The following is a 56,964-nucleotide window of genomic DNA, read 5'->3' as shown; positions in this document are numbered from 1 at the left end:
CGGCTGTTCTACGTGGCCATGACCCGGGCGGAGTACGCCTGTGTGCTCGGTGCCGGGCCGGTCAAGTTCGGTAACGCCAAGGCGTTCAACCCCGGCAAGACGGCCTTCGGGCAATTCCTCGGCTTTTCACCCGACGAGACCTGCGACCGCCCCGGCTACCTCGACAAGCTCGCTCGCTGGGCCGAGCACGCAGCGATCGAGATCGTGGACCTGCCCGAGCCGCTCGATCCTCGCCGCCATCGCTTCACGCCACCGCCGGAACCGGCGCTTCACGGCCCTCGGATACCGCATTTCGAGGCGTTCGAACCGTGGTGGATCTCGAGCTTCTCGGCGCTGACCGCCTCGATCGGCCACCGGGTGCCCCTCCCCGCCCCGGAGGGCGCGCGCGAGGAAGTGCGTCTCGAATCGCAGGCGGAGGCAGTCACCCGGGCCCGGCCGACCGCGGATCACGCGGTGACGGCCAGGACAGACCTCGGGCCAACGGGTCTCCGTACCGACCTGGTGCCGATCGGCATCCACGCGCTGCCACGCGGGGCGCAGATCGGCACCCTGCTGCACGACCTGATCGAGGCGATTGCCGCCGACGGCTTTCATCGTCACGCCCAGCGCCCGGGATCGATCGCCCGTCTGATCTCGCGCACGTCCCACCCGGGGCTGCGATCACTCGACGAGGCGCAGGTCGATGTCGTCGCGCGAAGTCTCGAGACCCTGCTGGCCAGCCGCTGGCGGATGCCGACCGGCGGGGAGCTCGCGCTGGCCGAAACGACCCGATACCAGGCCGAAATGGAATTCTGGCTGGCCGTCGACGACGCCGATCTCGCGCCGCTCGACCGACTCGTGTGCGACCACGTCGCGCCGGGCCGCCCGCGACCGCCCCTGTCCGGGCCGGCCATCAACGGCATGCTCAAGGGCTTTATCGATCTCGCCCTCGAGCGCGACGGCCGGTATTACGTGATCGACTGGAAATCCAACTGGCTGGGTCCGGATGCGGCCGCCTACACGCCCGAGGCACTGGAACAGGCCATGCTCGACTCGCGCTACGACCTGCAATTCGTCCTGTACCTGGTGGCCCTGCATCGCCACCTGCGCGATCGGTTGCCGGACTACGACTACGACCGCCACGTGGGCGGGGCGGCCTACGTGTTCCTGCGCGGGATCGAGGCGGCCACCGACGCCCCCGACAACGCCGGCGTCTACACCTGCCGGCCGGACCGCGTCCTGATCGAGTCGCTCGACCGGCTGTTTGCCGGCGAGGAGGTCGCGGCATGAACCGTCACCCGGCCCTTGCCGACCACGGCAGCCTGCGTGTCCTGCTCGATCGCTGGGTCGGCATCGGCTGGCTGCGCCCGATCGACCGCGCCGTGGCCGATTTCCTGGCCGTTCATGCCCCGACCAATGATCCGTTGGCCGCTTTGGCCGGAGCACTCGCGAGCCACCAGAGCGGCAGCGGGCACGTCTGTCTGGACCTGACCGCGGTGAAGGAAAACCCCGATCTGACGTTGCGGATGCCGCCCGCCGAGCCGACCGGGGCCGGATCGGAAGCCGACACACCGGCAGCCGTGCTCGACGGGGTGAGCGTTGCCGATTGGCAGCAGGCCCTGTCCGAGCACCCGGCGGTGCGCCCGCTGGCCTGGCGGGAGGACCACCAGGCCGGTGATGGCCGACCGCTGGTGCTGGTCGACCCAACGCGCCCCCAACTCTACCTGCGTCGTTACTGGCAGGTGGAGGGACGGGTCGCGGCCGGCCTCGCCGGCCGGACCACGGGTGAACCCGCACCCGCCGCGCGCGTGCGTCCGATTCTCGATGCCCTGTATCCCACCGTCCGGGGCCAGGGATCGGCTCCCGATTGGCAGAAGCTCGCCTGCGCGCTGGCCGCGTACCAGCCGTTCGCGATCATCACCGGCGGCCCCGGTACCGGCAAGACCACGACCGTGGTGCGACTGCTCGCGACACTGACCGCGTTGCATCTCGACGGATCTGACCGCTTGGGCCCGCCCCGCATCGCGCTGTGTGCCCCGACCGGCAAGGCCGCCGCACGCCTGTCGGAATCGATCGGCGACAAGGTGCGCGAGATCGCCGCCCTTGACGACGGGCCAACGAACACCGGGTTCGAAGGCGGATCCTGGGCCCGCGTCGCCGCGCACCTGCCCGATCAGGTCCGGACCATCCATCGCCTGATCGGCACGCGGCCACTGGCCGAACGGCCCCGCCATCACCGCGACAACCCGCTCGATCTCGACATCGTCGTGGTCGACGAGGCCTCGATGATCGGCATGGAACTGATGGCACAGCTCGTCGATGCCCTGCCCGCCCACTGCCGCCTGGTGATGCTGGGCGACAAGGACCAGCTCGCCTCGGTCGAGGCCGGGGCGGTGCTCGGTGAGCTCTGCCGCCATGCCGGTGACAGCGACACCCCGGATTATCCGCGGCCCGTGCACGACTACCTCGAAGCCGCCACGGGGCAATCCCTGCCGGCAGCGCCCCCGCCCGATCTCTTCACCGAGACGACCGACGCGGTCGCCGCCCACATTGCCACCCTGCGCGTCTCGCATCGCTTCGGCGAGGACAGCGCGATCGGGGCGTTGGCGCGGGCAGTAAACCGGGGCGATCCGACCGCCGCGACCGGCGTGCTGGGTCGCCCCGCCGAAGGCCCGATCGCCGAGCGCGAGGTGGCGTGGTTGCTGGACCGAGCCGGCGACGACCCGACCGGCGGTTTCCCCCGGCTGGTCGTCGACGGGCTACGCCCGTGGCTGTCGATGCTCGCCGAACGGACGGCGGGATTCGATCCGACCGCGCCGGCCGACGAAGCGGACGTGGCCGAACTGTTCCGCCGCCATAACGACTTCCAGCTGCTCTGCGCCCTGCGTCGCGGGCCGGCGGGCGTCGAGGGCCTGAATGCCCGTGTGCAGGACTGTTTGGTCCGCGACGGATTGCTGCCCGCCGCCGAGGGCATGGGCCGATCGACCGGCTGGTACGCGGGCCGTCCGGTGATCGTCACCCGGAACGACGCCCAGCTGAATCTCGCCAACGGCGACATGGGGCTGACCCTGCCCGCGCGTCTGGAAAGCGGGGAGACCGGTCTGCGGGTGGTATTCCCGAACGACGACCCGAATGCCCCGCCGGGACGGCGGTTTCACTGGGTAAGTCCCACGCGCCTGACCGAGGTGGAAACCGCCTTTGCGCTGACCGTTCACAAGTCGCAGGGCTCGGAGTTCACCCGGGTGGCACTGGTGATGCCCGCGTACCGTAACCCGATCCTGACGCGCGAATTGCTCTACACGGCGATCACCCGCGCCAGGCGCCAGTTCACCCTGGTATCGCCCGTTCGCCCGGACGACGGGCACGCGGGCCAGCCGGCGGAGCAGGCGACCATGGTGCTGCGCGCCGCGATCGCCAGCGTCACCCGCCGATCGGGTCACCTGCGTCGTCGGCTGATGTCCCGACTGGCCCTGGACAAGCATAACGACGGGAAGTGGCACGAGAACGGTTGAACCACTAGGGAAGGTCTGCACGCATAGCCAATGTCTCTGGCTTGCCGGCTTGTTCGTCATCAAGGCGCCGATACGAAGGCGGGCTCATGACCCGGCGAGGATCGGAAACACCGATGACGGGCAAGCCGGCCAGCCCCGCAGGGCGGGAACCCTTTGGACCCGCAGAGGCGTTGGATATTCGTGCAGAGTTTCCTTAGTCTAGCGGCCACATCAACCCGGACGGACAGACGCCATGCGCTTGACCCAGGACGATCGCGGCCGCCAATTCGTGATCCGCGGCTTCTCCGAGTCCCACGTGACCGTAAACGACCAGGAGCTGCGGCAGCCCTTCCTGCTCACGCCGGACACGCTGCACGCCGAGGTACCGGTCGACGAGCTCGATGCCCTGTCGGTCGAAGGCGAGTCCCTGCTGCTGCGCGATGAGCCGGAAGTGGTGATCATCGGCACCGGCGCCCGCACCCGGATGGGGCCGGCCAGCCTGTCGGCCGCGCTGATGCGCCAGGGCGTGGGCATCGAGTACATGGACACCGCCGCGGCGCTGCGCACCTACACCGTGCTCGCCTCCGAGCTGCGGCGGGTGAGCCTGCTCGTGTTTCTCTGACCACCCGCTGGTTTCTCCCTTTTCCGCGCCTTTCTCACGGTCCTTTTCACGCCCCACGAGACACGATTCCCGAATGACTGAAACCCTGATCCCCGGCAAGGACGCGCCGCTTGAAGACACCATCGCCCGCGTCCAGGGCCGCCTGAGCGACCTCGGATTCGAGATCGAACCGAGCCTGTGGCGCAACCCGCTACCCAACTGCTGGTCGGTCCATATCAAGGATCGGGGCTGCCCCGCCCTGTTCACCAACGGCAAGGGCGCGACCCGCGAGGCGGCACTCGCCTCGGCGCTGGGCGAGTTCGTCGAGCGACTGGCCTCGCAGTACTTCTTTGCCGACTTCCACTGGCACCAGGAGCTCGCGAGCGTCGATGGCCGCACCCTGCACGACCCGGCCGAACGCTGGTTCACGCTGGGCGCTCCCGGCGAACGCCCCGAGGGGCTGCTCGATGACCGACTGTGGAGTTTCTACGGGGGCGATGCGCTCGAGACCACCGCCGACTGGGCCGATCTCAACAGTGGCGAGGGCGACCGGATCTGCGCGCTGCCGTTCGTCCGCCAACGCGACGGGGCGACGATCTTCTTCCCGGTCAACGTGGTCGGCAACCTGTACGTCTCCAACGGCCTGTCGGCCGGCAACACCCTGGCCGAGACGCACACGCAGGGCCTGTCCGAGGTGTTCGAACGTTCGGTCAAGGAGCAGATCATCACCGAGGGCATTGCCCTGCCGGAAATCCCCGACGAGGTGATGGCCCGCTTCCCGGCCAGCCGGGCGGCACTCGAGGCCCTGAACGAGTCCGGCTTTGCCGCGCGAGCCTTCGATGCGTCCCTGGGTGGGCGCTTCCCGGTGATCTGCGTGCTGCTCTACGATCCCGAGACCGGTGGGGTGTTCGCCTCGTTCGGTGCCCATCCGCGCTTCGACGTGGCGCTCGAGCGCACGCTCACCGAGCTGGTCCAGGGCCGTGATCTCGACGACCTGCACGCCTTTCCCGCCCCGACCGCCGACCAGGAACTGGCCGCCGACCCGGACAACATCGAGCTCCATTTCATCGACTCCTCCGGCATCCTGCCGTGGCAGATGCTGCGCGACGAACCGGACTACCCGTTCACCCCCTGGGGCATGGAGCCCGAGGACGTGGCCGAGATGACCCGGCACGAAAAGAACGTCGAGTACGAGAAGGCCTTGATCGCGACGTTCCACGAACTCGGTCACGACGTCTACATCGCCGACTTCGAGCACCTCGGGCTGCCGGCCTGCCGCATCCTGGTGCCCGGGGTCTCCGAGATCTACCCGGTCGAGGAGCTGATCGAGCGCAACAACAACCAGGGGCTTGCCCTGCTGCCCTATTTCCAGCGTCTCGATCGGCTCACCCCCGAGGAAAGCCGCGAGTTCGCCGCGGCCATCGCCGAGCTTGCACTCGACCCGCTCACCCCGGTGTCCGACGTGATCGGCCTGTGCGCCGGGCCGGATTCGGTCTGGGCCGGCACCCGCATTGGCGAGGTGGAGGTGCTCGCCCGCCTGCACGCCCACGCAATCGAGCCACGCGAGAGCGACGAGATCGGCATGGACATCGACTGGCTCGCCAGCGTGCCGCCCCTGCCGGCCGCGCGCCAGCAGCGCTATCGCGCCGCCCAGGTCCTCTGGCAACTCGAGAGCGAGGCGGGCCTCTCCTCCGAGGCGACGCGTCGATCACTCGAGGCGCTGTTCCCCGGCAAGCGCGTTGACGAGGCCTCCCGGGTGCTGGCCGGTCAATGGGGCTATCATCCACTCACGCCGCTGGAGCCGGGCTTTCGCAACGAACCCCGCCACGCGGCGCTGATCGATGCCTATCGGCGCGCCTACCAGGCAAAACTGGATCTGGCGGCAACACGACCGCCAAACTGAGCCGAAACCGAGCGAGGAGCACCACACCCGCATGGACGCCACCATCTGCCCGAGCATCATCGACCGTACCGCCTCGGTGGTGGTCGGCCAGCGCCCGGCCATTCGCAAGGCATTGACCTGCATCCTCGCCGGCGGGCATCTGTTGATCGAGGACCTGCCGGGCCTGGGCAAGACCACGCTCGCGCACACCCTGGCGCAGGTGCTCGGCCTGTCCTTCAAGCGCGTGCAGTTCACGGCCGACATGCTGCCGGCCGACGTGGTGGGCAGCTCGATCTTCCAGCCCGGGGTCGCCGGCGCGCCCTCGGGCTTTCGTTTCGTGCCGGGGCCGGTCTTCACCCAGATGCTGCTGGCCGACGAGATCAACCGGGCCCCGCCCAAGGTGCAGAGCGCGCTACTCGAGGCCATGGAAGAGCGTCAGGTCACCGTCGACGGCAAGCGCTACCCCTTGCCGGCGGTGTTCTTCGTCATCGCCACCCAGAACCCGCTCGACCAGGCCGGAACCTATCCCCTGCCCGAGTCGCAACTCGACCGCTTCGCCATGGTTATTCGCCTGGGTTACCCGGACGCCCAGACCGAGCGCGAGATGCTGCTCTCCGGTGGCGGGCGGGCTCACCTGAACGAGGTCGAGCCGGTCGTCGATGTGGAGGGATTGCAACACCTGCGAGCCCAGGCGGCGCGGGTACACGTCGCCGATCGGATCGCCGGCTACGTCCAATCGCTGCTGGCGGCGAGCCGCCAGGCGCCGGAATTCCGGGTGGGTCTCTCGCCGCGCGCCGGCTTGACCCTGCTCAACCTCTCGCGGGCCTGGGCGCTGATCGACCAGCGCGATCACGTGCTGCCCGACGACGTCCAGGCCGTCCTGCCGGATCTGGTCAATCACCGCGTCGGGCTGGATGGCCATGACGGACGCGACGCCGCCGACCTGCTGCTCGAGCGCGTGCCGACGCCGTAACGCGGGAGCGATCCGATTCGTGCAGCGCCAGCCCCTGCCCTCATCCCTGCAGATCCGCCCACGCCGTTTTGCCCTCGGGCTGGCGGTGATTACCGCGGCGATGCTGCTGGCCGCGATCAACTACGGCAATAACCTGATCTTCCTGATCGCCTTCATGATGATCGCGCTGATGATCAACAGCGCCTGGCAGGGCTGGCGCGCCCTGTCCGCGGTCACCGCCCGGGTCATGCCCCCCGAGATGCGCCCGGCCGGCGCACCCGGCTCGTTCGCCATCGAACTGGGAACACCCAACCGCAACCTGCCCCCGCTCGTGGTCGATGCGGGCACCGATCGGGTCGAGCCGACCTCGGCGACTGCCGGCAACCGCACCACCCTGTCGCTCGACCTGCCGGGGGAACCACGTGGCTACCTCCCCCTGCCCGAAATCACCCTCGAAACCCCCTACCCGCTGGGGCTCTGGCGGATCAGCCGGCGCCTGTCGCCGGGAATCGGGCAATGGGTCTACCCCAGTCCCGAACCGGGCGAGCAACGGGGGGAGCGGCATTCGAACGAGGCGTCCGGCGCGCAACCCGCGATGGAGGGGGATCCGACCCGCCTGCGTGGCTATCACCCCGGCGACCCGATCCGGCATGTCGTCTTCCGTCACTACGCAAAGTCCGGACAGCTCCTCACGCGGCACCCGGAGAGCGACGAGGAGCAACCCGACCCCGAGCGCATCGATTACGCGGCCTTCGTCGGGCCACGCGAGGTCCGGCTGTCGGCCATGACCGAACGCTTGATGGAGCTCGAGCGAGTCCGGCGCCCATGGGTGCTTTTGCTGCCCGGCAAGGAGGCGATCCGGGCGGACAGCAGCACCAACCGCGCCGGCCGGTATCGCGCCGCGCTGCAGCAACTCGCCCGGTTCGAGCGCCCGCGGGACGCGCAGGGTTTCGATCACGTCCCTCCCGGGGAGTCGTACTGATGCCGGCGCCCCGCCTCGACCCGCTGCTCTGGCTGGTGCTGGTCGGCTCGGTCGGCCTGTTATTGCCGCACCTCCCCGTCGCGGTCCTGCCGATCGTGGTGGCGGCGTTCGTCTGGCGGCGCCTGCACGAAGTCGCCGGCCTGCCGCTGCCGCCGCGCTGGCTGTTGCTGCTGCTTGCCGCTGGCAGCACCGCCGTGGTGGTGCTGCACTTTCACGCCCTCTGGGGCCGGGATGCCGGCGTGGCGCTGCTGGTGGTCGCCGCCGGGCTCAAGTTGCTGGAAACCCACGAGGTCCGCGACCAGGTCAGTGTCCTGCTCCTGACCTTCTTCCTCCTGATCAGCGTGCTCTTGTTCGACCAGGCCATGCCGATCTTTGCCCTGGTGATGCTGCTTTTCTGGCTGCTGGTGGGCGCGTGGATGGGCATTGCCCAGGCGGGCGTGTCGACCGGACAATCCCTTGGTCAGCGCCTGCGCGAGGCCGGCCGGCTGTTGCTGCTCGGGTTGCCCTTTGCCCTGATCCTGTTTGCGCTGTTTCCCCGGCCACCGGGGGCCTTGTGGGGCGTGCAGCAACCCGGTGGGCAGGCGCAGACGGGGCTTTCGGAACAGATGCGCCCGGGGCAATTCGACGAACTCGCCGAGGATCCCACTCCCGCCTTTCGGGTACGCTTCGAGGACTCACCGGTTCCTCCCCGGGAGCGCTACTGGCGCGTGTTCGTGATGAGCGGATTTGCCGAGGACGACCCGGAAAGCTGGGTGGCCGACCCGGCCACCGGCTCGCCCCGCCTGGAAACCCTGGACGACTCCCGGGTGGCCTACGAGATCACCCTCGAGCCGACCGCCTCTCGCCAACTGCCCAGCCTCGCCGCCGCAGTCGAGACACCCCGACGAAGCCGGGTCGACGGCAACCTGGTGGTGCAGCGCGAGCAAGCGGTCGACGATCGATTGCGCTACTCGATGACCTCGGCGCTCGATTACCGGCTGGAGGCCGGCAGCCTGCCGCGTTTCCGTCGGCAGCAGTACCTGGCCCGGGGTGGGCTCAACCCCCTGTTGGCGGACCTTGCCGCCGAGTGGCGTGATCGCCCCCCGGCCGAACGCATCGAGCGGGCGCTGGCCTACTTTCGCGAACAGCCCTTCGAGTACAGCCGCTCGCCCGGGCGACGCGGCGGGGCGGATCGTGCCGATACCTTCCTGTTCGACACGCAACGCGGCTATTGCGCGGACTACGCGGATGCCTTCGTGCGCCTGATGCGCGCGGCCGACGTGCCCGCCCGCGTGGTCACCGGCTACCAGGGGGGCGAGTTCAACGGCGAGTTCCTCGTGGTCCGCCAGTCGGATGCGCATGCCTGGGCCGAGGTCTGGACCGCGGCCGACGGTTGGCAACGGGTCGATCCCACCGCCGCGGTAGCGCCCGAACGCATCGACGAAGGGATCGCCCGTTCGACGGCCGATGATGCCGATCTGCCCGCCACCGTGCGCCGCGACGAAGGCTCGTTCCGGCGACAGATGCGACTGCTGGCCGAACAGCTCGACAACCGCTGGAACCAGTACGTGCTCGGCTACGACGGCGGATTTCAGCAGGATTGGCTCGGCCGGATCGGTCTCGCGATGACCCACCCGGTATGGGGCGCACTGTGGGCACTGGCGATTGCGGCGAGCCTGTGGTGGGGCCTGCTACTGGTCCTCGCCCGCCGTGAACGTCGCCGGCAGGCGGGCAGCGAGGCCGAGTACCTGTGGACCCGACTCCAGGAAGATCTGGCCCGGTTGGGCATCCGGCGGGATACCTCGGAAAGCGAACGGGCCCTGTTGAAGCGCGCGGCCCTGGCCCTGCCGTTTGCCGCCGACGACCTGCGCCGCATCGGGCAGTTGCTCGAGGCGTCGCGTTACGCCCGCTCGACCAGCCGACGGCAGGCCCGCCTGCTCACCAACCGGCTGGCCAACGTCCATCGGCGACTCGCCTGGCGCGGTCGGTGGCCGTGGCGGCGGGCCTGACCGCTAGCCGTTGGAAACCGGCTGGCATGAATCGGCGCGTTAGTGTTATACAATAACGTTTTGTCATCCCCTGTGGTGATGCCCCGACGCGACGACGAGACCCCGAGAGAGCCGCCCATGAACCGCCACCGCTTCAGCCTCTGGTCGATCACCTGCCGCCTTGGCCGCCCGGGATTCGCTGCAACCGGGGCGATCCTCGCCGCTGCGCTCCTGGCGTCACCGGTTCAGGCCGCCACCCTGCCAGTTGCCGTCTCGATCCCGCCGCAGGCCTACCTGGTCGAGGCAATCGGCGGAGATCACGTCGAGGTGCAGGTGATGGTGCCGGCAAACGCCGAACCGGTCACCTACGAGCCCACGCCACGGCAGATGGCCGCGCTGTCCAAGGCCGAGCTGTATTTCTCCGTCGGCGTGCCCTTCGAGAAAGGCTGGTTGCCCCGCTTTCGCGCCAGCAACCCCGACATGGCCGTAATCGACACCACGGCCCGCATTCAACGCCGGGCCATGACGCCCCACGCCGGCCATGACCACGGTGACGACCACGCAGAACCCGACCACGATGACGCCCCCGAGGCGTCCGCCCGCGACCCGCACGTCTGGCTGTCACCGCCGCTGGTCCGCCTGCAGGCCGAAACCATCCGCGACGCGCTCATTGAGGCCAACCCGCAACAGGCTGCGGCATTTCATCGCGGCTTTCGCCAACTCGCCGAGGAAATCAACGACATCGACGGGGCCATTCTGGATGCCCTGACCGACATCGATCCTGGCGCGCGCCGCTTCCTGGTTTTCCATCCAGCCTTCGGCTACTTCGGCGCCAGTTACGGCCTGGAGCAAATGCCCATCGAGGTCGAGGGCAAGGAGCCCGGACCGCGTGAACTGGCCGGTATCATCGAACGGGCCCGAGAGCTCGGTATCCGGGTGATCTTCATCGAGCCCCAGTTCGCCCAGGGCGCCGCGCGCACCATCGCCCGCGAGATCGGTGGCGAGGTGCTCACGCTCGACCCGCTGGCGCGCGACTGGCCGGCGGGTATGCGGGCCATCGCCACGACCCTGGCCGAGGCGCTCCACGGGGACACCGCGTCCGACGTCACCGGCCATAACGGCCACGAGCACTGAGACCCGCATGTCGACTCCCGAGACCGACCAGCCAGCGATCGTCCTCGACGGGGTGAGCTTCGGGTTCGACCGCGAACCCATTCTCGAGCGTATCGATCTCGTCATCCCGCGCGGGGCCTTTGCCGTGATCGTCGGCCCGAACGGGGGCGGCAAGACCACCCTACTCCACCTGATCCTGGGCCTGTATCGCCCCGATGCCGGCACGGTGCGCGTCTTCGGCGACAAGCCGGGCCGGCACCCGGAGCGCATCGGCTACGTCCCGCAACACGGCAATCTCGCCCCGGGGTTTCCGGCCACCGTCGAGCAGGTAGTCCTGATGGGATTGCCGCACGGGCGCCGTCACGGTCCCGGCTTCCATGCCGACGAGCGGGCGCGCGCCCAGTTGGCGCTGGAGCGCACCGGCATTCCTGAACTGGCCCAGCGCCCGTTCGGGGCGCTTTCCGGCGGGCAGCGACAGCGCGTACTGATCGCTCGCGCCCTGATCACGGAGCCCGAGCTGCTGCTGCTCGACGAGCCGTTTTCCAATATCGACCCGTATGGCCGCGCCTGCATCCACGAGACCCTCGACGGGCTGGGCGGCACGCTCACGCGGGTGATGGTCAGCCACGATCTCGGCATCACCCGGCAGGCCGTCTCGCAGGTGCTGGCGGTGAACCGCTGGTTGGTCAGCGGCGATGGGCCGGCGATCACCGAGGAAATGCTGGGCCTGATGTACGGCCAGCATGGCGCGGACTGCCCGATGGGTCACTCGGCGCTCAACGCCCACCTGGCGCCGTCGGCGTCATCGAGCCACCCGGGAGGTGAGGCACGATGAGCCTGCTCGAGCTGCTCGGCCAGGGATTCGTTCAGCACGCGTTGATCGCCGCGGTGCTGATCAGCATTGCCGCCGGCATCGTCGGTGCGCTGGTGGTGGTCAACCGGCTGGTGTTCATGACCGGCGGGATTGCCCACACGGCCTACGGCGGCGTGGGGACCGCCATTTACCTCGGGCTGCCGGTGCTGCCGGTCACGGGGGTGTTCACGGCGGGCGCCGCCCTGCTGTTGGGTGCGCTGACGCGCCGAAAACGCGAACGGACCGATACCCTGATCGGCGTGATCTGGGCGGCGGGCATGGCCCTGGGCCTGATCCTGGTCGAGCTCACGCCCGGCTACCAGGCCGGCCTGATGACCTATCTGTTCGGCTCGATCCTTACCGTTGCGACGGTCGATCTGTGGCTCATGGCGGGCATCGATGCGGTGATCGTCTCCCTGGCGCTCTATTACTACCGCGACCTGCTGTCGTTCTCCTTCGACCCGGTCTACGCACGCACCCGGGGCATCCCGGTGACCGGCCTGTACTTCATGTTGCTGCTGCTGGTCGCCGAGACCGTCGTGATGATGATCCAGGTCGTCGGCCTGTTGCTGGTAATCGCACTGCTGACCCTGCCTCCCTACCTTGCCCAGCGCTATACGCGCACCCTTGGCGGGATGATGCTGCTCTCCGGGGCATTCAGCCTGCTGTTCTGCCTCGCCGGCCTGTACGCGAGTTACTGGTTCGACATCGGCTCGGGACCCGCCATCATTGCCACCGCCTGCGCGATCTACCTGGTGGTGGTCGGCGGCGAGCGGCTGATCGGCATCGCGCGACGATAGGATGGCCGCGGTAACCGAACGGCGCGATACGCGACTGGTCCTCGAGAAATACCAGGTCGTTGTCTACCTGGTCGCCGTGACTGCGGGGCTGGTCATCGGCCTGACAACCCCACCCACCGGCGACTGGCTCGACTGGCTCGACTGGCTTATCTGGCCGCTGTTGGCCGTCTTGCTCTACGTCACCTTTACCCAGACCCACCTGGGGGCCATCGGCCAGGCATTCGGCGATCGCCGCTTTCTGACCGTGATGCTGGCGGTCAACTTCCTGCTGGTGCCGTTGCTCGTCTGGGGCCTGACACGGGTGTTCGTTGATGACCCCGTGCTCGCCCTCGGCGTGTTCCTGGTCCTGCTGGTGCCCTGCACCGACTGGTTCATCAGCTTCTCGCAACTGGGTCGGGCCGACGTGCCGCGCGCGATCGCCGCCACCCCATTGCTGCTGCTCGCCCAGATCCTGCTTCTGCCCGTCTACCTGTGGGCGTTTACGGCAAGCGACATCCGGGCGGACCTGCCCATCGACAGCATGGTCGGCGCGTTCGTCTTGATCATCCTCCTTCCCCTGCTGGCGGCCTGGCTTACCGACATTGGCGAACGACGCCGCCCGACCGGGCCGCGCTGGACCGAGCGGCTCGCCTGGCTGCCGGTGCCGCTGCTGGCCGTGGTGCTCCTCGTGATCATGGTCGGTCACGCCCCGCAGGTAACCGGCGATCTGGCCACGCTCTGGCCGGTCGCGGTGGTCTTCTTGCTCTATGTCCTGAGCGTGCCCTGGATCGCCGAGATGACAGGACGGTTGGCCAACCTGCCGGTTCACGCCCGGCGCACCGTCGCCTTTAGCGCCGGCAGTCGAAACTCCTTCATGGTCCTGCCGATCGCCCTCGCCTTGCCGGGATTACTGCAACCCGCCGTGACCGTGATCATCCTGCAGTCGCTGATCGAACTGGTCGGGCTGATCGCCTACACCCGGGTCATCCCAAGGGTCATTCGCTGAGAGTCGCCCTCTCGACGGTCCGCGCGGAATTACCGGGCGCCGCCACGGTCGAATCCTCTCGATCCGCCAATTGAAGGGAGCCGCGCTTGAAACGATTGATCCACTCGCTGCTTGTCGTCGGCCTCGGTGCCGGTATCCACACGACCGTCATGGCCGATGGCAGAGCCGTGTTTCAGACCGCCGATGCGTCCATGCCGTCGCTGACGTTCAGCTGGCAGGCCCCGGAGCGCAGTCGACTGGACACCCCGAACGAAACCGCCCACGTGATCGCCGTTGACGGCAAGGCCTACGGGGTGGCGAAGGTGGCGGGCCACCCGGTCGCGATGGACCTCGACCAGTTGGCCGCCCTCCTGGGCCAGCACAACGCCCTGGCCCGCCTGGGGCCGGATGCCGTGGTGCCCACCCAGATCACCGCGCTGGAGCCCACCGGCCAGCCGGAAACCGTCGCCGGAGTGGCCGGCGAGCGTTACCGGGTGAGCTGGGTGGACAGCGAAGGACGTGCGCGCATCGACGAGGCGGTGCTGACCGATGATCCCCTGGTCATGGAGATGCAGGACGCCCTGCTTGGCGGCATGACGCGGGCAATCGCCCGAGGCACCGGCGTGAGCGGTCACGAGACCGCCGAGCGCGAGCTCGAGCGACGGGGACTGGCCGTGCTGCGTTTCGGCGACGATTTTCGACTCGAGTCGATCTCGGACGACCCGCAACCCGACGGCCGCTTCGTCATGCCGAGCAAGCCGGTCGATCTGCAGCAGCTGATGCGCGGGGTGATGGGAAACTGAGCGAGGCAGGACTGCCTCAGTCGAAAGTCAGATAGTCGAGGCGTACCAGCGGGGGTCAGCCGTCAGTCGACGACCCCGGCGTCGCACTCTGATCCTCGCGATGGGTCACGTGGGCGGACACGGCGCGGTGAGCCCGGCGGGCAAGCTCGCTGCGTGTCTCGTCGGGGCGCGGGACGATGGGCTCGAGCACGTCGATCCGCGCCTCGAGCCCCTTGCCGGAGAGCACCCGCCACAACGAGGGCCACAGGCTTTCGTTGTCGATGAACGCCGGGGCCGTGCTGCGGTTGCCGGCGACATCGAAGTAACGCAGCGCAATCGGTACCACCGGGCGTTCCAGGCGCACCGCCGCGCCGAGCAGGCGGGCGTGGAACCGACGGACCGTGTGACCGTTCGTGGTGGTGCCTTCGGCGAAAACCACCATCTGGCGGCCGTGCCGAAGCCCCCGCTCCACCGCCTCGCCCGCGGCCTCGCTACCGCGACCGCGCTCGATGAATTCCGTCCCCGCCAGTCGCGCCAGCCGACCGATCACCGGCCAGTGGCGGATCTCGCTCTTGGCCAGAAACACGGTTCCCCCTTGCAGACCGCCCAGCAACGGGATGTCCAGCCAGCTGACGTGATTGGGCAGCCAGAGGCTGCCAGACGGCAGATCGGACAACCGCTCACGGCCCTCGACGCGAACGCGTACGCCGAGCACCCGGGCCGCACCGTCCAGCCAGGCCCGGACCTGCTCCGACCGAGCCGCCTCGTCGAGGCCGGCCAGTCGCCGAGCGTGCCAGAGACCGGCCACCAGGTAGGCCAGCAACCGCAGGCCGCGCGACAGGGCACGCCAGATGGCCGCCATGTCGACGTCAGGTGTCCCGCGCTTGGGATTCCGCCTCGGCCTGCTTGACGGCGACCACCGCGGCGCGGGCGTACTGGGCGCCGGAGACGAAGGTCAGCAGCGCGGCAACCATCAGGAGCCAGTAGCCGATCACGTGGACGTCGATCAGTCCGAACAGGGGGAAGTGGTAAAGCAGGAACAGAATGGCGAACATCTGCGCCGTGGTCTTGAGCTTGCCCAGCGAGGAGACCTTTACCGCCGCGCTGATGCCGCGCCCGGCCATCCATTCGCGCAGGGCCGAGACGAACACCTCCCGACCGATGATCACCGCCGTGGCGATCACGATGGGGAGATCGCCGTCGGTAAAGACCAGCAACACCAGCGCCACGGCGACGATGAGCTTGTCCGCCACCGGGTCGAGGAAGGCACCGAAGGCCGACTGCTGGTTCCAGCGGCGGGCGAGATACCCGTCGAGGAAATCCGTCAGCGAGGCCAGACCGAAAATCCAGGCGGCGGCGGGACGGGCGAACTCCACCGGCGTGAACAGGAACACGACCACGAGCAGCGGGATCGCCGCGATCCGCAACCAGGTCAGCGTCATCGGCAGGTTCATGCGCCCACCTCCCCACGGGTCGGCCAGGCGGCGACGATCTCGCGTTCCTCGGGCGTGAATCGCTCCAGGGTCACGCGATCGTCATCGAGGGCGACCAGCCAACCGCTTTCGCCCCAGTCTCCGGTCACCACCCGCGGGCGACCGTCCTCGAGTCGATGGATGGCCGGACGATGGGTGTGGCCGTGGATCAGGCCGTCGGCACCGGTGCGCTCTAGTATCTCGTCGACCGCCGCGGCGTTGACGTCCATGATGTCCTCGGGCTTGCTCGAGGAGGCCGTCCTGCTCTGCTTGCGCAGGTCCTCGGCGATCGCGATGCGCTCGGCAAGCGACCGGGCGAGGAAATCGCGCACGAAGGCCGGGTCGCGCAGTTGTGCCCGCATCGCCTGGTAGGCGGCATCGTCGATGCAGAGCTCGTCGCCGTGGGTGAGTAGCCAGCGGCGCCCGGCGTGCTCGAGCACGGTCTGGTCGGGCAGCTGTTTGGCACCCAGGCGTTTGAGCAGGTCGTTGCCGACCAGAAAGTCCCGGTTGCCCGGCTGAAACGTCACGCTCGCAGACAGGTCGGCGAAGCGTTCGAGTCGCTCGGCGATCACCGGATCGATCGGCTGGTCGTCACCGATCCAGTAGTCGAACAGGTCGCCGAGAATGTAGACCGCCTCGGCATCGCGGGCGCGCTCGAGAAAGACGTCCAGCAACGCGAGCGTGCGGGGCTCGGCTCGCGCGAGATGGAGGTCGGCGATGATCAGGGTTTCGGCCATGGACCGGCTCTTCTCCTTGCCCGTGATTTCCGTGCGATTCAGTCGATGCGCTCGGCCTTGTCGATCAGCACGTCGTCAACCGGCACGTCCTGGTGGCCGTAACGCGACCCGGTCTGCAGGGTGGCCATCTTGTCGACCACGTCCATGCCGTTGATCACCTCGCCGAACACCGCGTAGCCCCAACCCTGCGGGGTCTCCGAAGAGAAGTCGAGGAAGGCGTTGTCGGCCAGGTTGATGAAGAACTGGCTGGTCGCCGAATGCGGGTCCGGGGTGCGGGCCATCGACAGCGTGCCGCGCTTGTTCTTCAGCCCGTTATTGGCCTCGTTCTCGATCGGCGCTCGGGTGGCCTTCTGCTCCATCTCCGGGGTCAGGCCGCCGCCCTGGACGACGAAGCCCGGGATCACGCGGTGGAAGGTCGTGCCGGCGAAGTGCCCGGAATCGACATAGGCAAGGATGTTCTCCACGGTCTTGGGGGCCTTGTCGTCGTAGAGGCCGATTTCGATGTCGCCCAGGCGGGTGGAGAAGCGGATCTTGCTCTTGATGTCACTCATGCGTTTTATCTCGTCAGTAGGGACCGTTAAACTACGCGTTTGCTCGATGGCGTGATGCCCTCGGCCCGCGCCTTTGCCAGAATGCGAAACAGTTTAAGGAAACTCAGCACGAATGCCATACCGCTCTGCGCGTCCCGAGCCGGGCAGATGCAAGGCGCTCGTCCGCCGCGGAAGGGTGATTCCCGCATCCTCGGACGACAACGCAGCAGATGCCCGGCTCAAGACGCGCCCTGCGGGGCTTGGCATTCGTGCAGAGTTTCCTTCCCGACCTTCGACCCGGAATCGTAGCCAACATGCTCACAATCTATGACAGCGCCGCCCGCGCCAAGCGCGAGTTCACCCCGATCCGACCCGGTCACGTCGGCATCTACGTCTGCGGGATGACGGTCTACGACCGCTGTCACATCGGGCACGCCCGGGTGCTGGTGGTCTTCGACATGGTGGTGCGCTACCTCAAGGAGCGCGGCTTCGACGTCAACTACGTCCGCAACATCACCGACATCGACGACAAGATCATCGCGCGAGCCGCCGAAAACGCCGAAAGCATCGAGTCGCTCACCGACCGCTTCATCAAGCTGATGCGCCGGGACGCCGAGGCGCTGGGCTGCCTGCCACCGACCTCGCAGCCGCGCGCCACCGAGAACGTCGACGAGATGATCGCGATGATCGAGACGCTGATCGAGCGCGGCAATGCCTACCGCGCCGACAACGGCGACGTCTACTTTGACGTTTCGACCTTTGAGCGCTACGGCTCGCTCTCCGGCCGCGACCCGGACGACCTACGTGCCGGCGCGCGCGTGGCGGTCGATGAGGCCAAGGACGACCCGCTCGACTTCGTGCTCTGGAAGCACGCCAAGCCGGGCGAGCCGCAGTGGGAGGCCCCCTTCGGTCCGGGGCGGCCCGGTTGGCACATCGAATGCTCGGCCATGTCGACCGACGCGCTCGGCACCACCTTCGACATCCACGGGGGCGGGCACGACCTGATGTTCCCGCACCACGAGAACGAGATTGCCCAGAGCGAGTGCGCCACGGGCTGCCATTTCGTCAACTACTGGATGCACAACGGCTTCGTCCGGGTCGACGACGAGAAGATGTCCAAGTCGCTGGGCAATTTCTTCACCATCGAGGAGGTGACCCAACGCTACCATCCCGAGGTGGTCCGCCTGTTCATCCTCTCCAGCCACTACCGCAGCCCGCTCAACTATTCCGACCAGAACCTCGATGCCGCCCAGGCGAGCCTGTCACGCTGGTACAGCGCCCTGAAGAAGCTGCCGGCGAACGCCGAGCCGATCCCCGAGGTGATGGACGCCTTCCACGAGGCAATGGACGACGACTTCAACACGCCCAAGGCGATCGCCCTGATCCACGAACAACTGAGCCTGGTGCACAAGATCGGCGAGCAGGACAAGGAAGCGGCCGCCCCGCACGCGGCGAGCATCAACGCGATGGGCGCGATCCTCAACCTCGGCCAGCTCGACCCGGACGCCTTTCTGCACTGGAGCGCCGAGGGCGATCGCGAGGACACCTTCGACGACGCCGAGATCAACCAGCTGATCGCCCAGCGCGCCGAGGCCCGCGCGGCCCGGAACTTCGAGGAGTCCGATCGCATCCGTGACCTGTTGCTGGACAACGGCATTACCCTCGAGGATGGGGCGCAGGGCACCACTTGGCGCCGGCAGTAACGCCCCCTCCAGCGACCACCGGGAAACCCTTGAGTTTTCCCGGTCAGTCAACATCCTGCAACCACCCTTTCATTCACGACCGACACCTTGCCGGTCGCTGTCAGCGAGCATCCATGAGCACTCCGAACATCATCCGCCCCGAAGGCTGGCTGTATCACCTGTCGCATACCGATCTCGACGGCTACGGCGCGCAGTACATGGTCGACCAGACCGACCAGCGCTGCCATTTCTTCAACGCCGATTACCGCGACATCAACAACGCGATCGACGAGATCATCGGGCGCATCGTCAAGGGTGGCGAGCCGGCGGGCCTGCTGATCACCGACCTCAACCTCACACTCGACCAGGCGCGCGCCCTGGACAAGCGGGTGACCAAGTGCAAGGTGCCGATCGAGCTGCAGCTGCTCGATCATCACGCCACCGGCGCCGATTGCGCCGAGGCGTTTGACTGGTACTACCTGGACACCGAGCGCTGCGCGAGCCTGCTGGCCTTCGACGCCGTCGCCGACCAGTTCGACGAGGGCAAGCGCGAGCTGATGCGCCAGCGCGCCGAGTTCATCGACGTGGGCGATCGCTGGCTGCGCGATCACGACGACTTCCGCCGTGCGATCTACCTGATCGGCCTGGTCATGCAGGACGACCACCTCGCCCCGCCGCTCAAGGACCTCAAGCGCGCCTACCGCTTCCACGTAATGGAGGCGTTCTTCCGTTCGCACGAGTCCGGCGAGTCGCTGGAGGCCTTCGAGCGCCAGCTGTTCGAGGTGCGCAAGGCCTTCCTCAAGGGTCGGGTGGAAAAGCGCGTCTTCAACGACGAAAACCTGCCGCTCAACGACAAGTTCCACATGCTGTCGGCCTCGGTGCTGGACGAGGATTTCGTGCCGGTGCTGGAGATCGAGGGCGTGCGCACGGGCGTGTTCTTCAACTGGCCGCACGACGTCTGGCGCGGCGTGATCATGGACATGATGGAGGTGCGCGGCCAGATCGACATGGCGATGGGCATCCGCGGCAACGGCCGGCTCTCGCTGCGCGCCAACCCCGGCGTCAACGCCGGGGAGATCTCCGCGCGCTATTTCGGAGGCGGCGGCCACCCGGGTGCGGCCGGCGGCGAGCTCAAGGACACCCGCCTGCGCGATCTCGCGCACGCCGTCAGCGCCATCCAGAAAACCCTCGAGAAGACCCCGGCCGGCGGCGAGCGATGAGCACGCCGATCATCACCCGGCCCGGCTTCAAGGCGCTGGAGGCCGAGCTGGACCGGCTGTGGCGCGTCGAGCGCCGCGAGGTGGTTCAGGCGGTCTCCGAGGCCGCCGCGCTGGGGGATCGATCGGAAAACGCCGAGTACATCTACGGCAAGAAGCGCCTGCGCGAGATCGACCGACGCATCCGTTACCTGCAAAAGCGCCTGCCGAACCTCAAGGTGGTCGATCGCGCCCCGGATAACACCGACAAGGTCTATTTCGCGGCCTTCGTCGAGATGGAATGCGAGCCCGAGGCACTCGAACGCACCCTGCGACTGGTGGGGCCCGACGAGATCGATCCGAGCCAGGGCTGGATCAGCATCGACTCGCCGGTGGCCCGCAAGCTGATCGGGCGGCGCCCCGGTGACGTGGTGCGGCTGCCGGCCGGCGACGACCGCGGCCATCTGGCCTGGGAAATCGTCGAGATCCGCTACGGGTGATTGCCGCTTCTCTCGCCACCGTACTGTCATGGCAATCGGGGGCGGGATTCCCTAGGCTAGGACGGGCAGACCGGCGACCGACCAACGGCCGCCGGGCCACTGTCTGCCGCCCTTCCCCGACCATCCACACGCTGAGCTGACGGCCCCATGCACGATCTCGAGTACCTGAGGCTGCTCCAGGCCGCCGTGGACCAATCCTTCGACGCCGTGGTGATCACCACGGCCGAACTCGATCGTCCCGGTCCGGAAATCGTCTACGCGAACCCGGCGTTCCTGGCCATGACCGGCTATGAGCTGGACGAGCTGCTGGGCAACTCGCCGCGGCTGTTCCAGGGGGAAGGCACTAACCGCCAGATGCTCGATCGCCTGCGGGAAACCCTGGCGGCCGGCGAGCGTTTCTCGGCTCGGACCGTCAACTACCGCAAGGACGGCTCGGCCTATGACGTCGAGTGGAGCATCTCGCCGGTGCGCGGCGAGTCGGGCGACATCACCCACTTCGTCTCGGTCCAGCGCGACATCACCGAGGAGACGCGCGAGCACGAGCGCCGGCAGATGCTGGTCTACGCCCTGGACGCCAGCAGTGACAGCGTGGTGATCACCGACCGGGAAAACCGCATCCTGGACGTCAACCGTGCCTTCGAAGACCACACCGGCTACAGCCGGGCCGAGGTGCGCGGCAAGAACCCCAGCGTGCTCCAATCGGGCATGCACGATCGCAGTTTCTACCAACGCCTCTGGGACACGCTGCAACGCGGCGAGGTGTTCCGCGACACGTTCATCGACAAGCGGAAGAACGGTCAGCTCATCCACATGGAGGAGACCATCACGCCGGTGCGTGACGAGCACGGCGAGCTCACCGGGTACGTGTCCGTAGGCAAGGACATCACCGACCGCGTCCATACGGAAAACGAACTCAAGCGCCTGGCCACCACCGACATGCTCACCGGCCTGATCAACCGGATGCATTTCGAGAAGCTGCTCGACCACGAGCACGAACGGGTCCAGCGCTACGGCCACCCGGCCAGCCTGATCATGATCGACATCGATCACTTCAAGCAGATCAACGACGACTGCGGTCACCCGTGCGGGGACGCGGTTCTCACCCGCTTCGCCCGATTGGTCGGCGAACACGTCCGCACCACCGACAGCTTCGCCCGCTGGGGTGGCGAGGAGTTCATGCTGATCACGCCGGACACGGACGAGGCCGCCGCGATGGTGCTGGCCGAGAAGCTCCGCGAGCTGGTCCGAAGTAGCGAGTTTCCCGAGGTCGGGCGGGTCACGGCCAGCTTCGGCGTGGCGGCCCTGTCGGCCGAACTCTCCCCGGAGGACTCGGTCCACCGCGTCGATCAGCGCCTCTACACGGCCAAGCGACTCGGGCGCGACCGGGTGGTCGGGCCGGAACAACCCGATTCCTGACCGATCTTCGGGGGCCACAATCATGCGCGACCTGACCAGCGCTCGCCTCGCCCGCCTGGGCGATCTCGAGACCGTCGAACTCTCGACCCCGCACGGCCGGGCGACCATCGCCCGCCTCGGCGCCACCGTCGTCGAATACCGGGATGCCAGTGACACCGACGTGCTCTGGTTGAGCCCCACCTCCCGCCTGGACGGCAGTCGACCGATCCGGGGCGGCATCCCGGTCTGCTGGCCGTGGTTCGGCGCCCATCCCAGCGACCCCGACCGCGGTGCCCATGGCTTCGCCCGACACCTGCCCTGGCAGATCGAGCGGATGGACAACGACGAGCGCCAGGCCATTGCCGTGTTCAGCCTCACGGACGACGACACCACGCGAGCGCAGTGGCCCCATCCGTTTCGCCTGACGCTGACCGTCCGCCTCGACGAGCGCCTGCACCTGGAACTGGCCGCGGAGAACCGTGGCGATGCCGAATGGCAGGTATCCGAGGCACTGCACAGCTACTTCCGCGTACGCGATGCGCGCGGCGTCCATATCGACGGGTTGGCGGGCTTGCGCTACTGGGACAAGCAGCAAGGGGGTGTCCGTGGCCGACAATCGTCCGATGTGATCGTCCAGCCACCGATCGACCGGGTGTTCTTCGACCACCGAGGCGAGGCGGTGATCCACGATGCCGGGCGTCGCCTGCGCATCGCCAAGGACGGCAGTGCCACCACCGTTGTCTGGAATCCCGGACCGGAGGGTGTGCGCGGTTTCGATGACATCCCGGATGACGCCTGGTCAACGATGCTGTGCGTGGAGACCGCGAACGCGCTGGACAATGCCTACCGCCTCGGCCCGGGCGAGCGGCACGTCCTGTCTGCCACCATTGCCACCGACGTTGGCACCGGAATCGCCACGGAAAAGGCCGTCACCGACGGCTAGGACCGCTCGTCGGCCGGCGTTTTGCGGCCGAAAACCGCAAGTGTTGCGGTCCGGTCGAGCCAGAAGCCGCGATGGGCGGCAAAACGTTTCGCGACATTGCGTCGCCGAAATCGACGGCAAAAGCGCCCTAGTTCGTGCAACAGGCACCTATTATCGCGTTGTGCCGCATTGCCGCACCGCCCGAGTTGGCGAAAAATCATTGGCTTGGAAAAAAAAGTTAGGGTTTGAGAGGGCGAAGGCGGATAATGCGCTCCGGGAAAACGAAACAACGCTTTCCCGAGAGGAATCGGTTAAGGACTCCTCAATTGCACCAGGCTCGAACCCCGCAGGACCACAGATTGAATTATCCAGTTTGTATTACCCCGCTACGATTTGCAGTTCTCTGACGCTTTTGCAGTCCTTCAGTACCCCCTCGTTTTTCAATCCAAATATGCACATGCATAGCATCAGAGGTATCCATCATGGCTACAGGCACCGTTAAGTGGTTCAGTGACGAGAAAGGCTTTGGCTTCATCGCCCCGAGCGACGGCTCCAAGGACGTATTCGTCCATCACAGCGCCATCCAGGGCGGCGGCTTCAAGTCGCTGGCCGAAGGCCAGACCGTCACCTTCGAGGTCGAGCAAGGCCAGAAGGGCCCGGCCGCGGTAAACGTCCAGATCTAACTCTGGCCGAATCCGGTCGACGCAAAAACCCCGCCTTGTGCGGGGTTTTTTCTTGCCTGGACTATCTGTTTCGAAACCCATGTCAGCCAACACCTGAGCTGCCCTCGCGTCATCCCGGCGCGGATGTCGGTATCATGCCCGGCTGATGCGTCCCGTTCCCCTCATCGTCCTCGCCCAGCTATTCGGCACCTCGCTCTGGTTCAGCGCGAACGGGGTTGGCGATGCGCTGATGCGCGACTGGGATCTGCTGCCGGCCGATATCGGCACGCTCACCGCGGCGGTCCAGCTGGGCTTTATCGTGGGCACCCTGCTGTTCGCCGTGTCGGGCGTCGCCGATCGTTTCGCGGCCAGCCGGGTGTTCCTGGTCTCGGCGATGACCGGGGCCACGGCGAACCTGGCGCTGGCCTGGCTGGCGCAGGACATGGCAACGGCCACCATCTACCGCTTCCTTACCGGATTTGCCCTGGCGGGGATCTACCCCGTCGGCATGAAGCTGGTGGTGAGCTGGGCGCCGGAGCGTCGCGGCGAGGCCCTGGCCTGGCTGGTCGGCATGCTCACCCTCGGCACCGCCACACCCCACCTGCTGGAGGGGCTGAGCCTGGGGCTGGCCTGGCCCTGGGCGGTCACCTTCGCCTCGCTGTTGGCGGTGACCGGGGGTGGGCTGATCGCCTGGCTCGGTGACGGCCCTCACTTGGCCCGGTCCGCGACGCTGCAATGGGGAGGCGCGTTCCGTGCGTTCGCCCGGCGCGGATTCCGGGCCGCGGCCCTGGGCTACTTTGGCCACATGTGGGAGCTCTATGCCTTCTGGGTGCTCGTGCCCCTGTTTGTCGGCGCGCTCTACCCGCAGGCACCCTCCGCCGTGGTCGCCCTGCTCGCCTTCACCGTGATCGGACTCGGCGCGGCCGGCTGCGTGCTGGCCGGACGGCTTTCCCGCACCCTGGGTAGTGCCCGCGTGGCCGTGATCGCCCTGAGCGTCTCGGGCGCCCTTTGCCTGGTCTACCCGTGGTTGACCGAGGTATCCGCGGGCCTGGCGCTTGCCGCGTTGCTGATCTGGGGAATCGCGGTCATTGCCGATTCGGCCCAGTTCTCTGCCCTGGCCAGCGCGCACGCGCCCCCCGAGGGCGTGGCCAGCGCCCTGGCCATCATGAACAGTATTGGCTTTGGACTAAGTGCACTGGCGATCCCGCTCACCACCGCCCTGTGGCAGGACATGGGGGCCGGGGTGAGCTGGCTGCTGCTCCCCGGCGCGGTACTTGGCGTCGTGGCCATGCGTCCGCTGCTCGCCCGTCGGTCCGCTCCAATTCCGGACAACTCATAAGAGGGCCCACACGATCACCCCAAGGCTGAGCCCGGTCAGGGCGAAGGCAATCAAGGCGAGCAGGCCGTCGCGGGCGATAAGGGCAAGACCGAACACGGTGAGGGTCAGTCCCGCGGCATTGGCCGAGAACGGGATGAACTCCATCATCGGCATCAACAGGGCGACCAGCATGGCAAGCAGCGCCACCCCGTAGCTCGCGCCCCCGTTGACGAGGAAGGTCAAGCGCGGGCGCAGGAATCGATCGATGAACCGGGCGGTGGGCATCATCCAGACCACGGCCTTGTGCAGCGTCCGCCGGCGGATCTCCCGCTCGAGCAGGAACCCCGGCAGCCAGAAGTGCTCCCGCCCCAGCATCAGTTGCAGCGCGATCAGGAACACGAACATGCCGATCAACGTCGGCACCCCGGGGATGTCGCCGATCAGCGGGGCGACGGTGATCAGGCCGGCCAGCAACAGCATCGGCCCGAACGAGCGCCGACCGACCAGGTCAAGCACCGTGCCCAGTCGCACCGAGCCGCCCTCCTCGCGGACATTGGCCAGCAGCTGCAGCAGGGAGACCAGGCCGTCAGGTTCCCTTGCCACCTCATCCGTGGGGTCGGGTTGCGACTGTGTCGAATCGGACATGCTTGCCACCTTGGTCGAAAGGTCTGTCATTGCCGGTCATGGATCACCACCAAGGCGGCAAGACAAAATCATGCGTATCGAGCGCCGCCCTGGGCCGACGATCGGCGCGGCGCCGGCGGGCATTTGTTGTAAACTTGGCCCACGATTTCGCCCGGGGCCCTGCCCCGGGTTTTGCCATTGGCGCGGCACTCTCTCCGACCCGACGAACGGGCTTTGGTTTCGCCGAGACAGCCACCTGCGGATCCCGAGGTTGACCATCCATGATCTTCCGCTTCCCCATCGTCATTATCGACGAGGATTTTCGCTCCGAGAACGTATCGGGCCTGGGCATTCGCGCGCTGGCCGAAGCGATCCGTGCCGAGGGCGAAGAGGTGCTCGGGGTTACCAGCTACGTCGACCTCGCCGCCTTTGCCCAGCAACAGGCCCGCGTATCGGCGTTCGTGATCTCGATCGACGACGAGGAATTCCACGGCGGCAATGACCCGGTCGACGAGTCGCTCGAGGTCATCGTCCAGCTGCGCAACTTCATCCAGGAAATCCGCTTTCGCAACGCCGACATTCCCATCTTCCTCTACGGCGAGACGCGCACCAGCCGGCACCTGCCCAACGACGTGTTGAAGGAGCTGCACGGTTTTATTCACATGTTCGAGGACACGCCCGAGTTCGTGGCCCGGCACGTCATCCGCGAGGCGCGCAGCTATCTCAGCTCGCTTGCCCCGCCCTTTTTCCGCGCCCTGACCGGCTACGCCGCCGACGGCTCCTACTCCTGGCATTGCCCGGGACATTCCGGCGGCGTGGCCTTTCTCAAGAGCCCGGTCGGGCAGATGTTCCACCAGTTCTTTGGCGAGAACCTGCTGCGGGCCGACGTCTGCAACGCCGTCGAGGAACTGGGCCAGCTGCTCGATCACACTGGTCCGGTCGCGGCCTCCGAGCGTAACGCCGCGCGCATCTTCAATGCCGACCACCTGTTCTTCGTGACCAACGGCACCTCGACGTCCAACCGCATGGTCTGGAACTCGAACGTCGCCCCGGGTGACGTGGTGGTGGTCGACCGCAACTGCCACAAGTCGATCCTGCATTCGATCATCCTGACCGGCGCCATCCCGGTGTTCCTGATGCCGACTCGCAACCACTACGGCATCATCGGCCCGATCCCGCGCCGGGAATTCTCCAAGGAGAACATCAAGAAGAAGATCGCCGAGCATCCGTTCGCCGGCAAGGCCGACGACCAGCAGCCAAAGATCCTGACCATCACCCAGTCGACCTACGACGGCATTCTCTACAACGTCGAGGAGATCAAGGACGAGCTCGACGGGTTCGTCGAGGTACTGCACTTCGACGAGGCCTGGTTGCCGCACGCGGCCTTCCACGACTTCTACGGCGACTACCACGCCATCGGTGCCGACCGGCGCCGCTGTGACGACTCGGTGATCTATTCCACTCAGTCGACCCACAAGCTGCTCGCCGGCCTGTCGCAGGCCTCCCAGGTGCTGGTGCAGGACTGCAAGAAGGAGCGCTTCGACCAGGACGTCTTCAACGAGGCCTACCTGATGCACTCCTCGACCTCGCCGCAGTACGCGATCATCGCCTCCTGCGACGTGGCCGCCTCGATGATGGAGCCGCCGGGCGGTACCGCGCTGGTCGAGGAGTCGATCTTCGAGGCAATGGACTTCCGTCGCGCCATGCAGAAGGTGGATGCCGAGTACGGCGACGACTGGTGGTTCAAGGTGTGGGGACCGGACAGCATCCCGGAGGAAGGCATCGGCACGCGCGATGACTGGATGCTGCACGAGGACGACCGCTGGCACGGCTTCGGTCAGGTGCCGACCGGGTTCAACATGCTCGACCCGATCAAGGCGACCATCATCACGCCGGGACTCGACGTCGACGGCGATTTCCACGACTGGGGCATCCCGGCGTCGATCGTCACCCGCTATCTCGCCGAACACGGCGTGGTAGTCGAGAAGGCCGGTCTCTACAGCTTCTTCATCATGTTCACCATCGGCATCACCAAGGGCCGCTGGAACACGCTCCTGACCGCCTTGCAGCAGTTCAAGGACGAGTACCAGCGCAACCAGCCGCTGTGGCGGATCATGCCGGAATTCGTGAACGACCATCCGCGCTACGAGCGCGTCGGCCTGCGCGACCTGTGCGACAAGCTGCACGCGGTGTACCGCGAGCACGACGTCGCCAAGCTGACCACCGAGATGTACCTCTCGGATATCCAACCGGCGATGCGCCCGGCGGATGCCTGGTCGAAGATGGCGAGAAAGCAGATCGATCGCGTCGCGATCGACGATCTGGAGGGACGGATTACCGCGTCATTGGTCACCCCCTACCCGCCGGGTATCCCCCTGCTGGTGCCCGGCGAACGCTTCAACGCGCGCATCGTCGAGTACCTGAAGTTCGTGCGTCACTTCAACAAGCAGGTGCCGGGATTCGAGACCGACGTGCACGGTCTGGTGGCCGAGGAAACCGACGACGGGCTGCGCTATTTCATCGATTGCGTGCGCGACGACTGAGGAAACTCTCGGCGTCGGCCGACAGGCCCGTCAGTTGGCGACCAGGCCGGCCACTGCGAGGCTCGCCACGGTCAACAGGTAGAACAGGCCGAGGATGACGAACAGCCCGTCGATGGCGACCAGCGCCAGTCCGAAGGCCACCACGGCGAGCCCCGCGGCCGTCGCCGAGAAGGGCACGAGTTCCATCACGGGCATGCTCAACCCCAAGAGCAGGCACACGGCAGCGATCACGATCGCGCCACCGTTCGAGGCAAGCAGGGACAGGCGTGGGCGCAGCCACCAGTCGATGAATCGGGCCGGTCGATCGAGCCATTCAAGCGCCCCCTGCAGCCGATGGCTGGCGACGTGGCGCTGGAGCAGCCAGCGGGGCAGCCAGAATGCTTCTCGCCCCATCACCAATTGCAGCGAGATCAGCACCAGACCGATGCCCATGGTCGTCGGCATCCCCGGCAGACCACTCAGGGGGGACACGAGTATCACGCCGATCAGGAGCAGCACGGGACCGAAGGACCGGGTGCCCAACGCATCCATGATCGTGGCGAGATAGACCTCGTCGCGATCGGAAGCCACCTGGGCGATCCGCTGTAGCAGATCGCCCAGATTGCGGGGCGCTTCGTTTACGGCCAGCGCCTGGTCCGTGGGTGTTCGATCCTCATCACGCGGCATGCCCGCTCTCCCGTTAGCCGGTGGAAAACCCACCTCAATGGGGTTACCGCATTCTGAGACCGTGACCGGACAGACTCGTTCGCAATACGCGCCACGTCAGTCGGGAAATCGCCCCGCGAGTGGCACCGTCGGCCCAGCCATACACGCCTCCCGCCGCCACGGATAGCGCAAGCGTCCTCCAGGGGCGGGACCGCATGCCGACGCGAATCGGCACCCAGACCGCCTCCATCTCGAGACCGAGGCGACGTTCCGAGTCCCGAAGCGCCCACTTGGCCTGTTGCAGTTCCTGAGCAGGCGTCGGCGACGCGGATTGCCCCGGGGCCCGTTCGATCTCGGCGACCCGGGCCCGTTGCTCGAGTCGCCGGGCAGCCACGTTCAGCGCAGCCATCGGTAGGCCCAAACCCCGAGAACGGCGGCAACCGTGAGGCTCAAGGCGGCAATCACGCCGAAGCCGCCGGCCGCGCCCCAGATCGGCGCCACCCAGTGATAGATACCGGCCAAGCCCAGCGCGATGCCGGCCACGACCAGCACCCCGACCACGCCCAGCAGCACCACGGCTGCCGCAACGCGCCCGATCTGTTGGCGCAACACCCGTCCCTCGGCCTCGACCAGATTCGTCAGCGCGAGGACATAGTCGGTCAGGGCTTTCAGCGTCGGCCTCCGTCGAGCAGCTTGGCAATCACGAACCCGACGCCGAAGGCGGCGACGACCGAGGTCAACGGATGGTTGCCGACCAGTTGCTCGGCCTCCTCGACGCGTTTCTCGCCGTGCTGACGAGCCTGCTGGTACCCGCGGTTCAGGGTTTCCATGCCTTCGTCGAAGGCCGCCTTGACCTCGTCGCGCGCCTGGCCGGCCCGGTCGCGCACGCGCGCCTCGTTCTGTTCCTTGAAGGCCTTGAGCAGGTCGCCCATGTCACCGCGTAGCTGCGCGAGATCGGCCTTTACCGCCTCGAGCTCGGCGTTGTTGTCTTTCTGAGGTGCCTGTGCCATGTCGGTAATCCTCTGTTGAGTGACAAGATCGGTTGCGCCAGCAGAGAGCGTAGTCCTCGCAGCGGACGAATCCAAACGACGCCATGGTGAGGACACGCGTTGCCGGCCTCGGTTCCGTCGGTCTCCAAGGGCCACCACCTGAATCCCCCATTTGCGCTCGGGCATTGCAGATAAACTGCAAAGGGGATATAACCCATTGATATACGCTGACCCAAGCCGGTTTTTGCATGACCCCGATCGCCGCCTCACTGCCCAGCCTGGCCCCTGCCCCGCGCTTCATGCCGGGGGGCGCAGGCGGCGTGGCGCCCGAGGCCAGGCCGGCACCCTCCCTGACCTCGGACCCGTCACGCGTACGAGGCGTGGACAAAGCCACCGAGGCGGGCTCGCCGAATCGGCCCACCACTCGCTCCCCAACCGCCAGCGAGGGCATGTCGAACGAGGAGCAGCGCGTGTTGGCCGAACTTAAGGCCCGCGATCAGGAGGTGCGCGCCCATGAAAACGCGCACCGTGCCGCCGGCGGCGACCTGGTGCGTGGTGGCTCGTACGATTATCAGCAGGGACCGGACGGCAAGCGCTACGCGATCGGCGGCGATGTCCAGATCGACACCACGCCCGTTGCCGGGGACCCGCGCGCGACCGCGGAGAAGATGGCGCAGGTCATCCGCGCGGCCCTCGCCCCGGCCGAACCGTCCCCCACCGATCTGGCCGTGGCCGCCCAGGCGACCGCCGAGCGCAACCGCGCCCAGTCGGAGGCGCGCGCCGACAACGGCGACAGCGGCACCGATGATCGGTCGGCGAGCGACAAGGACACCAGTGACCCCACCACCCCCTATCGCCGCGCCGCCGAGCCGGCCAATGCCGGGGCCAACCTCGACGCGATCGCCTGAGTCCGGTGCGGGTTTGAGCGCGGGGCCGTCTTCGGAAGAGTCAGCCCATCAGCAGGTACTTGGTCTCCAGGTACTCGTCGAGGCCTTCGACCGCTCCCTCGCGGCCCAGTCCCGACGCCTTGACCCCGCCGAACGGCGCCGCCGCGTTGGAGATCAGCCCGGTATTGATGCCGATCATCCCCGCCTCGATGCCCTCGGCCACCCGCCAGACGCGGTGGACGTTCTCGCTGTAGAAATACGCGGCCAACCCGAAGGGGGTGTCGTTGGCCAACGCCACGGCCTCGACCTCGTCGGTGAACCGTGACACGGCGACCAGTGGCCCGAAGGTCTCCTCCTGCATCACCCGCATCGATTGCCGGATCTCGGTCAGCAGGGTGGGCACCACGTAATTCTCGCCGCGCGGGTCGCGCTGCCCGCCGGCCATGAGGGTCGCGCCCTGCCCGGTCGCCTCCTCGATCTGGGCCATTACCTTGTCGGCGGCGGCCTTGTCGATCAGGGGCGTGACGTCGGAATCCGGGTCCATCCCGTCACCGAGCCGCAGGCCCTCGATGCGGGCCTTCAGGCGCACGACGAACGGCTCGTAGACGCCGTCCTGAACGTAGAAGCGGTTGACGCAGACGCAGGTCTGGCCGGTGTTGCGAAACTTGGCGGCGATGGCGCCCTCGACCGCCGCGTCGAGATCGGCATCATCGAAGACGATAAACGGCGCATTGCCACCGAGCTCGAGCGAGAGCTTCTGCACGTTCCCGGCCGCCTCGCGCATCAGCTGGCTGCCCACCTCGGTCGAACCGGTAAACGAGATCTTGCGCACGGCCGGGTTGGCGGTCATCTCGCCGGCGATCTCGCTGGCTGAGCCGGTCACCACGTTGAACACGCCGGCCGGCACCCCGGCCTTTTCGGCGAGCGCGGCCAGGGCCAGGGCGGAAAACGGCGTGGCACTCGCCGGCTTGACCAGCATCGGGCAGCCGGCGGCAAGCGCGGCGGCCGCCTTGCGGGTAATCATCGACGAGGGGAAATTCCACGGCGTGATCGCCGCACAGACGCCGATCGGCTGGCGCAGCACGACGATCTGCTGCCCCGGCTTTGCCGCCGGGATAGTCCGCCCATAGGCCCGGCGGGCCTCCTCGGCAAACCACTTGAGAAACGAGGCGGCGTAACGGATCTCGCCGGCCGACTCGGCGAGCGGCTTACCCTGCTCGAGGGTCATGATCCGCGCCAGGATCTCCTCGTTGTCGAGCATGAGCTCGTACCAGCGATAGAGGATCGAACCACGTGCCTCGGCGGTCTGCTCGCGCCAGGCCGGCCAGGCCCGTTCGGCCGCCTCGATCGCCTGGCGGGTCGGCTCGACGCCCAGTCGCGGCACCGAGCCGATGGTCTCGCCATTGGCCGGGTTTACCACCGCCTGCCGTTCGGCCTCCCCGGCCGATACCCACTGTCCGTCGATGAAACACTCCTCCCGGAACAGGGGGGTGGAACGGATTGTTCCCACCAGATCGTCACTCATGCTCGCCTTCCTTCAGACCGTGGGGTTCGGGTAACGGGCATCGATCGCATCGATCGCCTCGAGCAACTCCGACGACAACGACACCTGGGCGGCCGCAATGTTCTCCTCCAACTGCGTCATGGTGGTCGCGCCGATGATGGTGGCCGCCACCTCCGGGCGACGCAGCGTGAAGGCGATCGCCATCTGGGCCGGCGACAGGCCATGCTCGCGCGCCAGCGCCACGTAGGCGCGGGTCGCCGCCGCGGCGTTGGGCTTTTCGTACCGCTGACCGAAGTCCGGGAACTGCGTGATCCGCCCGGGGGCGGCGGGATCGTCCAGGTACTTGCCGGTCAGGTGACCGAAGGCAAGCGGGCTGTACGGCAGCAAGGCCACGTCCAGCTCGTTGCAGACCTCGGCCAGGCCGCCGGTCTCGAAGCTGCGATTCATCAGGTGATAGGCGTTCTGTACCGAGGTAACCACCGGCAGGTGATGGCGACGCGCCGCCTCGACAAACGCCATCACCCCATAGGGGGTCTCGTTGGACAGCCCCAGGTAACGGACCTTGCCCGCCTCGACCTGCTCGGCCAGGGCGTGCAGCTGGTCGTCGATCGACTCGCTCTCCCAGCGTTGTGCGGGATCGTAGTAGACCTGGCCGAACTTCGGCACGTAGCGATCCGGCCAGTGGATCTGGTAGAGGTCGACGTAGTCGGTCTGCAGTCGCTTGAGGCTACCATCGATGGCCTCGCGAACCTGTTCGCGCGTCACCCGCGGGCCGCCGCGCACGTGGTTCAGGCTCGTTCGCCCCGCCCCGGTGATCTTCGTGGCCAGGATCAGCCGGTCGCGCTGTTGGTGACGCAACCAGGAACCGATGAAGCTCTCGGTTCGTCCCTGGGTCTCGGCGCGCGGCGGGACCGGATACATCTCGGCGGTGTCGATGAAGTTGATGCCGGCGGCGACCGCGTGGTCGAGCTGCCGGTGGGCCTCGGCCTCGGTGTTCTGCTCACCGAAGGTCATGGTGCCGAGACAGATTTCGCTGACCCTGAGTCCGCTGTTGCCAAGACGTCGGTATTCCATCGTTACTCCACGCGATTTAGTCTGTGTCGTTAGCCAAACTCTGCACCAATGCCATGCCGCTCCGCGGAGCCTGGCATTCGTGCCGGGTTTCCTTGGCGGAACGAGACCGCCCCAGCCCCGCGCGGAGCGGTTCGGCCACGTCCCATTCAGCCAGCCCAGTAGAGTAGCCGAGATGACAGACGTTTCCAGTCAGGTTGCCGCCGCACACCTTGAGCTGATCGAGGCGGTGGGCGCCGCCCTCGCCGCGACCGCCCCCGACACCCCCACCCGGACCGCCGCCTCGTGCCTGATCGACCGCTACCGGCAGGACGGCTGGCACGCCCTGGCGGACGCGCTCGGCGCACGCCTGGCCGGTGAAGAAGCCGGGAACGGCGAGCGGATCGATGAATCGCGTCTGGACGAGGAGGATCGGATGATCCTCGCGGCGGCGGTTCGGGCCGCGCGTGATCCCGGCTGGCTGTCACAGGTCGCCGAGCAGGCCGAGACGCAGGCCGCCGACCAGATCGCCGCCCTGATACTCGCCGCCACCTGGGGCGAGCGGGAGGCACTCGCGGCACTGAACGAGATGCGCGAGGCCGCGCGCGCGGCGGGGATGGAAGGCTCGACGGCGCACGCCTTCGTGGCCATGGTCGAGGGCGAGCGGAACGCGGATGCCCTGCTCGCGACACACGTCAACGCGCAGGCTGGCCTGATCCAACGCACGCTCGCCGCGCTCGACCGACTCGAGCGGGAAGCGGATTAAACTGCCGAAGGCGCTCGACGCCTACTGCCCCAGAATCGTCGCCTCGGCACGCAACTGGCCGCTGACCTGGCACATCAGTTCGTAGCTGATCGTGCCCGCGGACTGGGCCACCTGGTCGATCGGTAGCCCGCTCCCCCAGCACTCGACCTCGTCGCCGACCTGCGCCTGGATGCCGCGCAGGTCGACCGTGACCAGGTCCATCGATACCCGCCCGACGATCTGGCTGCGCTGACCGTTGACCAGGATCGGCGTGCCATCGGGCGCGTGACGCGGGTAGCCGTCGCCGTACCCGACCGAAGCCAGCCCCACCGGCATGGTCTCGGGCGCCACAAAGCGGCCCCCGTAACCAATCGACTCCCCGCGCGGCACCTGCCGCACGGCGACCAGCACGGTCTTGAGCGTCATCGCGGCCCGCAAATCGAACTGCGCCGCCTCACCGAAAATGAACGGGTTGCCGCCGTAGAGCATCACACCGGGACGCACCCAGTCACCTCCGGCCGCCGTCGCGCCCAGCAGACCGGCCGAGTTGCACAGGCTGGTCTCGCCCGGCCCGCCGGCCGCGATGGCGCGAAACGTCTCGATCTGCTGTTCCGTGGGCCCGAGGTCCGGCTCGTCGGCGCGGGCGAAGTGCGTCATCAACCCGATGGTGCCACCGATCGCCGGGCAGGCCAGCAGTCGCTCACGGGCCGTCGGGACGGTCTCGGGCATCAGACCTTCACGGTGCATGCCGGTGTCCGCCTTGATCCAGGCGCGGATGCGACCCGGCGGCAGCGAGGCGGCGTGCTGGTCGAGCAGATCGAGTTGCGCGAGCTCGTGGAAGACCAGGTCCAGCGACCGCTCGGCGGCAACCGCGAGCTCATCGGCGGTCAACGCGCCCTGCAGGACCAGGATGCGCTCGGTGAGCCCCGCCTCGCGCAGGGCCAGGCCCTCGCCCGGGGTAGCCACCGCGAACCCATCGGTGCCGGCCGCGGAAAACGCCCGGGCGGCCGTCAGCAGCCCGTGGCCGTAGCCATCGGCCTTGACCGCCGCGAAGATCGAACGGGTACCCGCCGCGTCGCGCGCCACGCCGAGGTTGTGACGCATCGCGGCGGTGTCGATCAGCAATCGTGCCCGACGCATCACCGGTAGGCTTCCGGCACGCTCTCGGGGCTGATGAAGTCCTCGAACCGGGTGTTCTGGCCCCGGAACGTCATCGGCACGGTGCCTACCGGCCCATTACGCTGCTTGCCGATGATGATCTCGGCCATGCCCTTCTTCTCGGTGTCGGGCTCGTAGACCTCTTCCCGGTAGATGAACATGATGATGTCGGCATCCTGCTCGATCGCCCCGGATTCACGCAGGTCCGACATCACCGGGCGCTTGTTGGGCCGCTGCTCGAGCGACCGGTTGAGCTGCGAGAGCGCGATCAGGGGGACGTCGAGCTCCTTGGCGACCGCCTTGAGCGAGCGCGAGATCTCCGAGATTTCCGTGGTGCGGTTCTCCTTGGAGCCCGGCACCTGCATCAGCTGCAGGTAGTCGACCACGATCAGGCCGAGATCCTCCTCGCGGGCCAGCCGGCGGGCGCGCGAGCGCAGGTCCGACGGCGAAAGCGCCGGCGTGTCGTCGATGAAGATCTTGGTCTGACTCAACTGACCGACCGCCCCGGAAATCCGGTGCCAGTCGCTGTCCTCGAGCCGACCGGTGCGCACCTTGGTCTGGTCGATGCGACCCAGCGAGGAGAGCATCCGCACGGCGAGCTGGTCGCCGGGCATCTCCATGGAGAACACGGCCACGGCCTTCTTGCTGTAGAGGGCGACGTTCTCGGCGATGTTCATCGAGAACGTGGTCTTGCCCATCGACGGGCGCCCGGCCACGATGACCAGGTCGCCCTTCTGCAGGCCGGTGGTCATCTCGTCGAGATCGCTGAACCCCGTGCTGATGCCGGTGACCTCGCCCTTGTTCTCGTAGAGCTCGGAAATGCGGTCCATTGCCACGGTCAACAGATCCGTGATGCTCCGGAACCCCCGGCGGGTACGCGAGCCCTCGTCGGCGATCGCGAAGATCTCCTTCTCGGCGATCTCCAGCACGTCGTAGGCTGTCTGCCCCTCGGTCTGATAGCTCTTGCGCGAGATCTCGGTGCCCACCTCGATCAGCCGACGCAGCAGCGAGTGCTCGCGGATGATCTCGGCATACGCCGCGATGTTCGCCGCACTCGGCACCGAGTCGACCAGGGCGGCAAGGTAGTCGTTCCCGCCGATGTCCTCGAGCTTTTCCAGCGTCTTGAGGCGCTCGGAGACCACCATCGCGTCGAACGGCTGGTTGCGCTCGGCGAGTTCACCGATTACCTGGAAGATGACGCGGTGGTCGTGGAAATAGAAGTCGGGGGCGGTGAGCTTGTCGCCCACCTGCTCGAAGGCGAGTGGATCGAGCATCAACCCGCCAAGCACCGCCTGTTCGGCCTCCTGTGAATGCGGAGGCACCCGCAGGGCCAGCGGCGAGCCGGACGTCGCGCTCGTGCGGCGTTGGGGCTTGGGCGAGTCGGAATCGTAATCCGGAAGTGACATGAATCTCGTGTACCAGAAGGTGTCAGGGCAGAGGGCGCCGGGACCGGACGCCAGGCGCGCCCGCGTGTGCCGGTGGCGGCGGCCGGGTTCGAGCCCAAGGGAAGAGCCGATGATACGCCTTGCAACCGGCATTGACCACGCCGATACCGGTCGGTTCCCCGGTCGAGTACCGCCCTGTCCTACCGGACCGCGCCGTAATCCCGATCGGCAAAAAGAAAGGCCCGCGCCTCTGTCGAGGGCGGGCCTTGTCGTCGATTGGATGGCCGCCGGGCGCCCGGCGGCCATCCATCGCGGGGATTACTGCTCCGGAACGACGATGACGTTGATTTCGACGTCGACTTCCGAGTGCAGGTGCAGCTGGATCGGGAACTCGCCCAGCGCGCGCAGGGCACCTTCCGGCATCCGGACTTCACGCTTCTCCATCTCGACACCGAACGCCTCGGTGACGGCGGCGGCGATCTCGTCGGTACCGACCGAACCGAACAGCTTGCCTTCCGAACCGGCCTTGACCGGGATGGTGACGCTGGCCTCTTCGCCGATCTTGTCGGCACGGGCCTGGGCCGCGGCCAGTTCTTCGGCGGCCTTCTTCTCGAGCTCGGCGCGACGCGCCTCGAACTCTTCCATGTTGGCCTTGGTGGCCGGCTTGGCCTTGCCGTACGGGATCAGGAAATTACGGGCATAACCCGGGCGGACGCGAACCACGTCGCCCAGCGAGCCCAGGTTCTCGACCTTACTCAACAGAATGACTTGCATGGATATTGACTCCTGGAATCGGGGGACGGACGCGATCAGTGACGGTCGGTGTACGACAGCAGGGCCAGGAAGCGCGCGCGCTTGATGGCGGTCTGCAGCTGACGCTGATAGCGAGCGTTGGTACCGGTCACGCGGCTCGGCACGATCTTGCCGGTTTCGGTGACGTACTGACGCAGGGTGTCAATGTCCTTGTAGTCGATGTGCTTCACGCCCTCGGCGGTGAAACGGCAAAAACGCTTGCGACGGAAAAAACGGGCCATGGATCAAACCTCTTGAAACTTATTCGCTGGAGTCGTCGGACTTCTTGTCGTCGTCACGACGCTCTTCGCGCTTGTTGTCATCGTCACGACGGCGCGGACGGCGCTCGGCCTCGCGCTCCTGCATCATCGGGGAGGCTTCGGTGTAGGCCTCGTCGCAACGGATGGTCATGTGGCGCAGAACCGCGTCGTTGAACTTGAACGCTTCCTCGAGCTCTGCCAGGGCTTCCTGGTCGGTCTCGACGTTCAGCAGGACGTAGTGCGCCTTGACCAGTTTCTTGATCGGGTAGGCCAGTTGACGGCGACCCCAGTCCTCGAGGCGATGGACCGTGCCCTGAGCGGCTTCGATGATGCCGCGGTAGCGCTCGATCATGGCCGGGACCTGGTCGCTCTGGTCCGGGTGGACCATGAAGACGATTTCGTAATGACGCATGGATCAAAACTCCTGTGGATTGAAGGCAGCCTGCCGCATGCGGAACGGTCAGGCAGGAGAAACAAGCGGCGCATTCTACGGCCATTCCGCGGCCACATCAAGGGCTATCATCCGATTACCCTCGACGCCTCTTAATCCTCAAGAGACCACGACCATGCCCTACCCGCCCCGCAGCACCGACGAGTCCGCGTCCGCCAAGGCGTTTGTGGTCGCCTTCGTGATGGCGGGCCTGGCCGGTCACGTCAACAGCGTCATGTTGATGGCCTTCGGCTTGCCCGTCAGCCAGATGACCGGCACGGCATCCCATCTGAGCGAAGGCATGGCCCTGGCCAACCCGATGGTGGTGATCACCGCGGTGATCATCCTTGCCGGGTTCATCGGCGGCGCGACGCTCTCGGGCCTGTTGATCGGGCGGCGGCCCTTTCCCGAGAGCAGCCGGTATGCATGGGCCCTGGGTCTCGAGTCGCTATTGCTGGGGGGCGCGGTGATCGGCGTGGCGTTGGGCAGCGCCATTGCCGCCCTGGCCGCCGCCGCGATCGCCTGTGGCCTGCAGAACGCCCTGGTGGCCAGTTATCGCGGCCTGTTGATCCGCACGACCCACGTGACCGGCATCGCCACCGACCTGGGCGTGTACCTGGCACGCCTGATCCGGCGCCGCGCCTGGTCGTGGCAGGGCTGGCTCCTGCTCACCCTGCTCGGCGGCTACGTGGCCGGCGGCGCCATGGCGGTATTCGCGCAAGGATCACTGGGAACGATCAACAACCTGCTTGTCCCCACCCTCGCGACCGCAGCGATCGCGACGATCGATGCCGTCTATCAACGACGCCGTCGCGGGCTCAACGGCTGATCACGACAAAGGCGAGCGCGTAGGCGCGCTCGTCGCTGACCGACAGCTCGATCGACACCGCTCCCAGGGACTCGAAGCGGTCGAGCGCCTTGCCCGCAAGCAGGACACGCGGTCGCCCGTAGTCGTCATGCCCGGTCTGGATGTCGACCAGGCGCAACCCATCGCGAAACCCGGTGCCCAGGGCCTTGGCCACGGCCTCCTTGGTGGCGAAGCGCTTGGCGAGCCACGGCGCCGGGTGGCGCTCGGGCAACCGGTCACGCTCGTCGGGGCCGAGCACGCGCTCGACCAGCCGAGGACCGTGACGCTCGAGTGCCGCCTCGATGCGCGCGATCTCGACCAGGTCGGTGCCGATGCCGAGGATCATGTGCCCTGGGTCATGTGTCTTGGATCATGCCGATACGTGCCGAACGAGCCCGGTCAGGCGCCGGAACGTCCGAAGCGGGCGGCGTGCATCAGCGTCTTCATCTCGCGCACGGCCGCCGGCAGCCCGGAGAAGACCGACTGGGCGATGATCGCGTGACCGATGTTGAGCTCCTCGATCTGCTCGATCGCCGCGATCGCCGCCACATTGTGGTAATGCAGGCCGTGACCGGCGTTGACCGCCAGGCCCACGTCCGCGGCATCACGCGCGCATTGGCGGATTAGCTCGAGCTGTTCGGCGACGGCGTGGTCGTCGGTCGCATCGGCGTAGTGGCCGGTGTGAATCTCGATCACCGGTGCCTCGCAGGCCACGGCCGCGTCGATCTGGCGCGGGTCGGCATCGACGAACAGGGAGACGCGGATGCCCGCCTCGCCCATCCGGTCGCAGGCGGCGTGGATGCGCTCGATCTGGCCGGCCACGTCCAGACCGCCCTCGGTGGTCAGCTCTTCGCGTCGCTCGGGGACCAGGCAGACGTCGTGCGGACGCAGCCGGCAGGCGAGCTCGATCATCTCGTCGGTCGCGGCCATCTCGAGGTTCATGCGAGTCTGCAGCAGGTCACGCAGCGTGGCCACGTCTCGATCCTGGATGTGGCGACGATCCTCGCGCAGGTGCAGCGTGATGCTGTCGGCGCCGGATTGTTCGGCGAGCAACGCGGCATGGACCGGGTCCGGGTAACGCGTGCCACGTGCCTGACGCAGGGTCGCGACGTGATCGATGTTGAGACCGAGCAAGGGATACTGAGCGGTGACGCGGTTGGTCATGGTCGTCGGCTTCCAGGGCTAAATTGGGCGGTACAGAGACAGAATGGGTTCGGTTTGATCGTCGGCACCCACAGTCTACGGGCTGTGGGAATCGCCTGCATCGCCCGGGCGTACCGTCCGGGTCGCACCGGGCCACAACTGGCGCGAAAGAAACGGGGCGGAACCCACGTGAGGCGCCAGCAGGCCTTGCATCAGGTCGCGGGCCTGGCGGCGCTCCTCGCCGTCCGCGAGCACCTCGTCCCGTGCAATGGCCCGAAGCACGTGCCCCGGCACGCCATTCGTCCCTCCGGCCGGCACGATGCCGATCTGCAGACCGACGCGGTAGCGACCCTCCGCGTCGATCGGTTGCCCGTCAGCGGCGTGTTCCCAGTCCAGCCCGGCACCCAGATGATCCAGCAGGCGACGCTCGAACCGCCGCACGACCACGGACACCGGCATCACGGGGGATTCGAGCATGGCCAGGCTCTTCCAGTAGTCGAGGAACAGGCCCGGCACTGCCTCTTCCGGGCGCAGGGCCCGCAGAATCAACTCGTGCAGGTAGAAGGCCGCGGCCAGCGGCTGACCATGCAGGAAGCGCAATCCCTCCACCGGCTCGGCCCCGGTCAGCACCGGCCAGCCGCCGCGCCCGGCCGTCTCCACCTCGAGGCAGACGAAACTGGGCGGGCGTTGGTTGCCGCGCTTCTTGACCCGCCGGCCGCCGTTCTGGCGTATCCGCACCCAGCCGCGGGTATCGGTCAGCCAGTCGAGCAACAGCCCGTGCTCCTTGAACGGCCGGGCATGGAGCAGGAAACCGCGCACGCCGTCAGTTCACCCGACCGCGCGTCCCGGTCATTCGGGCAGCTGGTAACCGAGCGAGGCGACCGAGCGCTCGTCGTCGGCCCAGTCGTCGGCGACCTTGACCCAGAGATCGAGCATCACCCGCTTTTCCAGCAAATGCTCGATCGCCTCGCGGGCCTGCTGACCGACGACCTTCAGGCGAGAGCCGCGATTGCCGATCACGATCCCCTTCTGCCCGGCACGGGCCACGTAGATCACCGCCCCGATGGTCACCAGGCGATCGGTTTCCTCGAAGCGCTCGATCATCACCGTGGTCTGGTACGGCAGCTCGTCGTGCAGTGAGCGGGCCAGCTTCTCGCGGATGATCTCGGCGGCCATGAAGCGCACCGGCGCGGTGGTGACCTGATCCTCGTCGTAGCCGATCGGCCCCTCGGGCAGATAGGAGAACACCAGGTCGAGCAATCCGTCCAGGCCGCGGCGACGCCGGGCGCTCATCGGGTAGATCTCGGCGAAGTCGCCCTTTTCGCCCACCTTGGCGAGAAACGGCAGCAGGTCGGTCTTGTCGTTGACCAGGTCGACCTTGTTGACCACCAGCACCACCGGCGCCTCGACCTGCGACAACAGGCGCAATACGTCCTCGTCCTCGGGCCCGAACTGGCCGGCCTGCACCATGAACAGGATCAGGTCGACGCCCTCGAGCGCGCTGCGGGCGGTGCGGTTGAGTTGCCGGTTGAGCGCATCCTTGCCGCCCTGGTGAAGCCCCGGGGTATCGATCAGCACGATCTGCCCCCGCGCTTCGGTGATGATGCCGGTGACACGATGGCGGGTGGTCTGCGGCTTGGGCGCGGTAATCGACACCTTCTGCCCCACCAGGCGGTTGACCAGCGTGGACTTGCCCACGTTGGGGCGACCCACGATCGCCACGTGGCCGAAACGGGTGGCGTTGGTCATGTCTGTTTCTCCGACGGGGCGGGTTTGTCGTCTCGATCCTGCAGGGTCTTGAGCATCCGTCGCGCGGCGGTTTGCTCGGCCCGCCGGCGGGACGACCCGCTGGCACGCGTGGCGAACGGCTCGTTCTGGAAGGTGACGCGACAGGCCACCTCAAAGGTCTGCTTGTGCGCCTGACCGGTCTGCTCGAGCACCTCGTACTCCGGCAACGGCTGCCGATCGCGCTGCAGGTACTCCTGCAACTGGGTCTTGGCGTCCTTGAGTTGTTGCGCGTCCGGCAGCGAGGTCAATTCCTCGGCAAACAGGGACTGGACCCAGCCGTGTGCCGGGGTGAACCCCTGGTCGAGGTAAAGGGCGCCGATGATGGCCTCAAGGGCGTCGGCGAGGATCGAATCGCGTCGGTGGCCACCGCTTTTCAACTCGCCGGACCCCATCACCAGGAAGTCGCCCAGCCCGATGCGTCGGGCCACACGCGCCAGGGTCTCCTCGCGGACCACGGACGCCCGCAGACGCGACAGCGCGCCCTCGGAGGCCTCCGGCTTGTGACGGTAGAGGTAGTCCGAAATGGCCAGATTGAGGATCGAATCGCCCAGGAACTCCAGGCGCTCGTTGTTCAGGCGTCCGGACGAGCGGTGACGCAACGCCTGGCCGAGCAGATCGGCATTGTCGAAGGACAGCCCCAGCGATTGGGCCAGGGTGTCCGGATCACGGATCAGGGGGTTGCTGCTTCTAGTTACTGACACGGGTCTGGTGTTTGAACTCGGCGACGAGTGACAGGTTGCCGAACAGGGTGGCACGCCCGTCGTAGTTGTAGGTGACGCTGTAACCGCCGGTGACCGGGCGGATCTCGAATTCCTTGGAATCGAAACGGTCATCGACTTCGTTGATGTCCAGCTGCTTGTCGATCTTGCGGCGAATCTCGGCCGGGCTGCCGGCGGCCTCGCCTTCAAGGCTCTTGAAGATGGTGGTCAGCTTCTGGTCGGCGATGTAGAGCGGCACCACCTGCATCACGACCAGCGCGGCGAAACCGAGCACGATCGCGGCGATGATCAAGCCCACCAGCGACATGCCGCCTTGGCGCCGGCCGACCGCCCCGCCCTGCAACGCGTTTACCGGGTTCACTTCCTTCATCACGCCGTTTTCCATTTCCTTCATCCTCGCCTTGCTCCCCGGTTTGCGCGGGGCAGTCCCTCGTTTGACGTCAGTCGGCATCCACGGTGTCGATCGAGCGGCCAATGCGCCCGGCGTCGAAACCGCCATCCTGCCAGTTCCAGTGCAGCCAGATCATAACCGCTTTGCCCACCAGATTCGATTCCGGCACGAAGCCCCAGAAACGGCTGTCGTTGCTGTGGTTGCGGTTGTCGCCCATGACGAAATAGTGCCCCTCGGGCACGGTCCACTGCGCGGTACCCAGCCGGCGGTCGGTATCCATCAAGATTTCGTGTGGTCCGCCGTCGGGCAGCGTTTCGATCGCCTGGGTCAGGCCGGCGTGCTTGAGGTTGGCATCCCCCTCGTAGCGGCCGTCGATCTCGAGATCGACTTCGTCGCCGTTGATCCACAGCCGTTGGTCATCGACGCGCACGGTGTCGCCCGGCAGACCGATGATGCGCTTGATGTAATCGACCTCGGGCTGCTCGGGATAGCGGAACACCGCCACGTCGCCGCGCGCCGGCTCGCCGATCGGCACGACCTTGGTGTTGATCACCGGCAGGCGCAGGCCGTAGCTGTACTTGTTGACCAGGATGAAGTCGCCGACCAAGAGCGTCGGCATCATCGATCCCGACGGGATCCGAAACGGCTCGAACAGGAACGAACGGATCACCAGCACGGCCAGCAGGATCGGGAAGAACGACTTGGCGTAGTCGACCAGCAGCGGCTCGTTGTCCTTGACCTGGCCGGACTCGATCCCCGCCTCATTGCCGAGTGCACGGGCCTCGTTCGCCAAGCGCGCGCGCCGCCTTGGCCGAAAGGCCAACCGGTCGATCAGCCAGACCAGGCCACTAACGAGGGTGGCGACCACCAGAAGAAGTTCGAAATCCACGACGTGCTCCGCGTTGGGTCTGTCGGGTCGCGCTCGGCGACGATCAGTTGTTCTTGTTGTCCATCTGCAGCACGGCGAGGAAGGCCTCCTGCGGCACCTCGACCTTGCCGATGTTCTTCATGCGCTTCTTGCCGGCCTTCTGTTTTTCGATCAGCTTCTTCTTGCGCGAGACGTCGCCGCCGTAGCACTTGGCCAGGACGTTCTTGCGCAGCGCCTTGACGTTGCTGCGCGCGATGATCTTGCCGCCGATCGCCGCCTGCAGGGCCACCTCGAACATCTGCTGCGGGATCAGTTCCTTGAGCTTTTCGACCAGCTCGCGACCGCGCTGCTCGGCCTTGTCGCGGTGGACGATCAGGGAGAGCGAGTCGACCGCCTCGCCGTTGATCAGGATGTCCATCTTGACCAGGCGCGCGGCCTCGAAGCGGTCGAGGTGGTAGTCGAACGAGGCGTACCCACGCGAGACCGACTTGAGGCGATCGAAGAAGTCGAGCACCACCTCGGCCAGCGGCAGGTCGAAGATCAGCGTGACCTGGTTGCCCGAATAGAGCATGTTCTTCTGCACGCCGCGCTTCTCCATGCAGAGATTCAGCACCGGGCCGACGAAGTCCTGCGGGCAGAGGATGTGCGCCTCGATGATCGGCTCGCGGATCTCGTTGATCAGCGTCGGCTCGGGCAGCTGCGAGGGGTTGTGGATCTGGTAGGTGGTGCCGTCCTTCTCCTCGACCTCGAAGATGACCGTCGGCGCGGTCGTGATCAGGTCGATGTCGTACTCGCGCTCGAGCCGCTCCTGGATGATCTCCATGTGCAAGAGACCCAAGAAACCGCAGCGGAAACCGAAGCCCAACGCAGTCGACACTTCCGGCTCGAAGTGCAGTGCGGCATCGTTGAGACGCAGCTTGCGCAGCGCCTCACGGAGATCGTCGTAATTGTCCGATTCGACCGGGTAAAGGCCGGAGAAGACGCGCGGCTGCATTTCCTTGAAGCCCGGCAACGCCTCGGCGGCCGGGTTCTCGGCGTCCGTGAGGGTGTCGCCCACCTTGGCCGAGTCGATGTCCTTGATCCCGGCGATGACAAAGCCGACTTCGCCGGCGAACAGGCCGTCGCGCGCCAGGGTCTTGGGCGTGAACACGCCGGTCTTGTCCACGGTGAACACGTCGCCGGTGCCCATCGCCTTGATCTTGGCCTTGGGGCGGATCGCGCCGTCGATCACCCGCACCAGCGCGACCACGCCGACGTAGTTGTCGAACCAGGAATCCACGATCAGGGCCTTCAGCGGACCGTCCTCGTTGCCCTCGGGCGGCGGGATCTGCTCGATCAGCCGCTCGACCACCTCGTCGACGCCCTCGCCCGTCTTGGCCGAGCAGGTCACGGCGTTCTGCGCCTCGATGCCGATGATGTCCTCGATCTCGGCCTTGACCCGGTCGGGTTCGGCCGCGGGCAGGTCGATCTTGTTGAGCACCGGCACCACCTCGAGGCCGAGGTCGATCGCGGTATAGCAGTTGGCCACCGATTGCGCCTCGACACCCTGCGAGGCATCCACCACCAGCAGCGCGCCCTCGCAGGCCGCGAGTGAACGGGATACCTCGTAGGAGAAGTCCACGTGCCCCGGCGTGTCGATGAAGTTCAGGCGATAGGTCTCGCCGTCACGGGAGTGATAATCCAGCGAGACGCTCTGCGCCTTGATGGTAATGCCGCGTTCGCGCTCGATGTCCATCGAGTCGAGCACCTGGGCGCTCATCTCGCGTTCCTCCAGGCCTTCGCAGCGCTGGATGATGCGATCGGCCAGGGTCGACTTGCCGTGGTCGATGTGCGCGATGATCGAGAAATTGCGAATCCGGGAGAGTCGCTCGGACGCCATAAGGGGTTAACTTTCGGTTCGTGGGGACGCCCCGCGGCCGACGAGGGCGCCACGGGAGAAGCCGCACAGTATATAGGTCAAGCCGCGCGGCTGCACGAAACCGCGCCCACCGGCCCCGGCCGTCAGCGTGAGCCGTGCGGGTTGCCGGAAAAGGCCGGCATGAAGAAGCGCTGCTCGCCGTCACGTTCGACCAGAAACAGCACCAGGTCGTTACCCTTGCCGGCCCGGTTGTGCGCGATCCGGGCGATCTCGCGGTACGCCTCGGACAGCGTCTCGACGGGTTTTCGATCGATCGAGATCACCCGGTCGCCAGGCATCAGGCCCGCAAGCGTGGCCGGGCCCTTGGGGTCGAGCTCACCGATACGTACCCCCGCCCCGTCCTCGAGCGGACGGAGGATCATGCCGAGGGTCTCGATGACGACCAGTTCCGGCTCCTGTTCGGACTCCGGGATGGTCGTGCTCGCCTGTGACCGTTCCGGCTCGGGCAATTCGCCGAGCGTGACCGCCACGCGCCGCGTTTCGCCGTCACTCAACACGTCCAGGGTGGCCTCGGAACCGGGCGGAAGCGAGCCGAGCGCCTCGGTCAGACCGGCCCCGTCGGCGATCGGGATGTCGTTGACGGCGAGGATGATGTCCCCGTCGATGATGGAGGAGTCCGCCGCGGGCGAGCCCTCGACGATTCGCACCACCTCCGCCCCTCGGGCGGCGTCCAGGCCAAGGCGGTCGGCCAGTTCACGGGTCACGCCGCGCACCTCGACGCCCAGGAACCCGCGCCGCACCTCGCCGTTCTGCTTGATCTGACGGATCACGTCGACGACGTAGTTGATCGGGATCGCGAACGAGATCCCGTTGAACGCGCCCGACTCGGTGAATATCTGCGCGTTGATGCCAACGACCTGACCGCGGGTGTTGAACAGCGGACCACCCGAGTTGCCGGGGTTGATGGCGACATCGCTCTGGATGAACGGCACGTAGGGCTGATTCGCTTGGCCCGGCAGGTGCCGTCCAAGCCCGCTGATGATGCCCGCGGTCACGGTCTGGTCGAAACCGTACGGCGAACCGATCGCCAGGGCCCACTGCCCCGGCCGGACCGCGTCGGAATCGCCCAGCGAGACCGACGGCAGCCCGTCGGCATCCACCTTCAGCAAGGCAATGTCGCCGATCCCGTCGATGCCGACCACGTCGGCGACCAGCTCGCGGCCGTCGATCAGACGCACGAAGACCTTGCTCGCCCCGTCGATCACGTGGGCGTTGGTCACGATGTAGCCATCCTCGCTGAGGATGAAGCCCGACCCGTCATTCTCCTGCGGCAACAGCGGACCGGGCAGTTCGTCGGCCCGCTCGCCGAACAGCCCGCGCAACCAGTCGTGGCGACTGCCCCCGCCCTGCCCGTCGGCGGACAGCGACGGCAGGCTGCTCACGCCGGTGATATTCACCACCGACGCGGCATTCGCCTCCACCAACCGGGTGAAGTCCGGCAGGCCGGTGACCTGCTCGGCCGGGCGCTGGTCCTCCGGATCGGTGCAACCGGCAAGCAACACGACCGCCACCAGCGCGACCAGGGCGAGAACGTGCCAGACGGCGAGGCGCGGAGAGCTCAATCGGAGTGACTGCATGGGGAAATCTGACCGGGGATACGCGAAAAACGTCGGCTGGGGGACGACACCGGGATCGGCGCCATGACCAGGGAAACTCTGCACGAATCGATGGCATCTCTGGCTCGCGGGTTTGTTCGCTTTTCTGGCGCCGGACCGAAGACGGGCTCGTTGCCCGTCGAGGGACGACAACGCCGAGTGCGGGCAAACCCGCGAGCCCCGTCCGGGCGGGCCTCCAAGGGCCCATCTGCGGCGTCGCGGGATTCGTCCGTGAACCCCGCCCTTCGGGCCGGCTCGCGCCGGCCGGATCGGCGTCGTGCCGATCCGGTCCAGCCCTTGTAACGGGCGACGGCCCTTCACGGCGGACTGCGCCTTGCATCCGGGCCCTTGGAGGTCCCGCAGAGACGTCATCGAATCGTGCAGAGTTTCCCCTAGCCGGCCCGGATTCAGCCGGCGGCGTCGGGGCGGGCCAACGCCTCGTGCAGCACGCGGGTCAGTTCGCGAAGCACGTCTAGGGTCAGGCGTTGTTCCGCCTCGAGGCGGGTGGCCGGATCGTCCAGGCCGTCGTCGTCGAACTCGTCGTCGAGCGTGTCGAGCGCCTTGACCTTGGTCAGCGCCCCGTCCGCCCGAATGGTAAATCGCAGGCGGTCGCGCCAGACGAGTTCCAGCTGCTCGACGGTCATGCCGTCGCGCAGGTGCGCCAGGACGTTTTCGTCGGGCAGGCCCAGGCGCGTGACCGTGATGCTGCCGCCGTCACGCGGTTCGAGCAGCTTGGCCGAGTCGCCCAGCTCGAAGCCCGCCGGCGGGCCCTCGAGCAGCCAGCGCGACAGTCGGCTGCCGTGCTCCTCGGAGCCGAAGGCCGGGGTCACGCGCCACTGGCCGAGCGTTTCGCGCAGCAGGGAGTTGATCTGGCTGTTGCGCTTTTCGCCGGCGTTGGCCAGCCACGCCTGCTTGTTGCGTGCATCGATGATCACCCGGGTCTCGGCCTGCCGGGGAAACGCCTGCGGCAGCAGTTCCAGCAGGGCGTTCTCGCGGGCCTGGCGCAACTCGTCGCGGGAGGGTTCGCGCTCGCCGGCCTCTTCGGCCAGTTTCTTGGCGGCGTGATCCTGGACCACCCGCGGTGGCACGGCCCGTTCCTCGCGGCGGAACAGCAGGCCGAACGCGCCGTCGGTCTCCAGGGCCAGCATCTGGTCGACCACCGGGGCCCAGCCCATCGACTCGACCTGCTGGGAGAGGGTCGGGGCAAAGCGCTTCTCGGCCAGCTGTTCGGAGAGGGTTTCCAGTGACGGTTCCGACCAGTCGGCCAGGTCGAAGGCGGCAATCTGGGAAAAGAGCATGGCGTCGGCGACTCCGGGAAATCGGTTGGCGAATGACAACCCGCGGCAGGTCCACCGGGGTGAGATGGGGGCGCATTATGCCTGATGCCCTAGGTCATTGCTTGGCGTGTTGGTCACCGGCCGCGGGCACGGAATCGATACGGTTGCTGATATGCTCATGGGACTCGACTACTCAATTAACGCTGTCATCTCCAAGGCCACCATGACCGAACGTCAATCGCAGACCGTCCGCCTCGCCGACTACCGCCCGCCGAACTACCTGATTGACCATGTCGACCTGACCTTCGAGCTCGCCGCTCGCGGTACCCGGGTCGAGTCGTCGTTGACCGTGCGGCGCAACGGGTCTCATGACGAGTCGCTGTGGCTGGATGGCGACGAGCTGACGCTCGAGTTGATCGAGCTGGACGGCAAGCCGCTGGCCGCCGAACAGGTCGAGGAACGTGACAACGGTCTGTCGATCAGCGGATTGCCCGATCGTTGCACGCTGACGTTGGTCTGCCGCGTGGACCCGGTCGACAACACCAAGCTCGACGGGCTCTACCAGTCGTCGGGCAACTTCTGCACGCAGTGCGAGCCGGAGGGCTTTCGGCGCATCACCTTCTTCCCGGATCGCCCTGACGTCCTCAGTCGTTACCGGGTGACGCTGATCGCCGACAAGGCGAGTTGCCCGGTGCTGCTCTCCAACGGCAACCCGGTCGAGTCGCGTGACCTGGAGGATGGCCGGCACCTGGCCGTCTGGGACGACCCGCACCCAAAGCCTGCCTACCTGTTCGCGCTGGTGGCCGGGGATCTCAAGTCGATCCACGACCAGTTCACCACCGCGTCGGGCCGGACGATCGATCTGGGCATCTACGTCGAACCGCACAACATCGACCGTTGCGATCACGCCATGCGCTCGCTGATCAAGTCGATGGCCTGGGACGAGGAAACCTACGGTCGCGAGTACGACCTCGACGTGTTCAATATCGTCGCGGTCGACGACTTCAACATGGGCGCGATGGAGAACAAGGGGCTGAACATCTTCAACTCCAAGTTCATCCTGGCGCGCTCGGAGACGGCCACCGACCACGACTACGAGGGCATCGAGTCGGTTGTGGCCCACGAGTACTTCCACAACTGGTCGGGTAACCGCGTGACCTGCCGGGACTGGTTCCAGCTCTCGCTCAAGGAGGGCTTCACGGTCTTCCGCGACCAGGAGTTCTCGGCGGACATGGGCTCGCGGGCCGTCAAGCGCATCGAGGAGGTGAACCTCCTGCGCCAGGTGCAGTTCCCGGAGGATGCCGGCCCGCAGGCCCACCCGGTGCAGCCCAAGGAATACGAGCAGATCAACAATTTCTACACCGCCACCGTCTACAACAAGGGCGCCGAAGTGGTGCGGATGTGGCACAACCTGCTCGGCTGGGAGAAATTCCGGCGCGGCACCGACCGCTACTTCGAGCGTTTCGACGGCCAGGCGGTGACGATCGAGGACTTCATCGACACCATGGCCGAGCAGGCGGATTTCGATACCGCCCAGTTCCGTCGCTGGTACGACCGGGCGGGCACGCCGATCGTGCACGTGAAAAAGCGGATCGACGGTAACGACCTGGTGGTGGACTTCCGGCAGGAGATCCCGGCGGTTGCCGGCCAGGAGGACGACGCCCCGTTCCTGATCCCGCTTGAGATCGCGGCCTTCGACGGGGGCGGGAAACCGGTCTCGCTGGGTGGCCCGGACGGTAATGGCGAGACGCAAACGACCCTGGTGCTTTCCAGGATCGATGAGAGCCGTCGATTCACGCTGACGGCCGGCGCCGATCTGCCGGTGCTTTCGCTCAACCGCGGTTTTACCGCCCCGGTGAAGATCGAACACGACTACGATGCCGCGGATCTCGCCTTGTTGGCCGGCAGCGACACCGACGAATTCAATCGCTGGGATGCCTACCAGCGGCTGGTTTTGCAGACCCTGGTCGAACGCATCCGCCAGGCCGAGGGGCAGGGCGACTGGCTCGAAACCGAGTTGCCCGAGGGCCTTAGTGCGGCCTTCGGCCGGTTGCTGCATTCGGCGGTGAGCACGCAGGGCGGGGCCGATCCGCGCTTTGTCGCCGAATGCTTGACCTTGCCCAGCGAGAACTACGTCGCCGAGCAGTTTCACCAGGACGTGCCGGTGGACGCCATTCACCGGTCGCGCGTCGAATTGCGGGAGCAACTGGCCAACGAGTGGTCGCAGACCCTGGTGCTCGCCTTCGAGAAACTGGCGGTTGACGGCGAGTACCGATTCGACGGGGTCGATGTCGGGCGCCGGGCACTGCGTGCCCAGGTGCTGGGGTACCTCAACGCGTTGGATCACCCGGCGTGGCGGCGTCTTGCCGTCGAGCAGATCGAGGAAGCCGACAACATGACCGAGCGCTTCAATGCGCTGACGGCGTTGTCGTTGCGGGCCAGCGACGAGCGAGACGAGGCCCTGGAGGCCTTCGCCGAGGAATGGAAGGACGATCCGCTGGTCATGGACAAGTGGCTTGCCCTGCGGGCGCGGATGGTCGAACCGGACGACACCAAGACACTCGCGGCGCTCGAGGCGCATCCGGCGTTCTCGATCCGCAACCCGAACCGGGTGCGCGCGCTGGTGGGCATGTTTTCGCGCGGCAACCCGGTCGCCTTTCACGCATCGACGGGTTCAGGATATCGCTGGGTTGCCGACAAGATTATCGAGATCGACGGTTTCAACCCGCAGATCGCGGCACGTATGGCGACCGTATTCAGCCGGTGGCGTCGCTACGATGGCGGTCGAGCCGACCGGATGCGTGGCGAACTCGAGCGCATGCTGGACCGTCGCGATTGTTCTACCGATCTGGCAGAGATTGCTGGCAAGGCACTGAAATAAAAAAACGATCAAATAACCTGGGGACGATTACACCATGATGGTTGCAGTTGGCTGGCTGGTGGTGCTGGCAAGCGTGATCGGCGGGTTCATGCTCGCCGGCGGGCACCTGATCATTCTGTTCCAGCCGATCGAGTACCTGATCATTTTCGGGGCGGCCGGTGCTGCCCTGGTGGCGGGCAACTCGCCCAAGACACTCAAGGCGACGATGGGCGGTTTTGGCACGGCCTTCAAGGGGTCTCGTCATGGCAAGAAGCTCAACATGGAGACCCTCGCGCTGCTCTACGCGATCTTCACCCGGGCGCGCAAGGAGGGGTTGATGGCCATCGAGGAGGACATCGACGACCCGGAAAACAGCGAGTTGTTCAATAGTGCGCCCACCGTGATGAAGGACCACCACACGGTCGAGTTCATCACCGACTACCTGCGTCTGATGGTCTCGAGCACACTCGACGTGCACCAGATCGACAACTTGATGGATCTCGATATCGACACGCATCACGAGGAGGCGGATCTCCCGCGCTCGGCCATCGCGAAGATGGGCGAGGCCTTGCCCGCGTTCGGTATCGTCGCGGCGGTGCTCGGCGTCGTGCACACCCTCGAATCGGTCCACCTGCCGCCATCCGAACTGGGCAAGCTGATTGCCGCGGCGCTGGTGGGGACCTTCCTGGGTATCCTCGCCGCCTATGCCTTCGTCAATCCGGTCGCGAACAACCTCGAGCACAAGATCAACGATTCGACCAAGTATCAGCAAAGCATCAAGGCGGCGCTGATCGCCTTCATGAACGGCTATCCCCCGCAGGTGGCCGTGGAGTTTGGCCGCAAGGTGCTTTACTCGTCGGATCGACCGAGCTTCACCGAGCTCGAGACCTTCCTCAAGGAAAACAAGTGAACCGGTTGAGCACGGGGTAGAGACACGGTGGCCGAACAACCGGATCAAAATCAGCAGATCGTCATCAAGAAGGTCAAGAAGGGCCATGGCGGTCACCATGGTGGTGCCTGGAAGATCGCCTACGCCGATTTCGTGACCGCGATGATGGCCTTCTTCCTGCTCATGTGGCTGCTGGGCTCGATGGGCGAGGAGGAGCTCAAGGGCATCTCGGAGTATTTCGCCAACCCCACGAAGGTGACCCTGGAAGGGGGCAGCAACGCTGGCATGAGCGAGAGCCTGATCGACGGCGGCGGGGACGACCTGACCCGCCAGGAAGGACAGGTGAATGCCGGCGAGAAGCCCACGCCGGAGAAGCGTGATACCCAGTCCGAAGAGAAGACCGCCGATCCGGCGGACATGACCGAAGAACAGATCCAGGAACGCATCGAGGCCATGGAGCGTGAGCAGATCGAGGAGCTCAAGGAGCGCCTCGAGTCGCTGATCGAGGTCGACCCCGCGCTCAAGGCCTACAAGGACCAGATCAAGCTCGATATCACCCGGGACGGACTGCGCATCCAGATCATCGACAAGGAGAACCGGCCCATGTTCGAGCTGGGGTCGGATGACCTGCAGGGATATGCCGACGAAATCCTGCATTCGCTCGCGCCGGTGCTCAACGAGATGCCCAACCGCCTGTCGATCGAGGGCCACACCGACGCCCGGCCGTTCGGTCGCGAGGGGCGCAGCAACTGGGAGTTGTCGGCCGACCGGGCGAATTCGGCCCGCCGCTCGCTGGCCGAATACGGCTACCAGGAGGACAAGTTCCTCCAGGTCATCGGGATGGCGGATGCCTTGCCTTTCATCGATGACGATCCGCTCGACCCGCAGAACCGCCGCATATCCATGACGGTGATGAAGGAGTCGGCCACGCGCCGAATCCTCGAACCGTCACGCGACGGGGCGATGAGCGTGGACGACCTGCTGGGGGTTCAGGGCGAATCGGAGTCGCCGGCCCCCGACACGGAGGGCGCCACCCCGAGCCCGCCCACGGAAACCCAAGCGACGCCTTAGGCGACGCCCTAATCACCAGTGCGGCGTCATTTATCCCTGCTGATCGGCTTTGCGGTGCTGGCACTCGCCATCCTGGCGAGCCTGCTGCTGGCCCGTGCCTGGGCCGACTGGCAGGGGGCAAGACCTGCGCCCTGGCTGATCGCCGGAGTGGCCGGTGTGCTCGCCATGACGATGGGGTGGCGGCTGTTGCCGTCCTGGTGGCGTGGTGTGCTGCTCCTCGCCCCGCTGGTCATGTGGGGCGGGCTTCAGATTCATCCCGGCTGGTTTCTGGCCGCGGCCGTGGTGCTGCTGCTGGTCCAGTTCAATGCCATTCGCCATCGGGTGCCGCTGTATCGATCCGGCACGGCGGTGATCGATGCGCTGGAACGGGAGATCCGAGAGCGTGACATCCATCACCTGGCCGACATGGGCTGCGGCGACGGGCATCTGATCGCCGCGTTGGCGAGGCGCTTGCCCGAGGTGCGTTTCACCGGGTACGAGACGGCGCCCGTGCTGTACCTGGCCGCTCGTTGGCGCTGTCGGGGGCAGGCGAATTGTCGGGTGGAGTTCCGCGACTTCTGGCGGGATGCCTGGAGCGATTTCGACGCCGTGTTCACCTTTCTCTCGCCGGAACCGATGTTGCGCATCTGGCGCAAGTGCCAGCGCGAGTTGGCCGAGGGTGGCGCGTTGTACTCCCTTGCCTTCGAAGTGCCGGGTGTCGAGGCCGAGGCCTTGCTCGGCGCCGGCCGCTTCGATCTGCACCGCTATCCCCGCTTGCCCCGCCAGGCACCGCTTGCGGCCTCCGCTGAATCGGTCACGCCGTGACCCGGTGGGTGGCTGCCGGCCCGGGGCCCAGAAACAGAAAAGCCGGCGCAAGGCCGGCTTTTCGACGTCACTCTCAGGGGCGCTTAGAAACGCGAGCGGAAACCGCCACGATCGTTGTTGCGCTCACGCGGACGGGCCTCGTTGACGCGGATGTTGCGGCCATCCATGTCCGAGTCGTTCAACGCTTCGATGGCCTGCATGCCGGCGTCCTTGTCGGACATCTCGACAAAACCGAAGCCCTTGGAGCGACCGGTAGCCATGTCCTTGATCACCTTGGCGGATTTGACTTCGCCGAAGGCCTCGAAGGCGGCCTGGAGGCCCTGGTCATCCTGGGAGTAGGGCAGGTTGCCCACGTAAATATTGATCATCTCGAAAACAAACTCTAAAAGCCGTGCTGATCTGGCGACCGGCCGGGGTGTTCAGCACGCATCCATCCCGGTCGGATGAAGGCCACGAGCCGCCGGCGACAGGAACCCTGTGCAGCGTTCGGACGCTCCATTCGGCTGACATTAAAGCATTCGGCCGCGAACGCAAGCGGTGTTTTTGCGCTGATTTACCACCTGTGGTTTTCGTGCATCAACACGCTTGACCAGGGTTCGGGTCACGACCGTCCCTTCCCCTCAGTCGAGCGATCTCGTGCCGTCCCGTGAGCATCGGTGCGCGATGGCATGGTCGCGTTTGGTCTCCGCCGGTCGTGTTGGGGATGAGGCCGACATCGCCAATGGCGGGCAAATCGCTGTCGTTTTACTAAGCTTCGGTTCATTCCGTTTTGGCCGACCCAAACGTGAGATTGGCCGCCCTAAAGCCAGCGCCTATTTACAAGCGATGTTCGACGAATGAATGCAGCCGTGACACGTCATCCGAGCAAGTGGTGGTTAAGCGGGGGAGTGGCGCCCGTCGTGACCCTGTTGGTGGCGCTGTCCGGCGCACGGGCGGAGACCCCGGTGATCGAGGTGGGCGGATGGTGGAACGGGCAGGGAGAACGTGTCGTCGACGATCAGGTCATGGCCGGACTGGAACGGGCGGATGTGATCCTGCTGGGTGAGGTGCACGACTCGGCTGCGATCCACCGCCGACAGGTCGAGCTGCTTGACACCCTGAGGAGCGCCGGCCGTCTGGTCGTGCTTGCCATGGAACAGCTCGATCGCCGCGACGACGATGACGTTGACCGGATGAACGTCGATTCCCTTGCCGGCGGACGAGAGCGCGCCGAGGCCGGCGGGTTCGATTTCGATGGATGGGGATGGGATCAGTATGGCCGCCTGTTCGACTGGGCGGCACAGCATCGGGCGCCGTTATGGCCACTGAACCTGTCGCGCGAAATGGCCATGGCGGTCGCGATGGCCGACGGCGATGAATGGCGCGACCAAATGGATGGTGGGACGCTCGCTTGGATCGATGATCTGGCCCCGTCGCTGTCCTTGCCGGATGAGCAGCAAGACGAGTTGATCGATGTGCTGGAACGCTCCCACTGCCAGGAGATTCCGTCCTCCATGTCGAGTCGCATGCTCCGAGCGCAGGTCGCGCGCGACCTGGTGATGGCCGAGGCGATCATGGCCGCCCGGGACGCTCATCCCGACCATCGGGTGGTGGCGGTGATGGGCAATCAGCACGCGCGTCTCGATCGCGGCGTCGGGTATTGGCTTTCACGCCTGGCCGAAGATGAGCGTCCCAGCATCATGTCGGTGGGCATGGTGCCGACAAATCATCTTGACGGAGCCCCGGAGGCAGAGGATGCCTTCGATCTGATGTGGGTCGCCCCCGAAGTGATGCGCGACGACCCGTGTGCCGCGGTGGGTGAGGATGGAGACGAGGAGTGACATCGATGGGGTCGGCGCGGTGAGCGGCCGCCCGATTACGCGCTTAGGGGGTTGAACCCCGTGTTACCGTGGCCTCGGGCCACAAAATAATCACAAACCCAATCAAGCAGAGCCGTTGATAAACAACGAATAAAGAGGGATCGATGATGAAGAAGCAGTTGTTGGCAATCTCCATCGGTGTGGCGCTCGGCACCTCGCCGCTTGCGGGCATCGCGGCGACGGGCGACGCCAGTGCCGAGAAGATCATGCAGGAACTCGAAGCGCTCAAGCAACGCGTCGAAACCCTGCAGGGCGAGCTCGAAAAGGAGCGCGCGCGCAACGATCAGATCGAACAGAAGCAAGCCGAACAGGCCGAGAAGGTGGCCAAGGCCGAAGAAAAGGCGGAGGCATCCGAGCCGGATATCAATGTCGGTGGGGCGGTTCGCTTCAACTACACCTACAACGACGCCAATGATGGCAATGACCGTGGTGGTGACCTGAACTTCGACACGTTCCGTCTGAATTTCGACGGCGAGATCGGTGACGTCATCCTGTCAGCAGAGTGGCGCTGGTACGAATACTTCACGGCCATTCATCATGCGTGGGTCGGTTACGAGTTCACCGATGCGCTGATGGCGAAGGCCGGTGTCTTTCAGGTGCCGTTTGGCGTCTTGCCGTATAACTCACATAACTTCTACTTCTCCTCGCTGTACTACGTTGGTCTCGAGGATAACTACGACTTCGGTGTCGGCACTACCTACGAACCGGGTGATTGGCGATTTGACCTCGCATTCATGAAGAATGACGAGCGAAATTTTGGTCCTGAGTTCGATGGTTCCGGTGATACGGACAGCTATTCGGCAAATGCCGTGGGTTACAACGGCAATCAGGGTGCGACCGAATCGGTCAACACACTCGTGGCTCGCGCCGAGTATGATTACAAAGTCACCGACAAGTTGACGCTCAAGCCGGGTGCATCCATCAAGTATGGACAGATGGATGGTGGAACGAATCCGGGTGGCGATGGTGATTTCCGCGCGGCAGCCGCCCACCTGGTCGCCGATTACGATCGCTGGAATCTGCAGCTGCAGTACACGGATTGGGAATACGATCTTGACGATGCCGACGCCCAATTCATGAATTACGGCTATTACGCGGGTCTGTACACGGGGCCGCTGTCTGCCAAGGCGATTACGGCGAACC

Annotated in this window: 56 protein-coding genes (2 of these 56 only partly in view); 30 read left to right on the top strand and 26 right to left on the bottom strand. The window is 66.4% G+C overall.

Annotated elements, in window-relative coordinates:
* From recB to FAZ79_RS01815, 12 genes are all read left to right on the top strand, one after another.
* Positions 1-1,269, top strand: the final stretch of a protein-coding gene (gene recB / locus FAZ79_RS01870; RefSeq protein WP_136866213.1) for an exodeoxyribonuclease V subunit beta. Its footprint begins 2,541 nt before the window's first position; 1,269 of the gene's 3,810 nt are visible here — the last part of the coding sequence; its start codon lies beyond the left edge, outside the window; it ends in the stop codon at positions 1,267-1,269.
* Positions 1,266-3,491 carry an exodeoxyribonuclease V subunit alpha gene (gene recD / locus FAZ79_RS01865; RefSeq protein WP_136866212.1) on the top strand — a complete coding sequence of 742 codons (2,226 nt, stop codon included), beginning with the start codon at positions 1,266-1,268 and terminating at the stop codon, positions 3,489-3,491. The genes recB and recD overlap by 4 nt, the downstream gene beginning before the upstream one ends.
* A 232-nt stretch (positions 3,492-3,723) precedes the next feature.
* Positions 3,724-4,092, top strand: coding sequence for an MTH938/NDUFAF3 family protein (locus FAZ79_RS01860; RefSeq protein WP_136866211.1), 369 nt, complete (start codon positions 3,724-3,726; stop codon positions 4,090-4,092).
* Between the two features lie 73 nt (positions 4,093-4,165).
* Positions 4,166-5,974, top strand: coding sequence for a YcaO-like family protein (locus FAZ79_RS01855; RefSeq protein WP_136866210.1), 1,809 nt, complete (start codon positions 4,166-4,168; stop codon positions 5,972-5,974).
* Positions 5,975-6,005: 31 nt separating this feature from the next.
* On the top strand, positions 6,006-6,926 hold the full coding sequence (locus FAZ79_RS01850) for a MoxR family ATPase (protein WP_136866209.1): 921 nt from the start codon (positions 6,006-6,008) through the stop codon (positions 6,924-6,926).
* Positions 6,927-6,945: 19 nt separating this feature from the next.
* The gene (locus FAZ79_RS01845; RefSeq protein ID WP_169303525.1) at positions 6,946-7,887 is read left to right on the top strand and encodes a DUF58 domain-containing protein; all 942 of its coding nucleotides are present in this window, start codon (positions 6,946-6,948) and stop codon (positions 7,885-7,887) included.
* Positions 7,887-9,875 (top strand): DUF3488 and transglutaminase-like domain-containing protein, encoded by a 1,989-nt coding sequence (locus FAZ79_RS01840; protein WP_169303524.1) that lies wholly within the window; start codon positions 7,887-7,889, stop codon positions 9,873-9,875. Before FAZ79_RS01845 ends, FAZ79_RS01840 begins: the two co-directional genes overlap by 1 nt.
* Positions 9,876-9,992: 117 nt before the next feature.
* Positions 9,993-10,988, top strand: coding sequence for a zinc ABC transporter substrate-binding protein (locus FAZ79_RS01835; protein ID WP_136866206.1), 996 nt, complete (start codon positions 9,993-9,995; stop codon positions 10,986-10,988).
* 7 nt (positions 10,989-10,995) lie between these two features.
* Positions 10,996-11,802, top strand: coding sequence for an ABC transporter ATP-binding protein (locus FAZ79_RS01830; protein WP_136866205.1), 807 nt, complete (start codon positions 10,996-10,998; stop codon positions 11,800-11,802).
* A complete protein-coding gene (locus tag FAZ79_RS01825) occupies positions 11,799-12,620 on the top strand; it encodes a metal ABC transporter permease (protein WP_136866204.1) in 822 nt (273 codons plus the stop codon). Before FAZ79_RS01830 ends, FAZ79_RS01825 begins: the two co-directional genes overlap by 4 nt.
* 1 nt (position 12,621) lies before the next feature.
* Positions 12,622-13,605, top strand: coding sequence for an arsenic resistance protein (locus FAZ79_RS01820; RefSeq protein WP_136866203.1), 984 nt, complete (start codon positions 12,622-12,624; stop codon positions 13,603-13,605).
* Between the two features lie 86 nt (positions 13,606-13,691).
* Positions 13,692-14,387 (top strand): hypothetical protein, encoded by a 696-nt coding sequence (locus tag FAZ79_RS01815; RefSeq protein ID WP_136866202.1) that lies wholly within the window; start codon positions 13,692-13,694, stop codon positions 14,385-14,387.
* Between the two features lie 55 nt (positions 14,388-14,442).
* Here the strand turns inward: FAZ79_RS01815 and FAZ79_RS01810 are convergent, their stop codons facing one another.
* The 4 genes from FAZ79_RS01810 to FAZ79_RS01795 are packed head-to-tail and all read right to left on the bottom strand — an operon-like array spanning position 14,443 to position 17,126.
* Entirely contained in the window at positions 14,443-15,228 is a 786-nt protein-coding gene (locus FAZ79_RS01810) for a lysophospholipid acyltransferase family protein (RefSeq protein WP_136866201.1), read from the bottom strand.
* Between the two features lie 7 nt (positions 15,229-15,235).
* On the bottom strand, positions 15,236-15,820 hold the full coding sequence (gene pgsA, locus FAZ79_RS01805; RefSeq protein ID WP_136866200.1) for a CDP-diacylglycerol--glycerol-3-phosphate 3-phosphatidyltransferase: 585 nt from the start codon (positions 15,818-15,820) through the stop codon (positions 15,236-15,238).
* Positions 15,817-16,575 carry a UDP-2,3-diacylglucosamine diphosphatase gene (locus FAZ79_RS01800; protein ID WP_136866199.1) on the bottom strand — a complete coding sequence of 253 codons (759 nt, stop codon included), beginning with the start codon at positions 16,573-16,575 and terminating at the stop codon, positions 15,817-15,819. The genes pgsA and FAZ79_RS01800 overlap by 4 nt, the downstream gene beginning before the upstream one ends.
* 38 nt (positions 16,576-16,613) lie before the next feature.
* Positions 16,614-17,126: a peptidylprolyl isomerase gene (locus FAZ79_RS01795; RefSeq protein ID WP_136866198.1), complete on the bottom strand. Its 513-nt coding sequence runs from the start codon at positions 17,124-17,126 to the stop codon at positions 16,614-16,616.
* A 293-nt stretch (positions 17,127-17,419) separates the two neighbouring features.
* Between FAZ79_RS01795 and cysS the strand changes: the two genes are divergently transcribed.
* The 7 genes from cysS to FAZ79_RS01760 all read left to right on the top strand — a co-directional run bounded on the left by cysS (position 17,420) and on the right by FAZ79_RS01760 (position 24,801).
* Entirely contained in the window at positions 17,420-18,808 is a 1,389-nt protein-coding gene (gene cysS / locus FAZ79_RS01790; protein WP_136866197.1) for a cysteine--tRNA ligase, read from the top strand.
* Between the two features lie 113 nt (positions 18,809-18,921).
* Entirely contained in the window at positions 18,922-20,007 is a 1,086-nt protein-coding gene (locus FAZ79_RS01785) for a DHHA1 domain-containing protein (protein WP_136866196.1), read from the top strand.
* Complete coding sequence (greB, locus tag FAZ79_RS01780; protein ID WP_136866195.1) at positions 20,004-20,483, top strand: transcription elongation factor GreB; 480 nt, start codon at positions 20,004-20,006, stop codon at positions 20,481-20,483. The genes FAZ79_RS01785 and greB overlap by 4 nt, the downstream gene beginning before the upstream one ends.
* A 147-nt stretch (positions 20,484-20,630) precedes the next feature.
* A complete protein-coding gene (locus tag FAZ79_RS01775) occupies positions 20,631-21,899 on the top strand; it encodes a diguanylate cyclase (protein ID WP_136866194.1) in 1,269 nt (422 codons plus the stop codon).
* A 22-nt stretch (positions 21,900-21,921) separates the two neighbouring features.
* The gene (locus FAZ79_RS01770; protein WP_136866193.1) at positions 21,922-22,821 is read left to right on the top strand and encodes a D-hexose-6-phosphate mutarotase; all 900 of its coding nucleotides are present in this window, start codon (positions 21,922-21,924) and stop codon (positions 22,819-22,821) included.
* A 461-nt stretch (positions 22,822-23,282) separates the two neighbouring features.
* Positions 23,283-23,483, top strand: a complete 201-nt coding sequence (locus tag FAZ79_RS01765) for a cold-shock protein (RefSeq protein ID WP_125198616.1) — start codon at positions 23,283-23,285, stop codon at positions 23,481-23,483.
* 145 nt (positions 23,484-23,628) lie between these two features.
* Entirely contained in the window at positions 23,629-24,801 is a 1,173-nt protein-coding gene (locus tag FAZ79_RS01760; protein ID WP_136866192.1) for an MFS transporter, read from the top strand.
* On the opposite strand, the gene FAZ79_RS01755 is transcribed toward FAZ79_RS01760, so the two are convergent.
* Positions 24,796-25,425, bottom strand: coding sequence for an exopolysaccharide biosynthesis protein (locus tag FAZ79_RS01755; RefSeq protein ID WP_136866191.1), 630 nt, complete (start codon positions 25,423-25,425; stop codon positions 24,796-24,798). The two genes, FAZ79_RS01760 and FAZ79_RS01755, sit on opposite strands and share 6 nt — an antisense overlap.
* A 260-nt stretch (positions 25,426-25,685) precedes the next feature.
* Between FAZ79_RS01755 and FAZ79_RS01750 the strand changes: the two genes are divergently transcribed.
* On the top strand, positions 25,686-27,947 hold the full coding sequence (locus FAZ79_RS01750; RefSeq protein ID WP_136866190.1) for an arginine/lysine/ornithine decarboxylase: 2,262 nt from the start codon (positions 25,686-25,688) through the stop codon (positions 27,945-27,947).
* 30 nt (positions 27,948-27,977) lie between these two features.
* Here FAZ79_RS01750 and FAZ79_RS01745 read toward each other — a convergent pair whose 3' ends face one another.
* From FAZ79_RS01745 to FAZ79_RS01735, 3 genes are all read right to left on the bottom strand, one after another.
* Complete coding sequence (locus FAZ79_RS01745; RefSeq protein ID WP_136866189.1) at positions 27,978-28,613, bottom strand: exopolysaccharide biosynthesis protein; 636 nt, start codon at positions 28,611-28,613, stop codon at positions 27,978-27,980.
* A 375-nt stretch (positions 28,614-28,988) separates the two neighbouring features.
* Positions 28,989-29,201, bottom strand: a complete 213-nt coding sequence (locus FAZ79_RS01740) for a hypothetical protein (protein ID WP_136866188.1) — start codon at positions 29,199-29,201, stop codon at positions 28,989-28,991.
* Positions 29,202-29,260: 59 nt separating this feature from the next.
* Positions 29,261-29,602 (bottom strand): DUF883 family protein, encoded by a 342-nt coding sequence (locus FAZ79_RS01735; RefSeq protein ID WP_169303523.1) that lies wholly within the window; start codon positions 29,600-29,602, stop codon positions 29,261-29,263.
* Between the two features lie 449 nt (positions 29,603-30,051).
* Between FAZ79_RS01735 and FAZ79_RS01730 the strand changes: the two genes are divergently transcribed.
* Positions 30,052-30,489 carry a putative metalloprotease CJM1_0395 family protein gene (locus FAZ79_RS01730; protein ID WP_211238771.1) on the top strand — a complete coding sequence of 146 codons (438 nt, stop codon included), beginning with the start codon at positions 30,052-30,054 and terminating at the stop codon, positions 30,487-30,489.
* Between the two features lie 40 nt (positions 30,490-30,529).
* Here FAZ79_RS01730 and FAZ79_RS01725 read toward each other — a convergent pair whose 3' ends face one another.
* Both FAZ79_RS01725 and FAZ79_RS01720 read right to left on the bottom strand, forming a co-directional pair.
* The gene (locus FAZ79_RS01725) at positions 30,530-31,993 is read right to left on the bottom strand and encodes an NAD-dependent succinate-semialdehyde dehydrogenase (protein ID WP_136866185.1); all 1,464 of its coding nucleotides are present in this window, start codon (positions 31,991-31,993) and stop codon (positions 30,530-30,532) included.
* Between the two features lie 12 nt (positions 31,994-32,005).
* Positions 32,006-33,046, bottom strand: coding sequence for an aldo/keto reductase (locus FAZ79_RS01720; protein ID WP_136866184.1), 1,041 nt, complete (start codon positions 33,044-33,046; stop codon positions 32,006-32,008).
* Positions 33,047-33,218: 172 nt separating this feature from the next.
* Here FAZ79_RS01720 and FAZ79_RS01715 point away from each other — a divergent pair, with 172 nt between their 5' ends.
* Complete coding sequence (locus FAZ79_RS01715) at positions 33,219-33,788, top strand: hypothetical protein (protein ID WP_136866183.1); 570 nt, start codon at positions 33,219-33,221, stop codon at positions 33,786-33,788.
* Positions 33,789-33,809: 21 nt separating this feature from the next.
* On the opposite strand, the gene alr is transcribed toward FAZ79_RS01715, so the two are convergent.
* The 5 genes from alr to rpsF form a co-directional block, all read right to left on the bottom strand.
* Positions 33,810-34,907 (bottom strand): alanine racemase, encoded by a 1,098-nt coding sequence (gene alr / locus FAZ79_RS01710; protein ID WP_136866182.1) that lies wholly within the window; start codon positions 34,905-34,907, stop codon positions 33,810-33,812.
* Positions 34,907-36,331, bottom strand: coding sequence for a replicative DNA helicase (gene dnaB / locus FAZ79_RS01705; RefSeq protein ID WP_136866181.1), 1,425 nt, complete (start codon positions 36,329-36,331; stop codon positions 34,907-34,909). The genes alr and dnaB overlap by 1 nt, the downstream gene beginning before the upstream one ends.
* 297 nt (positions 36,332-36,628) lie before the next feature.
* On the bottom strand, positions 36,629-37,084 hold the full coding sequence (gene rplI, locus FAZ79_RS01700) for a 50S ribosomal protein L9 (RefSeq protein ID WP_136866180.1): 456 nt from the start codon (positions 37,082-37,084) through the stop codon (positions 36,629-36,631).
* 35 nt (positions 37,085-37,119) lie between these two features.
* Positions 37,120-37,344, bottom strand: a complete 225-nt coding sequence (gene rpsR, locus FAZ79_RS01695; protein WP_125198602.1) for a 30S ribosomal protein S18 — start codon at positions 37,342-37,344, stop codon at positions 37,120-37,122.
* Positions 37,345-37,363: 19 nt separating this feature from the next.
* Positions 37,364-37,774, bottom strand: coding sequence for a 30S ribosomal protein S6 (gene rpsF / locus FAZ79_RS01690; RefSeq protein ID WP_136866179.1), 411 nt, complete (start codon positions 37,772-37,774; stop codon positions 37,364-37,366).
* Between the two features lie 154 nt (positions 37,775-37,928).
* Between rpsF and FAZ79_RS01685 the strand changes: the two genes are divergently transcribed.
* The gene (locus FAZ79_RS01685; RefSeq protein ID WP_169303522.1) at positions 37,929-38,621 is read left to right on the top strand and encodes a YoaK family protein; all 693 of its coding nucleotides are present in this window, start codon (positions 37,929-37,931) and stop codon (positions 38,619-38,621) included.
* Here the strand turns inward: FAZ79_RS01685 and acpS are convergent.
* The 10 genes from acpS to rdgC all read right to left on the bottom strand — a co-directional run bounded on the left by acpS (position 38,611) and on the right by rdgC (position 48,359).
* Positions 38,611-38,985 (bottom strand): holo-ACP synthase, encoded by a 375-nt coding sequence (gene acpS, locus FAZ79_RS01680; protein ID WP_136866177.1) that lies wholly within the window; start codon positions 38,983-38,985, stop codon positions 38,611-38,613. The two genes, FAZ79_RS01685 and acpS, sit on opposite strands and share 11 nt — an antisense overlap.
* 53 nt (positions 38,986-39,038) lie before the next feature.
* A complete protein-coding gene (pdxJ, locus tag FAZ79_RS01675; RefSeq protein ID WP_136866176.1) occupies positions 39,039-39,803 on the bottom strand; it encodes a pyridoxine 5'-phosphate synthase in 765 nt (254 codons plus the stop codon).
* A gap of 75 nt (positions 39,804-39,878) precedes the next feature.
* Entirely contained in the window at positions 39,879-40,601 is a 723-nt protein-coding gene (locus FAZ79_RS01670; protein WP_136866175.1) for a DNA repair protein RecO C-terminal domain-containing protein, read from the bottom strand.
* 30 nt (positions 40,602-40,631) lie between these two features.
* Complete coding sequence (era, locus tag FAZ79_RS01665; protein WP_136866174.1) at positions 40,632-41,531, bottom strand: GTPase Era; 900 nt, start codon at positions 41,529-41,531, stop codon at positions 40,632-40,634.
* Positions 41,528-42,271: a ribonuclease III gene (gene rnc, locus FAZ79_RS01660; RefSeq protein ID WP_247709463.1), complete on the bottom strand. Its 744-nt coding sequence runs from the start codon at positions 42,269-42,271 to the stop codon at positions 41,528-41,530. The genes era and rnc overlap by 4 nt, the downstream gene beginning before the upstream one ends.
* Entirely contained in the window at positions 42,258-42,683 is a 426-nt protein-coding gene (locus tag FAZ79_RS11620) for a DUF4845 domain-containing protein (RefSeq protein ID WP_247709462.1), read from the bottom strand. Before FAZ79_RS11620 ends, rnc begins: the two co-directional genes overlap by 14 nt.
* A 46-nt stretch (positions 42,684-42,729) precedes the next feature.
* Positions 42,730-43,569 carry a signal peptidase I gene (gene lepB / locus FAZ79_RS01650; RefSeq protein ID WP_136866171.1) on the bottom strand — a complete coding sequence of 280 codons (840 nt, stop codon included), beginning with the start codon at positions 43,567-43,569 and terminating at the stop codon, positions 42,730-42,732.
* Between the two features lie 43 nt (positions 43,570-43,612).
* Positions 43,613-45,427, bottom strand: a complete 1,815-nt coding sequence (gene lepA / locus FAZ79_RS01645; protein WP_136866170.1) for a translation elongation factor 4 — start codon at positions 45,425-45,427, stop codon at positions 43,613-43,615.
* A gap of 122 nt (positions 45,428-45,549) precedes the next feature.
* The gene (locus tag FAZ79_RS01640) at positions 45,550-47,043 is read right to left on the bottom strand and encodes a trypsin-like peptidase domain-containing protein (protein WP_169303521.1); all 1,494 of its coding nucleotides are present in this window, start codon (positions 47,041-47,043) and stop codon (positions 45,550-45,552) included.
* 425 nt (positions 47,044-47,468) lie between these two features.
* Entirely contained in the window at positions 47,469-48,359 is an 891-nt protein-coding gene (gene rdgC, locus FAZ79_RS01635; RefSeq protein WP_136866168.1) for a recombination-associated protein RdgC, read from the bottom strand.
* 202 nt (positions 48,360-48,561) lie between these two features.
* On the opposite strand from rdgC, the gene pepN reads away from it, so the two are divergent.
* Genes pepN through FAZ79_RS01615 form a run of 4 tightly spaced genes read left to right on the top strand, consistent with a single transcriptional unit; the run spans position 48,562 to position 53,962 of the window.
* Complete coding sequence (gene pepN / locus FAZ79_RS01630; RefSeq protein ID WP_136866167.1) at positions 48,562-51,219, top strand: aminopeptidase N; 2,658 nt, start codon at positions 48,562-48,564, stop codon at positions 51,217-51,219.
* Between the two features lie 34 nt (positions 51,220-51,253).
* A complete protein-coding gene (motA, locus tag FAZ79_RS01625; RefSeq protein WP_136866166.1) occupies positions 51,254-52,108 on the top strand; it encodes a flagellar motor stator protein MotA in 855 nt (284 codons plus the stop codon).
* Positions 52,109-52,135: 27 nt separating this feature from the next.
* Positions 52,136-53,158: a flagellar motor protein MotB gene (gene motB, locus FAZ79_RS01620; protein WP_136866165.1), complete on the top strand. Its 1,023-nt coding sequence runs from the start codon at positions 52,136-52,138 to the stop codon at positions 53,156-53,158.
* Between the two features lie 18 nt (positions 53,159-53,176).
* Positions 53,177-53,962, top strand: a complete 786-nt coding sequence (locus tag FAZ79_RS01615; RefSeq protein WP_136866164.1) for a class I SAM-dependent methyltransferase — start codon at positions 53,177-53,179, stop codon at positions 53,960-53,962.
* A gap of 83 nt (positions 53,963-54,045) precedes the next feature.
* Here the strand turns inward: FAZ79_RS01615 and FAZ79_RS01610 are convergent, their stop codons facing one another.
* Positions 54,046-54,327, bottom strand: coding sequence for an RNA-binding protein (locus FAZ79_RS01610; RefSeq protein WP_197039285.1), 282 nt, complete (start codon positions 54,325-54,327; stop codon positions 54,046-54,048).
* Between the two features lie 298 nt (positions 54,328-54,625).
* On the opposite strand from FAZ79_RS01610, the gene FAZ79_RS11425 reads away from it, so the two are divergent.
* The 3 genes from FAZ79_RS11425 to FAZ79_RS01600 form a co-directional block, all read left to right on the top strand.
* Positions 54,626-54,802, top strand: a complete 177-nt coding sequence (locus FAZ79_RS11425; RefSeq protein ID WP_156574014.1) for a hypothetical protein — start codon at positions 54,626-54,628, stop codon at positions 54,800-54,802.
* A gap of 59 nt (positions 54,803-54,861) precedes the next feature.
* Positions 54,862-55,782 carry a ChaN family lipoprotein gene (locus FAZ79_RS01605; RefSeq protein ID WP_169303520.1) on the top strand — a complete coding sequence of 307 codons (921 nt, stop codon included), beginning with the start codon at positions 54,862-54,864 and terminating at the stop codon, positions 55,780-55,782.
* 143 nt (positions 55,783-55,925) lie between these two features.
* Positions 55,926-56,964, top strand: partial view of a carbohydrate porin gene (locus FAZ79_RS01600; protein ID WP_211238770.1) — the 5' portion only. The gene runs 266 nt beyond the window's last position; the window shows 1,039 of its 1,305 coding nt (coding positions 1-1,039); its start codon is at positions 55,926-55,928; the stop codon falls past the right edge of the window.

Source organism: Guyparkeria sp. SB14A, assembly GCF_005096345.1.
Classification (GTDB): Bacteria; Pseudomonadota; Gammaproteobacteria; order Halothiobacillales; family Halothiobacillaceae; genus Guyparkeria; species Guyparkeria hydrothermalis.
This window is presented reverse-complemented; position numbering and strand designations above follow the sequence as displayed.

Bases quoted from the DNA above. Each gene is read 5' to 3' on its own strand.
- FAZ79_RS01820 (WP_136866203.1), top strand. From the start codon at position 12,622: ATGGCCGCGGTAACCGAACGGCGCGATACGCGACTGGTCCTCGAGAAA.
- FAZ79_RS01685 (WP_169303522.1), top strand. From the start codon at position 37,929: ATGCCCTACCCGCCCCGCAGCACCGACGAGTCCGCGTCCGCCAAGGCG.
- FAZ79_RS01750 (WP_136866190.1), top strand. From the start codon at position 25,686: ATGATCTTCCGCTTCCCCATCGTCATTATCGACGAGGATTTTCGCTCC.
- FAZ79_RS01810 (WP_136866201.1), bottom strand. From the start codon at position 15,228: ATGGCGGCCATCTGGCGTGCCCTGTCGCGCGGCCTGCGGTTGCTGGCC.
- FAZ79_RS01725 (WP_136866185.1), bottom strand. From the start codon at position 31,993: ATGAGTGACGATCTGGTGGGAACAATCCGTTCCACCCCCCTGTTCCGG.
- FAZ79_RS01735 (WP_169303523.1), bottom strand. From the start codon at position 29,602: ATGGCACAGGCACCTCAGAAAGACAACAACGCCGAGCTCGAGGCGGTA.
- FAZ79_RS01825 (WP_136866204.1), top strand. From the start codon at position 11,799: ATGAGCCTGCTCGAGCTGCTCGGCCAGGGATTCGTTCAGCACGCGTTG.
- rpsR (WP_125198602.1), bottom strand. From the start codon at position 37,344: ATGGCCCGTTTTTTCCGTCGCAAGCGTTTTTGCCGTTTCACCGCCGAG.
- FAZ79_RS01715 (WP_136866183.1), top strand. From the start codon at position 33,219: ATGACAGACGTTTCCAGTCAGGTTGCCGCCGCACACCTTGAGCTGATC.
- FAZ79_RS01640 (WP_169303521.1), bottom strand. From the start codon at position 47,043: ATGCAGTCACTCCGATTGAGCTCTCCGCGCCTCGCCGTCTGGCACGTT.
- FAZ79_RS01840 (WP_169303524.1), top strand. From the start codon at position 7,887: ATGCCGGCGCCCCGCCTCGACCCGCTGCTCTGGCTGGTGCTGGTCGGC.
- FAZ79_RS01855 (WP_136866210.1), top strand. From the start codon at position 4,166: ATGACTGAAACCCTGATCCCCGGCAAGGACGCGCCGCTTGAAGACACC.
- acpS (WP_136866177.1), bottom strand. From the start codon at position 38,985: ATGATCCTCGGCATCGGCACCGACCTGGTCGAGATCGCGCGCATCGAG.
- lepA (WP_136866170.1), bottom strand. From the start codon at position 45,427: ATGGCGTCCGAGCGACTCTCCCGGATTCGCAATTTCTCGATCATCGCG.
- pdxJ (WP_136866176.1), bottom strand. From the start codon at position 39,803: ATGACCAACCGCGTCACCGCTCAGTATCCCTTGCTCGGTCTCAACATC.
- dnaB (WP_136866181.1), bottom strand. From the start codon at position 36,331: ATGTCACTTCCGGATTACGATTCCGACTCGCCCAAGCCCCAACGCCGC.
- motA (WP_136866166.1), top strand. From the start codon at position 51,254: ATGATGGTTGCAGTTGGCTGGCTGGTGGTGCTGGCAAGCGTGATCGGC.
- era (WP_136866174.1), bottom strand. From the start codon at position 41,531: ATGACCAACGCCACCCGTTTCGGCCACGTGGCGATCGTGGGTCGCCCC.
- FAZ79_RS01835 (WP_136866206.1), top strand. From the start codon at position 9,993: ATGAACCGCCACCGCTTCAGCCTCTGGTCGATCACCTGCCGCCTTGGC.
- FAZ79_RS01860 (WP_136866211.1), top strand. From the start codon at position 3,724: ATGCGCTTGACCCAGGACGATCGCGGCCGCCAATTCGTGATCCGCGGC.
- FAZ79_RS01850 (WP_136866209.1), top strand. From the start codon at position 6,006: ATGGACGCCACCATCTGCCCGAGCATCATCGACCGTACCGCCTCGGTG.
- FAZ79_RS01720 (WP_136866184.1), bottom strand. From the start codon at position 33,046: ATGGAATACCGACGTCTTGGCAACAGCGGACTCAGGGTCAGCGAAATC.
- FAZ79_RS11620 (WP_247709462.1), bottom strand. From the start codon at position 42,683: ATGAAGGAAATGGAAAACGGCGTGATGAAGGAAGTGAACCCGGTAAAC.
- rplI (WP_136866180.1), bottom strand. From the start codon at position 37,084: ATGCAAGTCATTCTGTTGAGTAAGGTCGAGAACCTGGGCTCGCTGGGC.
- FAZ79_RS01775 (WP_136866194.1), top strand. From the start codon at position 20,631: ATGCACGATCTCGAGTACCTGAGGCTGCTCCAGGCCGCCGTGGACCAA.
- rdgC (WP_136866168.1), bottom strand. From the start codon at position 48,359: ATGCTCTTTTCCCAGATTGCCGCCTTCGACCTGGCCGACTGGTCGGAA.
- FAZ79_RS01800 (WP_136866199.1), bottom strand. From the start codon at position 16,575: ATGGCCGAAACCCTGATCATCGCCGACCTCCATCTCGCGCGAGCCGAG.
- greB (WP_136866195.1), top strand. From the start codon at position 20,004: ATGAGCACGCCGATCATCACCCGGCCCGGCTTCAAGGCGCTGGAGGCC.
- FAZ79_RS01755 (WP_136866191.1), bottom strand. From the start codon at position 25,425: ATGTCCGATTCGACACAGTCGCAACCCGACCCCACGGATGAGGTGGCA.
- alr (WP_136866182.1), bottom strand. From the start codon at position 34,907: ATGCGTCGGGCACGATTGCTGATCGACACCGCCGCGATGCGTCACAAC.
- recD (WP_136866212.1), top strand. From the start codon at position 1,266: ATGAACCGTCACCCGGCCCTTGCCGACCACGGCAGCCTGCGTGTCCTG.
- pepN (WP_136866167.1), top strand. From the start codon at position 48,562: ATGACCGAACGTCAATCGCAGACCGTCCGCCTCGCCGACTACCGCCCG.
- cysS (WP_136866197.1), top strand. From the start codon at position 17,420: ATGCTCACAATCTATGACAGCGCCGCCCGCGCCAAGCGCGAGTTCACC.
- FAZ79_RS01765 (WP_125198616.1), top strand. From the start codon at position 23,283: ATGGCTACAGGCACCGTTAAGTGGTTCAGTGACGAGAAAGGCTTTGGC.
- FAZ79_RS01785 (WP_136866196.1), top strand. From the start codon at position 18,922: ATGAGCACTCCGAACATCATCCGCCCCGAAGGCTGGCTGTATCACCTG.
- pgsA (WP_136866200.1), bottom strand. From the start codon at position 15,820: ATGAACCTGCCGATGACGCTGACCTGGTTGCGGATCGCGGCGATCCCG.
- FAZ79_RS01795 (WP_136866198.1), bottom strand. From the start codon at position 17,126: ATGAGTGACATCAAGAGCAAGATCCGCTTCTCCACCCGCCTGGGCGAC.
- FAZ79_RS01830 (WP_136866205.1), top strand. From the start codon at position 10,996: ATGTCGACTCCCGAGACCGACCAGCCAGCGATCGTCCTCGACGGGGTG.
- FAZ79_RS11425 (WP_156574014.1), top strand. From the start codon at position 54,626: ATGGCATGGTCGCGTTTGGTCTCCGCCGGTCGTGTTGGGGATGAGGCC.
- FAZ79_RS01770 (WP_136866193.1), top strand. From the start codon at position 21,922: ATGCGCGACCTGACCAGCGCTCGCCTCGCCCGCCTGGGCGATCTCGAG.
- FAZ79_RS01745 (WP_136866189.1), bottom strand. From the start codon at position 28,613: ATGCCGCGTGATGAGGATCGAACACCCACGGACCAGGCGCTGGCCGTA.
- FAZ79_RS01760 (WP_136866192.1), top strand. From the start codon at position 23,629: ATGCGTCCCGTTCCCCTCATCGTCCTCGCCCAGCTATTCGGCACCTCG.
- rpsF (WP_136866179.1), bottom strand. From the start codon at position 37,774: ATGCGTCATTACGAAATCGTCTTCATGGTCCACCCGGACCAGAGCGAC.